This window comes from Microbacterium sp. CFBP9034 (assembly GCF_034045255.1).
GTDB lineage: Bacteria > Actinomycetota > Actinomycetes > Actinomycetales > Microbacteriaceae > Microbacterium.
The window spans coordinates 2,357,294-2,414,964 of record NZ_JAXCWC010000001.1 but is presented as its reverse complement, the minus strand read 5'-3'; the positions used below and the strand labels follow the sequence as shown (position 1 = coordinate 2,414,964).

At 69.3% G+C, this 57,671-nt stretch carries 51 protein-coding genes (2 of these 51 running past the window's edge); 36 read left to right on the top strand and 15 right to left on the bottom strand.

The window, feature by feature from the left end:
* The 7 genes in view from SOM19_RS11175 to SOM19_RS11145 are tightly spaced (at most 12 nt apart) and all read left to right on the top strand, a layout consistent with a single transcriptional unit that may run on beyond the window.
* Positions 1–1,482: the 3' portion of a bactofilin family protein gene (locus SOM19_RS11175; protein WP_320486590.1), read on the top strand. 78 nt of this gene lie to the left of the window's left edge; 1,482 of the gene's 1,560 nt are visible here — the last part of the coding sequence; its start codon lies beyond the left edge, outside the window; it ends in the stop codon at positions 1,480–1,482.
* 12 nt (positions 1,483–1,494) lie between these two features.
* A complete protein-coding gene (locus SOM19_RS11170; protein ID WP_320486589.1) occupies positions 1,495–2,370 on the top strand; it encodes a prepilin peptidase in 876 nt (291 codons plus the stop codon).
* Positions 2,360–3,400, top strand: coding sequence for a pilus assembly protein PilM (gene pilM / locus SOM19_RS11165; protein WP_320486588.1), 1,041 nt, complete (start codon positions 2,360–2,362; stop codon positions 3,398–3,400). The genes SOM19_RS11170 and pilM overlap by 11 nt, the downstream gene beginning before the upstream one ends.
* Positions 3,397–4,059, top strand: coding sequence for a PilN domain-containing protein (locus SOM19_RS11160; protein ID WP_320486587.1), 663 nt, complete (start codon positions 3,397–3,399; stop codon positions 4,057–4,059). Before pilM ends, SOM19_RS11160 begins: the two co-directional genes overlap by 4 nt.
* Positions 4,059–4,739, top strand: a complete 681-nt coding sequence (locus tag SOM19_RS11155) for a hypothetical protein (protein WP_320486586.1) — start codon at positions 4,059–4,061, stop codon at positions 4,737–4,739. Before SOM19_RS11160 ends, SOM19_RS11155 begins: the two co-directional genes overlap by 1 nt.
* Complete coding sequence (locus SOM19_RS11150; RefSeq protein WP_320486585.1) at positions 4,736–6,013, top strand: type IV pilus twitching motility protein PilT; 1,278 nt, start codon at positions 4,736–4,738, stop codon at positions 6,011–6,013. The genes SOM19_RS11155 and SOM19_RS11150 overlap by 4 nt, the downstream gene beginning before the upstream one ends.
* A 1-nt stretch (position 6,014) precedes the next feature.
* Entirely contained in the window at positions 6,015–7,250 is a 1,236-nt protein-coding gene (locus tag SOM19_RS11145; protein ID WP_320486584.1) for a type II secretion system F family protein, read from the top strand.
* 286 nt (positions 7,251–7,536) lie between these two features.
* Here the strand turns inward: SOM19_RS11145 and SOM19_RS11140 are convergent, their stop codons facing one another.
* Entirely contained in the window at positions 7,537–9,204 is a 1,668-nt protein-coding gene (locus SOM19_RS11140; RefSeq protein WP_320486583.1) for a GspE/PulE family protein, read from the bottom strand.
* Between the two features lie 84 nt (positions 9,205–9,288).
* On the opposite strand from SOM19_RS11140, the gene SOM19_RS11135 reads away from it, so the two are divergent.
* The gene (locus SOM19_RS11135) at positions 9,289–10,284 is read left to right on the top strand and encodes a YihY/virulence factor BrkB family protein (protein ID WP_320486582.1); all 996 of its coding nucleotides are present in this window, start codon (positions 9,289–9,291) and stop codon (positions 10,282–10,284) included.
* Positions 10,281–11,075 carry an NAD(P)H-hydrate epimerase gene (locus tag SOM19_RS11130; protein WP_320486581.1) on the top strand — a complete coding sequence of 265 codons (795 nt, stop codon included), beginning with the start codon at positions 10,281–10,283 and terminating at the stop codon, positions 11,073–11,075. Before SOM19_RS11135 ends, SOM19_RS11130 begins: the two co-directional genes overlap by 4 nt.
* Before the next feature lie 8 nt (positions 11,076–11,083).
* Here the strand turns inward: SOM19_RS11130 and SOM19_RS11125 are convergent, their stop codons facing one another.
* From SOM19_RS11125 to glgP, 4 genes are all read right to left on the bottom strand, one after another.
* Positions 11,084–11,455 (bottom strand): hypothetical protein, encoded by a 372-nt coding sequence (locus tag SOM19_RS11125; protein ID WP_320486580.1) that lies wholly within the window; start codon positions 11,453–11,455, stop codon positions 11,084–11,086.
* 95 nt (positions 11,456–11,550) lie between these two features.
* Complete coding sequence (locus SOM19_RS11120; protein ID WP_320486579.1) at positions 11,551–12,282, bottom strand: glutamine amidotransferase; 732 nt, start codon at positions 12,280–12,282, stop codon at positions 11,551–11,553.
* Between the two features lie 71 nt (positions 12,283–12,353).
* A complete protein-coding gene (locus SOM19_RS11115; RefSeq protein ID WP_320486578.1) occupies positions 12,354–14,870 on the bottom strand; it encodes a rhamnogalacturonan lyase in 2,517 nt (838 codons plus the stop codon).
* Between the two features lie 244 nt (positions 14,871–15,114).
* The gene (gene glgP, locus SOM19_RS11110; RefSeq protein ID WP_320486577.1) at positions 15,115–17,676 is read right to left on the bottom strand and encodes an alpha-glucan family phosphorylase; all 2,562 of its coding nucleotides are present in this window, start codon (positions 17,674–17,676) and stop codon (positions 15,115–15,117) included.
* 122 nt (positions 17,677–17,798) lie between these two features.
* On the opposite strand from glgP, the gene SOM19_RS11105 reads away from it, so the two are divergent.
* From SOM19_RS11105 to SOM19_RS11095, 3 genes are read left to right on the top strand one after another with little or no spacing between them, the layout of a single operon-like run.
* A complete protein-coding gene (locus SOM19_RS11105) occupies positions 17,799–18,032 on the top strand; it encodes a response regulator (protein ID WP_320486576.1) in 234 nt (77 codons plus the stop codon).
* Positions 18,019–18,711 (top strand): CYTH domain-containing protein, encoded by a 693-nt coding sequence (locus SOM19_RS11100; RefSeq protein ID WP_320486575.1) that lies wholly within the window; start codon positions 18,019–18,021, stop codon positions 18,709–18,711. Before SOM19_RS11105 ends, SOM19_RS11100 begins: the two co-directional genes overlap by 14 nt.
* Positions 18,712–18,746: 35 nt before the next feature.
* A complete protein-coding gene (locus SOM19_RS11095; RefSeq protein WP_320486574.1) occupies positions 18,747–19,244 on the top strand; it encodes a PaaI family thioesterase in 498 nt (165 codons plus the stop codon).
* A gap of 54 nt (positions 19,245–19,298) precedes the next feature.
* Here SOM19_RS11095 and lpdA read toward each other — a convergent pair whose 3' ends face one another.
* The gene (gene lpdA / locus SOM19_RS11090) at positions 19,299–20,696 is read right to left on the bottom strand and encodes a dihydrolipoyl dehydrogenase (RefSeq protein WP_320486573.1); all 1,398 of its coding nucleotides are present in this window, start codon (positions 20,694–20,696) and stop codon (positions 19,299–19,301) included.
* Positions 20,697–20,705: 9 nt separating this feature from the next.
* Entirely contained in the window at positions 20,706–21,392 is a 687-nt protein-coding gene (locus SOM19_RS11085; RefSeq protein ID WP_320486572.1) for a copper resistance CopC family protein, read from the bottom strand.
* A gap of 166 nt (positions 21,393–21,558) precedes the next feature.
* Between SOM19_RS11085 and SOM19_RS11080 the strand changes: the two genes are divergently transcribed.
* Positions 21,559–24,222 carry a M14 family zinc carboxypeptidase gene (locus SOM19_RS11080; RefSeq protein ID WP_320486571.1) on the top strand — a complete coding sequence of 888 codons (2,664 nt, stop codon included), beginning with the start codon at positions 21,559–21,561 and terminating at the stop codon, positions 24,220–24,222.
* 196 nt (positions 24,223–24,418) lie between these two features.
* Positions 24,419–24,820 (top strand): four-helix bundle copper-binding protein, encoded by a 402-nt coding sequence (locus SOM19_RS11075; RefSeq protein ID WP_320486570.1) that lies wholly within the window; start codon positions 24,419–24,421, stop codon positions 24,818–24,820.
* 26 nt (positions 24,821–24,846) lie between these two features.
* On the opposite strand, the gene SOM19_RS11070 is transcribed toward SOM19_RS11075, so the two are convergent.
* Positions 24,847–25,197 carry a hypothetical protein gene (locus tag SOM19_RS11070; protein ID WP_320486569.1) on the bottom strand — a complete coding sequence of 117 codons (351 nt, stop codon included), beginning with the start codon at positions 25,195–25,197 and terminating at the stop codon, positions 24,847–24,849.
* Positions 25,198–25,368: 171 nt separating this feature from the next.
* Here SOM19_RS11070 and SOM19_RS11065 point away from each other — a divergent pair, with 171 nt between their 5' ends.
* From SOM19_RS11065 to SOM19_RS11055, 3 genes are all read left to right on the top strand, one after another.
* Positions 25,369–25,878, top strand: a complete 510-nt coding sequence (locus SOM19_RS11065) for an FHA domain-containing protein (RefSeq protein ID WP_320486568.1) — start codon at positions 25,369–25,371, stop codon at positions 25,876–25,878.
* Positions 25,878–26,570 carry a transcriptional regulator FtsR gene (gene ftsR / locus SOM19_RS11060; protein WP_320486567.1) on the top strand — a complete coding sequence of 231 codons (693 nt, stop codon included), beginning with the start codon at positions 25,878–25,880 and terminating at the stop codon, positions 26,568–26,570. Before SOM19_RS11065 ends, ftsR begins: the two co-directional genes overlap by 1 nt.
* A 111-nt stretch (positions 26,571–26,681) precedes the next feature.
* A complete protein-coding gene (locus SOM19_RS11055) occupies positions 26,682–27,227 on the top strand; it encodes a MerR family transcriptional regulator (protein ID WP_320486566.1) in 546 nt (181 codons plus the stop codon).
* Position 27,228: 1 nt separating this feature from the next.
* Here the strand turns inward: SOM19_RS11055 and SOM19_RS11050 are convergent, their stop codons facing one another.
* Complete coding sequence (locus SOM19_RS11050) at positions 27,229–28,443, bottom strand: trans-sulfuration enzyme family protein (RefSeq protein WP_320486565.1); 1,215 nt, start codon at positions 28,441–28,443, stop codon at positions 27,229–27,231.
* A 102-nt stretch (positions 28,444–28,545) separates the two neighbouring features.
* Here SOM19_RS11050 and SOM19_RS11045 point away from each other — a divergent pair, with 102 nt between their 5' ends.
* Positions 28,546–29,037: an Lrp/AsnC family transcriptional regulator gene (locus tag SOM19_RS11045; RefSeq protein ID WP_320486564.1), complete on the top strand. Its 492-nt coding sequence runs from the start codon at positions 28,546–28,548 to the stop codon at positions 29,035–29,037.
* On the opposite strand, the gene SOM19_RS11040 is transcribed toward SOM19_RS11045, so the two are convergent.
* Positions 29,034–29,843: a ParA family protein gene (locus SOM19_RS11040; protein ID WP_214466769.1), complete on the bottom strand. Its 810-nt coding sequence runs from the start codon at positions 29,841–29,843 to the stop codon at positions 29,034–29,036. The genes SOM19_RS11045 and SOM19_RS11040 overlap by 4 nt on opposite strands.
* 73 nt (positions 29,844–29,916) lie before the next feature.
* Here SOM19_RS11040 and SOM19_RS11035 point away from each other — a divergent pair, with 73 nt between their 5' ends.
* Genes SOM19_RS11035 through SOM19_RS11025 form a run of 3 tightly spaced genes read left to right on the top strand, consistent with a single transcriptional unit; the run spans position 29,917 to position 35,440 of the window.
* Positions 29,917–33,324, top strand: a complete 3,408-nt coding sequence (locus tag SOM19_RS11035; RefSeq protein ID WP_320486563.1) for a pyruvate carboxylase — start codon at positions 29,917–29,919, stop codon at positions 33,322–33,324.
* Between the two features lie 54 nt (positions 33,325–33,378).
* On the top strand, positions 33,379–34,941 hold the full coding sequence (locus SOM19_RS11030; protein WP_320486562.1) for a MinD/ParA family ATP-binding protein: 1,563 nt from the start codon (positions 33,379–33,381) through the stop codon (positions 34,939–34,941).
* Positions 34,942–34,948: 7 nt separating this feature from the next.
* Positions 34,949–35,440: a peptide deformylase gene (locus SOM19_RS11025; protein ID WP_320486561.1), complete on the top strand. Its 492-nt coding sequence runs from the start codon at positions 34,949–34,951 to the stop codon at positions 35,438–35,440.
* Positions 35,441–35,941: 501 nt separating this feature from the next.
* Here the strand turns inward: SOM19_RS11025 and SOM19_RS11020 are convergent.
* Positions 35,942–37,765: an AMP-dependent synthetase/ligase gene (locus SOM19_RS11020; RefSeq protein ID WP_320486560.1), complete on the bottom strand. Its 1,824-nt coding sequence runs from the start codon at positions 37,763–37,765 to the stop codon at positions 35,942–35,944.
* A gap of 149 nt (positions 37,766–37,914) precedes the next feature.
* Here SOM19_RS11020 and SOM19_RS11015 point away from each other — a divergent pair, with 149 nt between their 5' ends.
* The 3 genes from SOM19_RS11015 to SOM19_RS11005 are packed head-to-tail and all read left to right on the top strand — an operon-like array spanning position 37,915 to position 40,930.
* Positions 37,915–38,850 carry an ROK family glucokinase gene (locus SOM19_RS11015; protein ID WP_320486559.1) on the top strand — a complete coding sequence of 312 codons (936 nt, stop codon included), beginning with the start codon at positions 37,915–37,917 and terminating at the stop codon, positions 38,848–38,850.
* A 4-nt stretch (positions 38,851–38,854) separates the two neighbouring features.
* Positions 38,855–39,541 (top strand): lysophospholipid acyltransferase family protein, encoded by a 687-nt coding sequence (locus SOM19_RS11010; protein ID WP_320486558.1) that lies wholly within the window; start codon positions 38,855–38,857, stop codon positions 39,539–39,541.
* Between the two features lie 51 nt (positions 39,542–39,592).
* Complete coding sequence (locus SOM19_RS11005; protein ID WP_320486557.1) at positions 39,593–40,930, top strand: class II 3-deoxy-7-phosphoheptulonate synthase; 1,338 nt, start codon at positions 39,593–39,595, stop codon at positions 40,928–40,930.
* 58 nt (positions 40,931–40,988) lie between these two features.
* Here the strand turns inward: SOM19_RS11005 and pknB are convergent, their stop codons facing one another.
* Positions 40,989–42,929 carry a Stk1 family PASTA domain-containing Ser/Thr kinase gene (gene pknB, locus SOM19_RS11000; RefSeq protein ID WP_320486556.1) on the bottom strand — a complete coding sequence of 647 codons (1,941 nt, stop codon included), beginning with the start codon at positions 42,927–42,929 and terminating at the stop codon, positions 40,989–40,991.
* A gap of 69 nt (positions 42,930–42,998) precedes the next feature.
* A complete protein-coding gene (locus SOM19_RS10995) occupies positions 42,999–44,144 on the bottom strand; it encodes a LysM peptidoglycan-binding domain-containing protein (protein WP_414683651.1) in 1,146 nt (381 codons plus the stop codon).
* A 214-nt stretch (positions 44,145–44,358) separates the two neighbouring features.
* On the opposite strand from SOM19_RS10995, the gene SOM19_RS10990 reads away from it, so the two are divergent.
* Positions 44,359–44,709: an Rv2175c family DNA-binding protein gene (locus tag SOM19_RS10990; protein ID WP_320486554.1), complete on the top strand. Its 351-nt coding sequence runs from the start codon at positions 44,359–44,361 to the stop codon at positions 44,707–44,709.
* Positions 44,710–44,739: 30 nt separating this feature from the next.
* Here SOM19_RS10990 and SOM19_RS10985 read toward each other — a convergent pair whose 3' ends face one another.
* The gene (locus SOM19_RS10985) at positions 44,740–45,834 is read right to left on the bottom strand and encodes a polyprenyl synthetase family protein (protein ID WP_320486553.1); all 1,095 of its coding nucleotides are present in this window, start codon (positions 45,832–45,834) and stop codon (positions 44,740–44,742) included.
* 64 nt (positions 45,835–45,898) lie between these two features.
* On the opposite strand from SOM19_RS10985, the gene SOM19_RS10980 reads away from it, so the two are divergent.
* The 11 genes from SOM19_RS10980 (at position 45,899) to SOM19_RS10930 (ending at position 57,390) form a co-directional block, all read left to right on the top strand.
* Positions 45,899–46,261, top strand: coding sequence for an SCO2097 family morphological protein (locus SOM19_RS10980; protein ID WP_320486552.1), 363 nt, complete (start codon positions 45,899–45,901; stop codon positions 46,259–46,261).
* 198 nt (positions 46,262–46,459) lie between these two features.
* On the top strand, positions 46,460–46,891 hold the full coding sequence (mraZ, locus tag SOM19_RS10975; RefSeq protein WP_320486551.1) for a division/cell wall cluster transcriptional repressor MraZ: 432 nt from the start codon (positions 46,460–46,462) through the stop codon (positions 46,889–46,891).
* 106 nt (positions 46,892–46,997) lie between these two features.
* A complete protein-coding gene (gene rsmH, locus SOM19_RS10970; RefSeq protein WP_320486550.1) occupies positions 46,998–47,951 on the top strand; it encodes a 16S rRNA (cytosine(1402)-N(4))-methyltransferase RsmH in 954 nt (317 codons plus the stop codon).
* Positions 47,948–48,547, top strand: a complete 600-nt coding sequence (ftsL, locus tag SOM19_RS10965; RefSeq protein WP_320486549.1) for a cell division protein FtsL — start codon at positions 47,948–47,950, stop codon at positions 48,545–48,547. Before rsmH ends, ftsL begins: the two co-directional genes overlap by 4 nt.
* A 4-nt stretch (positions 48,548–48,551) precedes the next feature.
* Positions 48,552–50,336, top strand: a complete 1,785-nt coding sequence (locus SOM19_RS10960; RefSeq protein ID WP_320486548.1) for a peptidoglycan D,D-transpeptidase FtsI family protein — start codon at positions 48,552–48,554, stop codon at positions 50,334–50,336.
* A 24-nt stretch (positions 50,337–50,360) separates the two neighbouring features.
* Complete coding sequence (locus tag SOM19_RS10955) at positions 50,361–51,779, top strand: UDP-N-acetylmuramoyl-tripeptide--D-alanyl-D-alanine ligase (protein WP_320486547.1); 1,419 nt, start codon at positions 50,361–50,363, stop codon at positions 51,777–51,779.
* Complete coding sequence (gene mraY / locus SOM19_RS10950; protein ID WP_320486546.1) at positions 51,776–52,888, top strand: phospho-N-acetylmuramoyl-pentapeptide-transferase; 1,113 nt, start codon at positions 51,776–51,778, stop codon at positions 52,886–52,888. Before SOM19_RS10955 ends, mraY begins: the two co-directional genes overlap by 4 nt.
* Positions 52,885–54,435 (top strand): UDP-N-acetylmuramoyl-L-alanine--D-glutamate ligase, encoded by a 1,551-nt coding sequence (gene murD / locus SOM19_RS10945; RefSeq protein WP_320486545.1) that lies wholly within the window; start codon positions 52,885–52,887, stop codon positions 54,433–54,435. Before mraY ends, murD begins: the two co-directional genes overlap by 4 nt.
* The gene (gene ftsW, locus SOM19_RS10940; RefSeq protein ID WP_320486544.1) at positions 54,389–55,669 is read left to right on the top strand and encodes a putative lipid II flippase FtsW; all 1,281 of its coding nucleotides are present in this window, start codon (positions 54,389–54,391) and stop codon (positions 55,667–55,669) included. Before murD ends, ftsW begins: the two co-directional genes overlap by 47 nt.
* Before the next feature lie 67 nt (positions 55,670–55,736).
* Positions 55,737–56,840: a UDP-N-acetylglucosamine--N-acetylmuramyl-(pentapeptide) pyrophosphoryl-undecaprenol N-acetylglucosamine transferase gene (locus SOM19_RS10935; protein ID WP_320486543.1), complete on the top strand. Its 1,104-nt coding sequence runs from the start codon at positions 55,737–55,739 to the stop codon at positions 56,838–56,840.
* Between the two features lie 67 nt (positions 56,841–56,907).
* Positions 56,908–57,390 carry a hypothetical protein gene (locus SOM19_RS10930; RefSeq protein ID WP_320486542.1) on the top strand — a complete coding sequence of 161 codons (483 nt, stop codon included), beginning with the start codon at positions 56,908–56,910 and terminating at the stop codon, positions 57,388–57,390.
* Positions 57,391–57,405: 15 nt separating this feature from the next.
* On the opposite strand, the gene SOM19_RS10925 is transcribed toward SOM19_RS10930, so the two are convergent.
* Positions 57,406–57,671, bottom strand: the 3' portion of a protein-coding gene (locus SOM19_RS10925; RefSeq protein ID WP_320486541.1) for a GntR family transcriptional regulator. 106 nt of this gene lie beyond the right edge of the window; the window shows 266 of its 372 coding nt (coding positions 107–372); its start codon lies off the right edge, out of view; its stop codon occupies positions 57,406–57,408.

The following is a 57,671-nucleotide window of genomic DNA, read 5'->3' as shown; positions in this document are numbered from 1 at the left end:
GCCATCGTGATGATAGTCATCGTCATGTTCGTCGGCATGATCGCGTCCATCGTCATCGCCGGGTCCGTGTTGTTCGCCATTCAGGCGAACGCCGGAAACAAGAGCACAACGCAGGCCTTCGTGTCGGCCGAGTCTGGGCGCGACGCCATGCTGGCCGCGGTGATGGCGAACCCGTGCGCCAAGTCGATCCCCGCGTCGACGACAGCGCCGCTGTACTTGAATGTCAAGGCCGAGTTCGGTGCTGACCCTTCTAACCTCACGGATGCCTGCCTGAGCAACAGCGCGGCCGCTGTAATCCGTATCACCGCGACGGGCCAGGACGTGGATGGGGCAAACACGACGGTGGTCTCGGACTACCAGCGCGGCGTGCGCTATGACAAGCAGCCGGGTGGCACTCTGGCGTACTTCGCCGGCCAGTTCAAGCTGACCCAGTCGACATATCTAGGCGACCTCGTGATCCGGACGGGCCACTACGAGTGCAACTCTACGACAGCGATCGACGGTGACCTCTGGGCGCCGAAGGGATCGATCGAGCTCAGCGCAAACTGCCACGTGACCGGCAACGTATACGCGCAGGGGGCCATCGCAACCAAGGGCTCCGGAGTCGTCGTCGGCAAGAACATCGTCTCCGAAGGCGACATCACGCTCGAGTCCAACGGCGGCTCGGTGGGCGGCAACGTCATGGCGGCAGGTGACGTGACCGTGAAGAACATGACTGTTGCCGGCAATGTCACGGCTGGTGGCTCGACGGCCGACGTGACGGCGAGCCTGGTCACCGGGACGGTCTCGCCGGCGACTCCACTTCCCGCGGACGCCTTCGTTCCGTCGCTCCAGAACGTCTATGACATGACGACCTGGGTCGACTTCCCATCGACGCTTGGCGCCTGGGGCGGGGACGTCGATTGGCGTTCGACCTCGTGCAGCGGTGACGTCACCGCCTTGATCACGGCGCCCCTTGCGGCAGGAAAGACGCGGGTGGGAGTGGACTACACGGCCTGCAGCACCGCGGTGACGATCAAAGTCGGTGGGAGCCACGTCATCCGGAACGACGTGCTGTTCTTGGTGCCCCCAGGGGCGACGATGAATGTCCAGCTCGGTGCGATGAGCGTCGGATCGCCGACACCGCAACTGTTCTTCATCCACGCCGACAACACCCCCGATCGAGCGGTGACGTGCCCGGCTTCCGTCGGCTCGGGTGGCGACAGCCTCACTCAAACGGTGAGTGGCACAGCCAAGGTGCTGATCTACACGCCCTGTGGCATCAAGACCGCGCCGAAGATGGTCGGCTTCGCCGGTCAGTACTACTCGGGGGACAGCGGCAGTACGAAGCTCGAGCAGCCCGACTTCGTGTGCGAGCCCATGGCGTGGGAGCCCCGCATCGACCTCGGGTGCAAGCTGTCCGAAGCGCCCGACGGGTCGGGGGACATCGTGACGACTCTCCTGTCGCCATCGCTCCTCACTCAGACGGAGTTGGAGCAGTAGGCATTGTCGCCCGTGACACTCATTTTCACCGTCGTGGCCGGCGTCCTGGGGCTCCTCATCGGGTCGTTCCTGAATGTCGTCGCGTATCGCATCCCCGCGCACATCTCGTTGATGCGTGCCAGCCGGTGCCCGCACTGCGACGCGGCGATCAAGCCATGGCACAACGTGCCCGTCCTCGGGTGGGTCGTTCTCGGCGGTAAGTGCGCGAGCTGCAAGGCACCTATCTCGGCGCGGTATCCCGTCGTCGAGGCGACCACTGGTGTCGCATTCGCGCTCGTCGTCTGGTGGGCAATCGCGGTCTACGAAGGCGTTCTCGGCACGACCTTGCCGGTGTATCTCGCCTCGCCGGCATGGGATGGGGTGGTCCTCGCATCTGATCTATGGGCACTCGCGCTGGTGATTGTTGCGCTGCTGTACTTCGCAGCGATAAGCATCGTGCTCACGCTCATCGATCTCGACACGCACCGACTGCCGAACAGCATCGTGCTGCCGAGCTACGTCGTGGCCGGCGCACTGTTCACGGCCGCCGCCTGGCTGAGCGGGGATTGGGCAGCATTGCTGACCGCGGCCGTCGGGATGGCCGCGATGTACGCGCTCTACTTCCTCCTGAGGCTCGCGCGACCGGGAGGCATGGGCGGGGGCGACGTCAAACTCGCTGGCGTCATCGGCATCTACCTGGGCTGGATGGGGTGGGGTGCACTCGCCGTCGGCGCTTTCGCTGCCTTCCTGCTCGGCGGAGTGTTCGGCATCGCGCTGATGCTTGCGCGGCGCGCGGGGCGCAAGACCGCCATTCCGTTCGGTCCATGGATGATCCTCGGCGCCTGGGTGGGAATCTTCGGCGGCCAGGCCATCGGCCGCTGGTACACGAACTTGTTCATTGGGGCATGAGGGAAGGACAAGACGCATGGCCAAAACGATCGTCGCTCTAGAGGTGACTGAAGAGAGCGTTCGCGCCGTCGAGCTCTCACGCGGCCGTAAACCGCACTTGATCGCATACGGCGAGGTGCCGCTGCCTCTGGGAGCAGCGCGCGACTCTGAGGTGCTCGACTCCGGTGCGGTCGCCGTAGCACTCCGCCAGCTGTGGACCGGAGCCCGGTTCAAGAGCAAGAGTGTCGTGCTCGGTGTGGCGAGCCGACGCATTCTCGTGCGGGAGTATACCACCCAGGCGATGCGTCCTGACCTGCTGCGCGAAGCGCTGCCATTCCAGGTGCAGGACCTGCTGCCCGTACCCGCGAGCCAAGCCGTCCTCGACTTCTTCCCCCTCTCGCAGAACGGTGATCAGGTCTCCGGGCTGCTCGTCGCGGCGGTGGCCGACAACATAGAGCAGATCATCGGCACCCTTGGCAAGGTGAAGCTCCGTGCTCAGGGCGTGGACCTCGCGGCCTTCGGCCTCGCCCGGGTGACTGCCCCGCTCGCGGCCCCCGATGAGACGGTTGCCACCATCAGCATCGGCGACCACACCACACAGGTCGTGGTCTCGCGCGGCGGTATCCCGCAGTTCGTCCGAATCCTGCCGATTGATGTGGCTACTTCCGCATCCCGGCGGCACGCCATCGAAGCGAACGCCGACGCGCTCGAGTACGCCGCGGCCGGCAACGGTGCAGGCCTCACCCGTACACGCGGGTCAGTCCGCACGGCGGTCTCGCCCGGAGTGTCCGACCTTGCCGCACGCCTCCGCAGCACACTGTCGTTCTTCGCCACCCGGCCGGGCGCCATCGCCCCTTCACAGGCGTTCGTCACGGGTGCGGGCGCCGCGGTTGAGGGCGTGATGCCAGCGCTCAACGCCGCAATAGACACGTCCGTCAGCATGGTCACCGTGGGAGATGTCATCGGCATGACGGGGCAGCCTCCCGCTCTGGAGACGGCACTCAACCTCGTCGGCACCGTGGGCATCGCACTCGGGGAGGCGCGCCGATGACCGCGATCGCACCCCCTCTGGCAGGGCTGGCACGCGTCAACCTCATGCCGCGATCCGAGATCGTCCGGCGCGAGCGCGACGAATTGGTGCGGCGCTGGATCTGGATCGTGTTCGGCGCCATCATCGTCGCCATCCTCATCATCGGAGGCGCATTCTGGTTCAAACTGATGGCCGAACAGCGGCTTGCCGCCGAACAAGCCCACACCAATGCGCTGATCACGGAGATCGCCTCGCTTTCCGAGGTCAGTCAGGCGCTCGCGACGCAGTCCGAGTTGACGGACTACCGAACCGAGGCGATGGCGCACGATCTGGAGTGGGCTCCTGTGATCGCAAAGGTGTCTGGGGCGCTGCCTGCGGATGCCGCGCTGACCGGCTTCGACTTCACCGTCGGCGGGGCTCCGCAGACAGACGACCCATCGCTAGAGCAAGGGGTTGTCGGCACGTTTGCAGTAGATAGCCCGACGCCGCTCGACATCGTCCCGATCATCCGCGCTCTGCGCGGTATTGACGGCGTCCTCTACGCCGATGGTCAGTCGATCACCACGAGCCAGGCCTCAGAGGGCCGGTTCGCGTATCAACTGAACGTCGAGTTCGACCAGACCGTGTACTCGGGCGCATACGCCTCCGAAGACGCGGCAGCCGAAGAAGGTGACAACTGATGCCCAAGCAATTCGTCACGGCGATCGGACTGGTGCTCGCACTGGGGGTGGTCGCGCTCGGGGTGTTCCTCGTCGCGCTCCCTCTGTACTTCGCAGCTGTTGGGGTGGACACGCAGACGGCCACCGTCGCCAACTCCAACGCCATCTATCAGACACAGGTGGACAACCTTCGAGAGCAGGAGGAGAACCTGGACACGATCAATGCGGACGTCGACGAACTGCGCTCACAGATCCCCGCGACGGGCCAGCTCGACGACGTGTTCGAGGTGGTCGCCCAAGCGTCCGCGACCGCGGGAGTATCACTCACTTCCGTCACAGCCGGCGAGCAGGTCGTTTTCACCGTCCGCACAGCCCCAACCGACGGCGACGTCGTGACTCCCGTTCCCGTGCCCGAACCCGCGCCGACCGAAGGGGCTGATGGGTCGGATGCCGCCACAGACACCGCAACGACGACCGATGCGGCGGGGGCAGCCCCTGAAACGGCCACCACAGGCCGACAGCAGGTCGATTTCGTCATCAATGCCACTGCTGCGGACATGGCCCAGGCCACGGCCTTCCTGGATGAGCTTCGTCGCGGACCGCGCTTGCTCAACAGCGTCAGCGCGATCGCCAATCAGTCAGGTGAAGGCACCATCGACCTGCAGATCTCGGCGATGACGTACCTGGACTCGGAAGGGTGACGCTCGTGGAGAACGTGGACTTCGAAACGATCCTTGCGCGCGGTGCGGAGCATCGGGCATCAGACGTGCACATCACCGCCGGTGCGCCGCCGCTTCTGCGTGTCGACGGCGATCTCGTTCCCGTCCCCGGGTACCCCGCGGCTCTCTCCCACGAGTGGGTCGAGAAGACGGCCTTCGACCTCATGACCGAGGGGCAGCGTCAGGAGTTCATGGACAACGGCGAGGTCGACCTCGCTCATGCCACTGCCGGGATCGGTAGGTTCCGCACGAATGTGTTTCGCCAGTTGGGGTCGATCGCGATCGCGCTTAGATACATTCCCGACCGCGTCTACACACTGGAAGAGCTGGGGGCCCCAGCCATCGCGCAGGACCTGGCTCTCCGTCCTCGTGGGCTCGTGCTGCTGACGGGACCGACGGGATCCGGCAAGTCCACGACGCTCACCGCGATGGTCGACATCGTGAACCAGCTCCTCGCCGCGCATATCATCACGATCGAGGATCCGATCGAGTTCCATCACGAGAGCAAGCGGTCGCTCGTCCATCAGCGTGAGGTCGGGCGCGACACGGCCTCGTTCGCCGAGGCGCTGCGCCGGGTTCTCCGACAAGACCCGGACGTGATTCTCATCGGCGAGCTCCGCGACCCGGAGTCGATCAGCACCGCTCTCTCCGCGGCGGAGACGGGGCACCTCGTCCTCTCCACGCTGCACACCCAGGGTGCCGCGAAGAGCATCAACCGCATCATCGACGTGTTCCCGGCGGATCAGCAGCATCAGATCCGAACGCAGCTCGGTGACACTCTCCAGGGCATCATCAGTCAGACGCTGCTCCCACTGTCCCAAACGAACGGTCGGACGATCGCGACGGAGGTGCTCATCAATACACCGGCGGTCGCGAACATGATCCGTGAGGGCCAGGTCGCGCAACTCTATTCAGCCATGCAGGCAGGCTCCGAGCTCGGCATGCACACGCTCGATCAGGATCTGCGCCGTCTCGTCAGCGAGGGGACGATCGCGATGAACGTCGCGAAGGACTTCGCCAGCGATCCGAAGAGTCTCGACGGCGTGTACGTTCGTCCGCGCGATCTGGACGCCGAAGAGTGGGCTCACCACGCCGGGGAGTGGCGGCAAGCCGAACTCGACACGTCGGTTTCCGCCAACGCGGCGGCCGGCACCGGCGTCGGGATGGGATCGCGGTTCGGCACGCCGACCGCGGGCGGGCGAGTAGACCCCACGGAACGAGAGATCAGCTGGGCCGGCTCGGACGGGGAAGGCTGACATGGCTGTCGTGCAAGAGTTCGTCTACCGCGCGGTGGACTCTCGCGGTGGATCCATCGTCAAAGGCACCGTCGAGGCCGCGAGCGAATCGGCCGTCGCAGGAAAGCTCAAGGCTCAGGGTCTCACGCCGCTCGAGGTGACGCTCAAGTCGAAGACCGGTCTCAACCGGGACATCAAACTGCCAGGGGCGACCAAGTCGGTTCCGGCCAAGCAGCTCGCGGTCTTCTCGCGCCAGATGGCCGGCCTCATGAACGCCGGTCTTCCGCTCATGCGAACGCTGTCCATTCTCATCGAGCAGACCACAGACAAGCGGCTGCAGCCGGCGCTCGTTCAGGTCCAAGGCGACGTGGAGTCGGGCTCGTCCTTCTCTGCGGCTTTGGCGCGGCACCCTCAGACCTTCCCCCCGCTGATGCTGAGCATCGTCAAGGTGGGCGAATCCGGAGGCTTTCTCGGAGCCGCGCTCACGTCCATCGCCGACAACTATGCGCGTGAGGCCGAACTGCAGAACAAAGTCCGTGCCGCAGTGACCTACCCGGCGATCGTGCTCGTGATCGCGATCATCGGGGTTCTGATGATGGTCACATTCGTCGTGCCGGTCTTCGAGGGGATGTTCGCGGGAATCGGCAGTGCGCTGCCGCTGCCGACCCAGATCCTGGTTTCGATCTCGAACAACATGTGGTGGGTCATCCCGGCGATCGTGGTCGTTGTCATCGTGGCCGTGATCTGGTGGCGGGCGAACCATCACACGGATCAGTACCGCCGGGTCGTCGACCCGATCAAGCTGAAGATGCCGGTCTTCGGCAAGCTCTCGACGAAGATCGCTGTTGCGCGCTTCGCGCGTAACCTGTCGATGATGCTCGAGGCCGGTGTGCCGATCATCCAAGCGTTGTCCATCGTCGGTCAGGCGTCGAACAACTGGAAGATCGAGCAGGCCGTCCGGGACGTGCAGGAGTCGATTCGCCAAGGGCGCTCGTTCGCGTCACCGCTCGCGAAAGCCGCCGTCTTCCCGGCGATGGTCTCTCAGATGGTGTCCGTCGGCGAAGAGTCCGGCACGCTCGTCGAGATGCTCTCGAGCATCGCGGACTTCTACGAGGATGAAGTGGAGACCGCCACTGCGCAGCTGTCGGCGACCATTGAGCCCGTGCTGATCGTAGGGCTCGGAATCGTGATCGGCGGCATGGTGATCTCGCTCTACCTCCCGATCTTCACGCTGTACGGTGAGATCGCAAACGCGTAGCCCAGACTCGGCGCCCCATCCCCTCCCATTCGGGCCGGGACGTCCGATATCCGTCCCCGGGTGAGGCATTCATGCCGCCGGGGACGGTGCTATGTGCGGGAAGGGTCGAGGCATTTCGTCTCGCTGCGCTCGCTCAATGACCGGAGGGGGCGGTGGGCATTTCGTCTTGCTGCGCTCGCTCAATGACCGGAGGCTGCGCTCGCTCAATGACCGGGGAGACGCGCGGTCGAACGCGCCGTAGGCGTGAGAGTGTGCGCACCGAAGGCGCGCGCCACTCACCCCACCGCTACACCGTGACGCGGAGCACTTCCTCGATCGTTGTCAGCCCCTGAGCCACCTTCGACCAGCCGTCCTGACGGAGCGGGATCATGCCCTGCGCGATCGCGACGTTGCGGATCTCCGAACCCGTGGCACGCGTGACGACGAGCGTCTCGATCTCGTCGCTCAGCACCATGACCTCGTGGAGGGCGACGCGACCCCGGTATCCGGTGTTGCTGCAGGCGGGGCATCCGGTCGCCTTGTACAGGACCGGCACATCTTCGGGGTCGTGCGGGAACCCGAGAGCCGTCAGCACCTCCGTGGACTCGACCAGCGCCTCGCGGCACTTCATGCACAGCCGGCGTGAGAGGCGCTGAGCGATCACGCACGAGAGCGCGGTCGCCACCAGGAAGGGCTCGCAGCCGATCTCCGTCAGACGGGTGAGCGCCGACGGGGCGTCGTTTGTGTGCAGGGTCGAGAGCACCAGGTGGCCCGTGAGCGCGGCCTCGATCGAGATGTTCGCGGTCTCGAAGTCGCGGATCTCACCGACGAGCACCACGTCAGGGTCGCTGCGAAGGATCGAGCGCAGCGCCGACGAGAAGGTCAGCCCGGCGCGGTTGTTCACCTGCACCTGGTTGATGCCCGCGATGCGGTACTCCACCGGGTCTTCGACCGTGATGACGTTGATCTTGGGGTTCGCGATCGCCCGGAGCGCCGTATAGAGGCTCGTGGACTTGCCCGAGCCGGTCGGCCCAGTGGCGAGGATCATCCCGTGCGGCTTCATGATCGACTCGCGGAAGCGCTTGTCGTTCGTAGTCGAGAACAGCAGATCGCGCATGGTCATCGTCTGACCGGTGTTGTCGAGGATTCGCATGACGATCTTCTCGCCCCACACCGTCGGCAGCGTCGCGACGCGGAGGTCGACCGAGCGGCCCTCGTGCGTGACCGACAGGCGGCCGTCCTGCGGCTTGCGCTTCTCGGCGATGTCGATCGACGACATGATCTTCAGGCGCGAGATGATGCCGTCCTGGATCGCGCGGTCGGCCTTCTGCATCTCGTGCAGCACGCCGTCGATGCGGAACCGCACGGTGAGCTGCTTCTCGCCGGGCTCGACGTGGATGTCGCTCGCACGGTCGTTGATCGCCTGGGCGATCAGCAGGTTCACGAACCGCACGATGGGTGCGTCGTTGTCCTGCTCCTCGAGCGATTCGTTGAACGCCGCCTGGCTGGTCTCGCTCGACTCCTCGATGGTCATCGAGAGCTCGCTGAGCTCTTCGTCGGATCGCAGGAACCGCTCGAACATCTGCGTCAGGGCGTCGGCCGCGACCACGACGGGCTCGACGAACAGGTCGGTGATGCTCGCGACGTCGTCGAGCGCGACGATGTCGGTGGGATCGAGGATGCCGACCGTCAGTCGGTCCTTCGTGCGATCCACCGGGATCAGGTCGTACTTGCGGCACAGGGTGCCGGGCACCAGTGCGACCACGCTCGGATCGAGCGGCATGTTCGACAGATCGACGTAGCGATGGCCGGTGTGCAGTGCGATCGCCTCGGCGACCTGCGCCTCGGTGACCAGCTTCGACTCGACCAGCAGCTGCTGAAGCTCCGGACCCTCGCCCACCTCCGCCATGGCCGCCGACATGTCGGCAGCTCGGACGGCCCCAGTGAGTACGAGCGTCTGCGCAAGTCCCCTCATGATTTCCCCTATCCCCACCTGTCATACTACGGCGCGGATGTCGAGCCCGGCTTCCCAGTGTGGATCGCTCGATAGGGTGGCGCAATGGCCGACCTGATCGCGAAAGTCACCGCCTGGGCCCTCTCGCTGAAGCCGGTGCGCGTCTGGTTCCACTACCTCGAGCGTCGCGGCCTCATGCTGGCCGACAGCGTCACGTACCGCACCCTGTTCTCGGCCTTCGCCGCGGTCCTGCTCGGGTTCTCGTTCGCCGCTCTCTGGCTCGGCGACAACCCCGCGGCGTGGCAGGCGCTGGTGAGCACCGTCGAAGCGGCCGTCCCCGGGCTCATCGGCGAAGACGGCGTCATCAAGGTCGAGTCGATCCAGGCGCCCGTCGGGCTGACGGTCGCCGGCATCCTGGCACTCGTCGGTCTTGTCGGCGCCTCCATCGGCGCGATCGGCTCGCTGCGTGCGGGGCTCCGCACCCTCGCGGACGAGATCCATGACGACGCGTTCTGGGTCTGGGTGATCCTGCGCAACCTGCTGCTGGCGATCGCGATCGGCGGGGGGTTCGTGCTCTCGGCCGCCGTGACGTTCTACGGCGCGACGTTCATCGAGACGACCGCGAACTGGTTCGGTGCCCAGGAGTTCGTCGCCGACATCGCCACTCAGGCGCTCGCCATCCTCGCCGTGTTCATCCTCGACGCCGCCGTCATCGCGCTGGCCTTCGTCGTGCTGAGTGGCGTCAAGGCGCGACCGCGCCGCCTCATCGTCGGCTCGCTCATCGGCGCGGTCGGCCTCACCGTGCTGCAGCAGCTCTCGGGCCTCTTCGTGCGCGGTGCCGGGGCCAACCCGCTCTTCGCGACGTTCGCCGCCCTGATCGCCCTGCTGCTGTGGTTCAACCTGTCGGCTCAGGTCATCCTGCTCGCTTCGACCTGGATCATCGTCGGCATCGCCGAAGACCACGACCGTGTGCGCGAGCGCTACGGCGCAACCACCTTCGAACTCCGCCGGGTGCGTCGCGCCGAGAACGCCGTGCGCGTCGCGACGACGGAGCTCAATCTTGCGCGGACGGTCGAAGAGAAGACGCGCCAGAAGTCATGAGCGAATGGGTGCCGACGTTCACGGCCGCTCAGGTGCGCGCCGCCGAGCAGCCGGTGCTCGCCCGCGGGGTTCCCCTCATGCTCTACGCCGCCCGCTCGCTCGCCGAGGTCGTCGTCGATGAGCTGCTCGAACCCGGAGTCACCGCGCGGGCCGTGCGCGGCCAGCCGCTCGACGTCGCACCAGGCCCGCTCGTCGGACGCATCCTCGTGCTCGCGGGCGGCGGCGACAACGGCGGCGATGCCCTCTACGCGGCGGCCGCCCTGCTGCAGTGGATCCCGCAGCGGAAGGTCGAGGGCGACGCCCTCGAGATCGACGTCTTCCGCACGTCCGACCGCGTCCACGAGCAGGCCTTCGCCACCGCCCTCGCGGGAGGGGCACGGGAGGTCGCGCTCGACGGTCTCGGCGACTACGACCTCGTGCTCGACGGCATCCTGGGCATCGGAACGTCCGGCGCTCCCGTCCTCCGCGGCGCCGCACGTCTCGTGGTGTCTGCGCTGCTGCCGGCGGTGCGCAGCGGCAAGCCGAGGGTCATCGCCGTCGATCTGCCCAGCGGACTGCATCCCGACGACGGCACAACGGTCGACGACCTGGTGCTGCCGGCATCCGTCACCGTCACCTTCGGGGGAGTGAAGACCGGACTCGCGACCGGACGCGGGCGAAAACTGAGCGGTGCGGTCGTGTTCGTCGACTTCGACCTGCCCTATCCGCACATCCCCGCCGGCGCCGCCCCCGTGGCGTACGCGATCGCCGGCCTTCCCGAAGCACAGGGGGAGCAGCCGGCGACGGAGTGAACCGAGGGCTATTCGTCGTCGGAGTCGTCGTTGTGCGGGTTGCCCTTGCCCTGGCCGTTCTTGCCGGGGAAGTCGTCGGAGTCCTTGTGCTGACCCCACGCGTGACCGCGGCCGTCCTCGCCCTCGCCGTCGGCCTTCGCGTCCTTGTCCCTTTTGTCCTTGCCCTGGCCGTTGTTGCCGGGGAAGTCCTCGGAGTCCTTGTGGTGACCCCACGCGTTGCCCTGACCGTTGTTGCCGGGGCCGTCGTCGGTATCGGTGACGGCGGTGGGCGAGAAGGTCGGGACCAGCGTCACCCCGGACGCGATCGCCGGAACCAGCAGAGCGGATGCCGTCACCACGACGATCGCCGCACCGAGAAGCAGTGGTTTCTTCGAGCCCATGATGCACCTCGGTTCGGGCGGCAGAGGTCAGCCGGTGGACGGAGCGTACCACCGGACAATCGGCCGGAACAGAGCCGCGCCCCCGGGGCCGGCGCCTACCGCCCGTACAGCTCGACGAACCGGCGCAGCATGATGCTCGGGTGCGACACCGCCGCGCGGCGCACGGCCGCCAGCGTCAGGTCGAGTTCATCGGACTCGAAGTAGCCGTAGCCGGCGTACGCGTGGATGCGCGTGGTGATGCCGTCGACGTCGAGTTCGGGATGGAACTGCGTCGCGTACACGTTCTCGCGCACCTTGAACATCTGCACCGGGCACGACGGCGACGACGCCAGCAGCGTGGCTGAGGCCGGCAGCGTCGAGATGGCCTCCTTGTGCCCGACGAACGCCCCGAACTCGCGCGGCAGCCCGTCGAGGAGGGGATCGGATGCCCCGGCCTCGGTCAGCGTGACCGGCACCACGCTGATCGGCTCGGGGTAGGTGCGGTCGATCACGGCGCCCTGGTGCACGCCGAGGGTGCCGATGCCGTAGCAGGCGCCGAGGAAGGGGAAGTCGCGGTCGACGACCCGGTCGAGGAGGGTCTGGAACTCCGCCTCGACGCGGTGCTGCACGTCCGACTTCTTGTCGTCGGGGTCGGAGGCGTTGAACGGCCCGCCCCCGACGAAGATGCCCGACAGCCCGTCGAGATCGAAGTCGGGCATGGGCCCGGCCTCGAGACGAACGCGCACGAGGTGGCGCTCATCGAGCCCGGTGTAGCGGAGGAAGAGGGCGTACTCCTCGTCGGCGGGCACGTCCTCCGCCCGGGTGGCGAGGAGGACGAACGGCTTCACCCCCCAAGCCTACGGCGAGCGGATGCCGCGACCTCGCGCCACGGCATCCGCCCGCCCTGCCTTGCCTGGGCTCAGCCTCGGTAGTCCTTCGACCAGGTGCTCGTCGCACCCAGCTCGATCGCCACGTACGGCCTCGGCACGGCGGTGACCGTGACCTCGGCGCCGCGCGCGACACGGTGCGGGCCTGCCTTCACCTTCTCGCCGTCGAGGTAGTACTCGAACGAGCGGTCGTGGGGCACGATCACGATGTCGAGCTTCGCACCCGGCAGGTCGACGAACTTCGGCGACTTGGGGGTCGCCGCGGTCGTCTGCAGCGGGACCTGGCCGAAGTCCATGTCGCTGCCGAGGTAATAGCTCGTGTACGACGGCTGGTTGTAGGTCGTGTTCTGGCGGGCAGCCTCGGCCCGGTACTGCACGTCGTGCATGAGGGTCGTCAGCTTGTGGTTCGTCACCTCGGTGCTCGTGTAGATGCGCAGCGCCGACGAGTCGGCGGTGCGCACGAGCAGCTCCTCGCGCCAGTCGCCGAGCACGTCGGCCACGAGCGACGGGTTGCCCTTGGTGCCGTTGTTCGTGCGCGTGCCGTCGGCGGTGAGCACGACTCCGCGGGTCCAGTCGCGGATCGTCGGCGTCACCTCGAGGGCGCCGTCGACGATCTGCGTCGTCAGGTCGGCGGCCCAGCGGATGGACTGGTTCGTGCCCGGCGTGGTCGGGCTGAGCGGCGCGCCGGTCGCGCTGAGCAGACCGGAGCCCTCGGTGCCGTTGGGCATGCTCGCCCACACCTCGGCGCCGGGGGAGTCGGTGCGCACATCGCCGATCATGCTGCGACCGGTGTCACGACCGGAGTAGGAGCCGAACAGCACCTCGCCGGTCGCGGCATCCCGCATCGCCGAACCGTAGGGGGCGAATGTCGCACCCTCGTGGGCGGTCCAGATCTCGAGCCCCGGGCGGTTCGGGTCGATGTCGGTCACGTGCATCGCATCGCCGTGGCCGAGGCGAACCGTCTCGCCCGGTGCGGCGCTGCCCTCGGGGAGCTCGTCGAACGAGCTGTAGAGCAGCCCGCCGTCGTCATCGAGCGTCGCGGCGCCGTAGACGATCTCGTGCTTGCCGTCGCCGTCGACGTCGGCCGCGCTGAGCGAGTGGAAGCCCTGCGTCGTGAGCCGGCCGTACTCGGGGTCGGTGCCGTCGCGGCCGTGCGGGCCGTCGTTGAACGGGTTCGTCATCGGCACGTGGCCGCTGTCGACGAACCAGCGCTGCGACAGGTGCTCGCCGTCCCAGTCGTACGCCGCGACCGTCGAGCGGGTGTAGTACCCGCGGGCGAAGATCGCCGAGGGGTGCGTGCCGTCGAGGTACGCCACACCCGCGAGGAAGCGATCCACGCGGTTGCCGGGCTCGATGCGCGACATCGCGTAGTCGCCCCACAGCAGGCCGTCGTCGCCGCGACCGGGCTCGTAGGCGACGGTCTCGAGCTCTTCGCCGGTGGCCGAGTCGAACACCGACAGGTACTCGGGTCCGTCGACGATGAAGCCCTCGAAGGTCGTCAGGTCGTTGCGCGCGCTGCGCGCCGGGGCGTAGACGCCGATGAAGTAATCGGTGAGCTCGGCGGCGTGCGCCTCGGACAGCGGGTACTCGTGCGCCACGGGGATGCCCCACGCCTGCTCGAGCGTCGCGGGCCAGTGGCCGGCCACGACCTCGGGATGCTCCGACCACCCCTGGAACACCTCGATGAGATGCGACCGGTAGTCGGCGGCGCTCATGCGGTAGTCGTCGGTGGCCCGATACCCGGCTTCGAGGTCGGCGGGCAGCATCGTGATGGGCTGCTCGCTCACCACGGTGCCGTCGGCCGCGTACCGGATGGAGGTCGTGCCGGGTGCGGTCTTGAGCATGGTCTCTGCCCGGCCGTCGCCGTCGAAGTCGGAGACCATGAACTGCGTGTAGTGGGCGCCGGCGCGGATGTTCAGCCCCAGGTCGAGACGGTTCAGCAGCGTGCCGTCGAACTCGTAGGTATCGATGAAGACCGGGCCGGTGTAGCCCTTCTGCGACACGTCCTTGGAGTTGGACGGATCCCACTTGACGACGAACTCGTACGCGCCGTCGCCATCGACATCCGCGACGGCGGCGTCGTTCGCCGCGTAGGTGTAGGCCTCGCCGGCCGGGGTGACCCCGTCGGCGGGCTTGCGCAGCGGCAGGTCGTAGTACCCGGCCTCCCACGCCGAGACGCCCTCGGCCTGCGTGCCGACGACGTCGTGCCACGCCGGGGCGACGGTGTATACCGAGTCGGCGGTGCCCGCGGCGTCGGCGTAGTTCGTGCTGTCGTCGACGGTGGCGATGCGCTCGCCGTCCCGGAAGACCGCGAACGACGGCCCGCTGAGGCCGGTGTCGGTGGCCGGACCCGCCTCGGGGGCCAGCAGGCGCCAGCTGAGGAACACGCCGTCGGACGTCGAGACCGCCACGAGGCCGCGGTCGAGGGCCTCGAGCTGAGGTCGCTCCGTGCCGCCGGTGGCCGACGCGGGCTGGACGAGCCCGAGGATCAGGGCACCGGCGATGCCGCCGGCCGCCAGTGTTCGTGCAGAAGTGCTTCGAAGATTCATCGTCGAATCGTGCTCCCGGTTTCGGCCCTGATGGGCGCTGTTCGGACGGCGCGGAATACGCTTTCCGTCAGCGACGCTAGTTCGCGATCCGGGCGGGGTCAACGGGGAAGGGCTCTGAGGGCCGGTTCATTGGAACGTTTTAATGTTCAGGCCCGGAAGCTACCCCGGATCGAGCCCCGGGCGTTTCGTCTCGCTTCGCTCGCCCAACGACCGGGCGGGCGTTCGGCTCGCAAACCGGAGCGGGTCAGGAGGCGTACGTCACAAGACCGAGCTCGACGGGGGAGACGAGCTGCGGATGCGTCGGCACGAGGCGCACGTTGTATCCGAACGTTCCCGTCACGGTCAGCGGCAGCGTGCCCGTGAACGTCGTCACGCCGTCGACCGCAGGACCCGCGGGGGAGAGGCGGTGCACCGAGTGGTCGCGCGCGAGCGCGTCGTCCTCGTTGGTGCGCCCGTAAGCCAGCTCGACCGCGACGTCGTCGGGCGAGAGCCCGTCGAGCCGCACGGCGGCGCTCACCTCGAGCGCATCGCCCGCCTTCGCCTGCTGCGGGATGCCGGAACTGTCGACGCCGGCGACCGAGACGCGGGGCCAGGCATCCTTCACCCGCGACACGAAGGCCGCGAGAGCCTTCGCCTCGGCGAAGCCGTCGGCCCGTAGCGCGTGCTCGTGCGCGGCGGCAGGCACGTACAGGCGCCGGACGTAGTCCTGCACCATCCGGTCGCTCGTGGCCTTCTTGCCGAGCTCGGTCATCGTGTGCCGGACCATGCCGAGCCACGCGAGCGGAATGCCGCCCTGGCGCTCGTAGAACCGGGGCACGAGCTGGTGCTCGATGAGGTCGTAGAGCGCCGTCGCCTCGGCGTCGTCGCGCTCCTCGTCGTTCGCGGCGGTGTCGGCGGTCGGGATCGCCCAGCCGTTCTGGCCGTCGTACCACTCGTCCCACCACCCGTCGAGGATCGAGAGGTTGAGCACGCCGTTGAGTGCGGCCTTCATGCCGCTGGTGCCGCACGCCTCGAGCGGACGCAGCGGGTTGTTCAGCCACACGTCGCACCCGGGGTAGAGGTCCTTGGCGAGCGTGATGTCGTAGTCCGGCAGGAAAACGATGCGTCCGCGCACCTTGGGGTCGCGGCTGAACTTCACGAGCTGCTGGATGAGGATCTTGCCCGAGTCGTCGGCCGGGTGCGACTTGCCGCCGATCACGATCTGCACCGGGCGCTCGGGGTCGGTGAGCAGCCGCGTCAGCCGCTCGGGGTCGCGCAGCATCAGCGTCAGGCGCTTGTACGTCGGCACTCGACGCGCGAACCCGATCGTGAGCACCTCGGGGTCGAGCATGTCGTCGATCCACGACGGCACGACATTCGAGCCGTTGGCCTGCAGGGATGCCGCGACCCGCCGCCGCGCCTCGGCCACGAGCTCGCCCTTCATCTGCTGGCGGACGCCCCAGAGCTCGGCATCCGAGACGGCATCGCGGTCGGTCCAGTCGTGCGTGTCGGTGTGCGCGTCGCCGAACACCCGCTCGCTGACGGCCTTGAGCGCGGGATGCACCCACGTCGGCGCGTGCACGCCGTTCGTGATCGAGGTGATGGGAACCTCGTCGGCGTCGATGCCCGGCCACAGCTGGCCGAACATGCCGCGGCTGACCTCGCCGTGCAGCACCGAGACGCCGTTGGCGTGCTGGCCGAGGCGGAGGCCGAGCACTGCCATGTTGAAGACGCCCTGGTCGCCGCCGCTCCAGGTCTCGAGCCCCAGGGCGATGGCGCGACCGGCGTCGAGGTTGCGGAAGAGCCCGTGCGAGAGGAAGTCGGCGATGAGCTCGCGCGGGAACCGGTCGATGCCGGCGGGCACCGGCGTGTGGGTCGTGAACACGGTCGAGGCGCGCACCTGGGCGAGGGCCTCGTCGAACCCGAGGCCGTCGTCGGTGATGAGCTCCGACATCCGCTCGAGGCCCTGGAACCCGGCGTGGCCCTCGTTCGTGTGGTAGACGTCGGGGGCGGGCCGCCCGGCGATCGAGCTCCACGCGCGCACCGCCCGCACGCCGCCGACGCCGAGCAGCAGCTCCTGCAGCAGGCGGTGCTCCCCGCCGCCGCCGTAGAGGCGATCGGTGACCTTGCGCATGTCGTCGGAGTTCGACGGCGTCTCGGAGTCGAGGAGCAGCAGCGGGATGCGGCCGATGTCGGCGACCCAGATGCGGGCGAACAGCGTGCGGTCGCCGGGGAGCTGCAGCGAGATCTCGACGGGCGCGCCCTCGAGGTCGCGCAGCAGCGTCAGGCCGAGGCCGTACGGGTCGAGCAGCGGGTAGCTCTCGCGCTGCCAGCCGTCGTCGCCGATCGACTGGCGGAAGTACCCGGCGCGATAGAAGAGGCCGACGCCGGTCAGCGGAACGCCCAGGTCGGACGCGCTCTTGAGGTGATCGCCGGCCAGGATGCCGAGACCGCCCGAGTACTGCGGCAGCGAACCGTCGACGCCGAACTCGGGGGAGAAGTAGGCGATGTGCGCCGGCTTGTCGCCCTCGAGGCCCTGGAACCAGCGGTCTCCCTCGAGATAGGCGGTCAGGCGCTCGTCCTCCTCGCGCACGCGCTGCACGAAGGTGTCATCCTGCGCGAGCTGGTCGAGGCGCTGCTGGCCGAGAGCACCGAGCATGCGCGCCGGGTTCGCGCCGATCTCGTCCCACAGTGCGGGGTCCATCGAGGCGAACAGCGCGTGCGTCGCCCGGCTCCACGACCAGCGCCAGTTCGAGGCGAGGCGGTCGAGGGGTGCGAGGGATTCCGCGAGGACGGGGCGGACGGTGAACGTTCGGATGGCCTTCACGCGAGTGATTCTAGGGGCACCGGATGAAGACGCTTGCACTCGAGCGGATGCCGCGGCTCACAGCATCCGGAGCGCTTGTCAAGGTCGCGGCCGAGGTCGGGCCCCGGGTCTAGGCTCTGCTCATGGCTATCGCACGACTGCACGGAGGTCCGCTCGACGGACAGCTCCTTCCCCTGGATGACGCCGACCTCGACCGCATGATCGTCCCCTACAGCGAGACGCAGGTGGTCTACGAGCGCAAGGGCGCCCTCGAGCGCACGGGTGAGGACGACGGCCCCGCGGAGGCGGAGTTCTGGTTCGTCGAGTCGGAGGGTGAGATCGACCCGTACAGCGATCAGGCCCGTGAGCGGCGCTGACCCGACCCTGCCGTCCGAGCCGTCGCGCTCGGTGGAGGTCGAGCTGAAGTTCGACGTCGACGACGACACCCCGGTGCCCGACTGGACCGGACTGCCCGGCGTCGCGTCGGTCGGCGACCCCGAGCTGCGCGAGCTCGACGCGCGCTACTTCGACTCCGACGACCTGGCACTCTCCCGCGCCGGGTACGCGCTGCGCCGTCGCACCGGCGGGCCGGACGAGGGCTGGCACATCAAGGGACCCCGCGTCGGCGACGGCCGCACCGAGCTGCATTGGCCGCTCGGGGCCGACGACGTCGTGCCCGATGTCGTGGCGCCGGGGGACGCGGCCTGGCCCGACGTCGTGGTGCCCGACGACGTGCGGTCGGCCGTGTCGGCTGTGGCGGATGCCGCGACCCTGAGTCCGCTCGCGCGGATCCGCAACACCCGCACCGCCTATGCGCTGCTGTCGCCCGACGGCGGAGTCGTCGCCGAGTTCGTCGACGACCGCGTCGCAGCGACCGATGCGCGCACCGGCATGGAGCGCGCGTGGCGCGAGTGGGAGTTCGAGCTCGGGCCCGCCGCACCCGCTTCGGGCGAGGCCCGCGTCGCGCTGCTCACCGCGGCCGAAGCCGCCGTGCACGCCGCCGGCGGGCGGGCCGCGGCATCCGATTCCAAACTCGGCCGGACGCTCGGGCACTGAACCCTCGCCGGCCGTGCCGGTTCTAGGGTGAGGGCATGACCACGGACACGCCGCGCACCCGATCCTTCGACTGGGCCGATCCCGGCCCGCCGCTGGCCGCCTCACGCGGGCTGGACGGACTCAGCTACCTCCGGGCGCTGCTGGCCGAGGAGATCCCGCCGCCTCCGGTGTCGCGGCTCATGAACTTCTGGATGGTCGCGGTCGAGCCCGGCGAGGTCGTGTTCGAGTGCGAGCCGGGGGAGTACCACTACAACCCGCTCGGCATGGTGCACGGCGGGCTTGCCTGCACGCTGCTCGACACGGTCGTCGGCTGCGCGGCGCACAGCACGCTTCCGGCCGGCGTCGGCTACACCTCGATCGACCTGAACGTCTCGTACCTGCGGCCGATCCTCGCAACGACGGGCCTGCTGCGTGCGCGGGGCCGGGTGGTGAAGGGCGGCTCGCGCGTGATCTTCGCGGAGGGAGTGCTGGAGGATGCCGCGGGCACCGCCCTCGCGACCGCGACGAGCTCGCTGCTCGTGCTGCGGCCCTGACGACAAGCACGAAGCCCCGGACCCGAGGGGTCCGGGGCTTCCCGCTCTGACGGGTCAGAGGTTGATCATGTGCCCGGCGAGACCGTGGAAGGCCTCCTGCACGGCCTCCGACAGCGTCGGGTGCGTGTGCACGTTGCGGGCCGCCTCGAGAGCGGTGAGGTCCCACTTCTGCGCGAGCGTGAGCTCGGGGAGGAGCTCGGAGACATCGGGGCCGATGAGGTGGCCGCCGAGCAGCTCGAGGTGCTCGCCGTCGGCGATGAGCTTGACGAAGCCGATGGGCTCGCCCAGGCCGTTCGCCTTGCCATTGGCCGAGAAGGGGAACTTCGCGACCTTGACGTCGTAGCCGGCGTCGCGCGCCTGCTGCTCGGTGAGGCCGAACGACGCCACCTGCGGCGAGCAGAACGTCGCCCGCGGCATCATGCGGTAGTCGCCCAGCGCCATCGTCTCGGCCTTGCCGATCGTCTCGGCGGCCACGACGCCCTGCGCCTCGGCCACGTGGGCGAGCTGCAGCTTGGCGGTCACGTCGCCGATCGCGTAGATGTGGGGCACCGACGTGTGCATGAAGTCGTCGATCTCGATCGCGCCGCGGTCGGTGAGCTTCACACCGGTGTTCTCGAGGCCGAAGCCCTCGACGTTGGCCGCGAAGCCGATCGACATCATGACCTTGTCGGCGTCGATCGAACCGGCGGTGCCGTCCTTGGCGGTGTAGGTGACGCTGACCTTGTCGCCGTGATCGGTGACGGTCTCGACCTTGGTGGAGGTGAGGATGTCGACGCCGTAGCCCTTGTACTGCTTGGCGATCTCCTTCGACACGTCCGCGTCCTCGTTGGGGAGCGCGCGGTCGAGGAACTCGATGATCGTGACCTTGACGCCGTAGTTCACCATGACGAAGGCGAACTCCATGCCGATGGCGCCGGCGCCGACGATGACGATGGACTGCGGGAGGTCGCGCGTGAGGATCTGCTCCTCGTACGTGACGATGTTGCCGCCGATCTCGACGCCCGGGAGAAGGCGCACCTTGGAGCCGGTCGAGATGATGGCGTTGTCGAAGGTCACGCGCTCGCTCGAGCCGTCGGCCTTCGCGACGTCGATGGTGTTGGCGTCGACGAACGAACCGCGGCCCTCGTACTCGGTGACCTTGGTCTTCTTCATCAGGTAGTGGATGCCCCTGACGTGGGTGTCGGCCACCTTGCGGCTGCGATCCCACGCGACTCCGAAGTCGAAGTGCACATCACCCGAGATGCCGAACAGATCGGCCTTGTGGTGGAACTGGTGCGCGAGGTCGGCGTTCTTCAGAAGAGCCTTGGAGGGGATGCAGCCGACGTTGAGGCAGACACCGCCCCAGTACTTCTCCTCGATGATCGCGACGGAGAGGCCGAGCTGTGCGCTGCGGACGGCAGCGACGTATCCGCCGGGGCCCGCGCCGAGAATGACGACATCGTAGTGAGGCATGCCTCAAGCCTAACGGTCGGCGGGAGGGGTCGAGTCGGGCCCGGGGGCTCCGCCCAGAGCCTTCTCGCGGTTCTCCGCCAGGGCCCGATCGCGCCTCTTGCGAGAGACGACGAGGTAGATGATCCCGCCCGCGAGAGCGAGCAGCGCGAGGATGCCGCCGATGAGCCACGGCCGCATGTCGGCGGCCTCCATGAGCGGGTCCTCGGGGAGCGGCTCCGCGGTCGGGGTGGGCTCGACGCTGGGCGTGGGCTCGGCCGTCTCGGTTGCGGTGGGCGCCGGGGTCGACGTCTCGGTGGGGGCAGGCGCCGGGGTCACGGTGAACGTGAACTGGCCCGAGATCGGGTGGCCGTCGCTCGAGACGACCTTCCACAGCACCGTGACGGCACCGGATGCCTCACCCGCGAGCGGCTGGGTGAGCACGTTGTCCTGCGCGACCGGCGCGCCGGCGACGAGCGAGGTGCCCGCGGCATCCGTCACCTGCACTTCGGACGCCCCCTCGTCGGCCGCGATCGCACCGCTGAAGGTGAGCGTCAGCGCGGCCGGCACGGCGTCGAGCTCTGCCCCGTTGGCCGGATCGCTGCCGAGCAGCTCATCGTGGGCGGACGCGGGCGACGCCGTCAGCAGGAGCGCGAGGGCGGCGAGCAGCAGCGCGGCGCAGAGCACGAAGGGGCGGAGGGAACGATGCAGGGCTACCACCCGATCGAGCCTAGCCGCTAGGTTTCGACCATCCGGGTGCTGTCTCAAGGCCGGAAACACGGCGTTCACGAACGGTTCCGCCGTGGAAACAGCGGCGTGCGACGCTGACGCCGAGCCCGCGGGCTCGCGCCCGCGGCAGCGGACGCCCGACCAGGAAAAGGAAGTCATGAGATTCTTGCGCTCCATCGCGGTTCTCGGCGGCGTCGCCGTGGCCGCAGCCTCGTTCACCAGCGGAGCGGCCTTCGCGGCGCCGCTTCCCGCGGCCGCGATCGCCGCCGCTGAGGACCCCCACGGCAGGGGACCCGACCGCGATCCCGACTCGACGACGTCGACGTCGTTCGCCGACCTCGTCAAGCTGGCGAAGGCCGGACAGGCGGCCAAGGCGACCGACGGCGCGATCGCGATGCCGACGTCGTATCCGTTCCAGCCGGCTCTCACCGTGTATCCCGCGGACAGCCCCGATGCGACGACTTTGAACGAGACGATCGCGTTCTCGGAGATCGCGCCACGGCTCAATGAGCTGATGGCCGAGAGCGACCGGGTGTCGACGCAGCTGGTCGGCCAGTCGACGAGCGGACGCGACCTGTATCTCGTGACCCTCACCGCTCCCGAGAGCCGGGGCGAGACCGCCCGGCAGTCCAAGTGGCGGGAAGAGATCCGCACCGCGCCCGCCAAGGCTGCGAGCGACCCTCAGCTCTCCGCCGGGTACAAGACGCCGATCTGGATCAGCTCGAACATCCACGGCAACGAGTGGGAGGGCACCGATGCGGCGATGCAGTTCATCGAAGACCTCGCGGTGTCGGACGACCCGGCGACGGTGTCGATGCTCGAGGAGCACCGGCTCTACTTCTCGCTGACGCTCAACCCCGACGGGCGCACGATCGCCACACGGGCGACCGCGCTGTCGCTCGATGCCAACCGCGACATGGTGACGCTCACCACGCCCGAGGCGCGATCGTTCGTCGCGACGGCACAGGCGCTGCAGCCGCTCTACGCGGCTGACTTCCACGGCTACACGAGCGTGCTCCAGGTGGAGCCCTGCGGTCCGCCGCACGGCGAGAACTACGAGTACGACCTCTTCATCCCGCACGCCTACGCGGCGGCGCTGCAGGTCGAGGCCGACGTCGTGGCCGCGGAGATCCCCGGCAACACCTACTACGACCGGGCGACCGGCGGAGTGACCTCCACCAACACCGGGAACATCAAGATCCCGTACCGCGACACCCCGTCGGGATGGGACGACTACCCGCCGATCTTCACTGCGCAGTACGCCGCCTTCCACGGCGCCGTGACCGCGACCGTCGAGCTGCCGCGCGGGCGGACCGGGTCGACCACGACGCCCGCCAATGCCGTCATCAACACGGCGGTCGCCAAGCAGACGATGGAGTCGATGGTGCAGTACGTCACCGAGAACTCCGATGTGATGCTCGCCGACCAGATCGAGAACTTCCGCCGCGGTCTCGAGGGCGCACCGAAGGACTCGCTCACCGCCGCGGAGGTGGCCTCCGTTCCCGGCCCCGACCAGTGGAAGGAGTACTGGGACGTCGCGGACGACCAGGATCCGGTCCAGCTGCCGCGGGCATATGTCATCCCGGTCGGCGACGAGCAGCGCTCGGCCTCCGACGCCGAAGCCCTGGTGGACGCTCTGCTCTTCCACGGCGTTCAGGTGAGCAAGCTCTCCCGTGCCACGGCCGTCGGCGGTGCGACGTATCCGGCAGGCTCGTTCGTCGTCGACATGCACCAGCCGCGACGCGGCCTGGCCAACGTCCTGCTCGATCTCGGCACCGACATCTCCGACAAGGTGCCGTCGATGTACGACATCTCGGCGTGGAGCCTCGCGTATCTCTGGGGGGCCACGGTCGACAAGGTCGGATCGACGACGGACGCCGCGATCGGCGGCGCCGTGGCGCTGCACCGTGTTCCTCAGAACGGCGTGCTGCCGAAGAAGGCCGCCTACGTGGCGTTCGACGTCGCGGGTGTCGAGGACTACCGGGCGCTGAACTCGCTGCTCGAGGCCGACGCATCGGTGTGGCTGCTCGACGACGGCCGCGCCGTCGTGGGCCAGGACGGCCTCGCCGCCGCGGCGAAGGCGGTCGTGACCTATGACATCGCCTTCGAGGCGGTCTCGGCCGCAGACGTCGCAGAGCTCGACGAGGCGACAGCGCTCGACGATCTCACGATCGCGGTGGCGGGGAACCAGGACGATGCGCTCGCGCTCGCCGAACTGGGATTCACCGACATCGTGCGAGTGACGGCAGCGGGCGTGCAGAGCGGAGCCGCGACCGGAACGACCGGACTCGAAGACGCCGACCTGCTCTGGGTCGGCACGTCGTTCTCGCTCGCGGCCGGCTCGGCAGGTCGCACCTACGTGCAGCAGTGGGTCGACGCCGGAGGGTCGATCGTCGGACGCACCAATCAGGCGTTCGCCGTCGCGTCGACGTACGGGCTGGTCTCGGGCACGGTCGTGGCCGGCAACGGCTCCGGCAACGGCATCGTCGATGTCGACACCGCTGAGGGTTCGATCTTCTCCGCGTACCCGCAGGACACGTCGTTCATCTACCCCGCCTACTGGTTCACCAACCTCGGCGCGGGGACGAGCGCGGAGCTGACCTACGCCGACGACGTGCTCCTCGCAGGTCACTGGCGTGCGAGCGGCGCCGGTACCAACGGGCCTGCGGCAGCAGCCGGTCAGGCGGCGGTCATCTCGGGCGAGTCCGCCTCCGGCGCCCGCGCCGTGGTGTTCGGCACGACGCCGTTCTTCCGCACGCACCCGAAGGGGGCCATGAGCCAAGCGGCACAGGCCATCTTCTGGGCGGCATCAGGCGACTGAGTCCGGCGTGCGACCCCCGTCCCGTCCTTCGCAGGCGGGACGGGGGTCGCTCCGTCCGAGGTGGTTTGTGAATTCCTTGTGACATCCGCCGATCGTCGTCGGTGGAGCCTTCTCAGCGCTCTGCCCCGCGTCTACCATGGGCCGCAGGCGGGCGAACCTGCTCGCGGACGACGACGTACGGAAGCGAGGTGGGCAGATGGATTCCATGATGATGGACGCCATGTCCAAGGACATGATGGCGATGCCCGGGATGGGCAACATGGACATGTCGGTGCTGCAGGCGTGTATGGATGCCTGCTCGGCCTGCGAGCAGGCATGCACGGTGTGCTCCACCCAGATGATGTCGTGCGCACCGGCGTGCATGAACTGCGCGGACATGTGCAACACGATGATGCGCAGCATGATGCGCATGCAGGGCATGAACCCGGCATCGATGATGGCCATGCTCGACGCCTGCATCGCCATGTGCCAGCTCTGCATGGACGAGTGCATGGAGCACGCCGACCACAGCGAGGTCTGCAAGATGTGCGCTCAGTCCTGCAAGGCCTGCATGGAGGCGTGCATGGCCGTCAAGGACATGATGATGGCGACGGCCTGAGCCGCCGTCACCCCTGACTGAGCGGCTCAGCCGCGCAGGATGTTGAACCGCTCGCGTCCGACCGCGAGCACGTGGTAGCGCCCGTGCAGGGCGACCGGGGTGCCGGGAGTCAGCACGAGCGCGGCGCCGGCGCCGTTCCAGAGATCGATCGGCGCCCCGTCGGCGAGGCCGCGTACGACGATGGTGCCGGCATCCGGGTCGACGGAATCGACGATCGCGTCCGCCCAGTCGGACGGCGTCGCGGATGCGAGCCGGGACTGGATGAGATGCAGCGCGTGCCCGGGGGCGAACGAGGAGCAGGCATCGCCGTGGTCGCACATGCACGTCACACTCTCGCGCACCTCGAGGGGCGGGAAGTGGCGGTGCTGGCTCGACACGGTGGGACTCCTTCTCGTAGTTTCGATCTCCGAACACGTTAGGACGGACGATGCCGGAGGGCATCCGAGTCGACACGTGACGAAACAATGTGCCAGCTCGCGTCGCGGCCCAATCCGACCCTTTCGTCGGGCGGGTGATCGGATAGGCTGGCAAGTCAGAGGAGGAACACCGTGGAGGAACACCGCCGACCCGAACAGGGCGACATCCGCCGGGCTTCCGGTGGAGATGCCTACTCGGGCGACTCCGACCGCGGAACCGACACGACGCAGACGTTCGGGCATGACTCCGACCTGTCGTTCGTGCCCTTCGGGAGCGAACTCGCCGAGGCAGAGCTCGAGGCGATCGACGCGCTCCCCGCGGGAGCCGCGCTCCTTCTGGTCCGCTCGGGCCCGACGGCGGGCGCCCGCTATCTGCTCGACACCGACGTGACGACGGTGGGGCGGCATCCCGAAGCCGACATCTTCTTCGACGACGTCACGGTGTCGCGTCGTCACGCCGAGATCACCCGCACCGGCTCGTCGTTCGAGCTCGTCGACCAGCGCTCGCTCAACGGCACCTACGTCAACGGCGAACGCGTCGACCGCGCCACACTGCGCAACGGCTCCGAGGTGCGCGTCGGCAAGTTCCGGCTGAACTTCTTCGTCTCTCCCGCCGACCTGGCCCAGGCCGCGGACGGGTGATGCCCGCCGCATCCGCCCGCGAACGATCATCGTGCGCGGGTCTTCTGAGCATCGGGCAGGTCCTTGCCCGGCTCTCACCCGAGTTCCCTTCGCTGACGTCGAGCAAGCTCCGCTTCCTCGAGGTCCAGGGCATCGTCACGCCGCTGCGCACCGAGTCGGGCTACCGCAAGTTCTCCCCCACCGACCTCGAGCGACTGCGGCTGGCGCTCACCCTGCAGCGCGATCACTACCTTCCGCTCGTGGTCATCCGGGAGTACCTCGCCGACGTCGACGCGGGGCGTGAGCCCGCGACGCCGACCGCGGTGCCGCCGCCGTCGATCGTGCCGGCTCCGCGCCGCTACCGCCGCGACGAGCTGCTCGCCGCCTCGGGCGCCGCGCCGCAGCTGCTCAACGACGCGATCAGCACCGGCGTGCTGACGGGCTCCGACGCCTACACCGACAGCTCCGTCGCCCTGCTGCGCGCCCTGGTCGCGCTCGACCGGCACGGCATCGAGCCGCGTCACGTGCGCGCGCTGCGCCAGAACGCGGAGCGCGATGTGGCGCTGGTGGAACAGGCTCTCGCGCCGCTGCTGCGGCGGACGGATGCCTCGTCCCGCGGCCGGGCGGGCGAGCTCGCGCCCGAGCTCGCCAAGCGGCTCGACGACGTGCGGGCGATCTTCGTCCGGTCGGCGCTGGACCGACTGCTGTCCTGACGACCTGCCGCGGCCCGATCGTGCGACACGCCGGGCCCCAACACCCGATGTCGTTGCCGGACCGGGGTGGCTCATCTAGCGTGGAACTATCCGATCCGTAGGGGGGCGAGCATGACTGCTCGAGATGCGGCCGACAACGAGCCGTTCGTCGCCGAACTCCTCTTCACCGACGGACTTCCGGCCATGGACGACGAGGTCGGCTATCGCGGCGCCGTCGCCGCCCGCGCGGCCGGGATCACCTACCGCCAGCTCGACTACTGGGCCCGCACCGAGCTCGTCGAGCCGACCGTGCGCGGCGCCAGCGGCTCCGGCTCGCAGCGCCTGTACGGCTTCCGCGACATCCTCGTGCTGAAGCTGGTCAAGCGACTCCTCGACACCGGGATCTCACTGCAGCAGATCCGCACCGCCGTCGATCAGCTCCGGGCCTCCGGCATCCGCGACCTCGCCGGCACCACGCTCATGAGCGACGGCGCATCGGTCTATCTCTGCACCTCGAACGACGAGGTCATCGACCTCGTCAGCCGCGGCCAGGGCGTCTTCGGCATCGCGGTCGGCAAGGTGCTGCGCGAGGTCGAATCCGAGCTGGTCTCGTTCGACGCGCAGGCGCTCGAGGCGGTGGACGAACTGTCCGCCCGCCGCGCCGCACGCACCGCCTGACTCAGCTCGTCGAAGCCGCCATCGGCTGACGCGCGGGCGTCGTCGTCGCGAACGCGCGCTCGAGGTCCGCGATCAGATCGGCTGGATCCTCCAGCCCGATCGACAGTCGAACGAGCGCGTCCGACGGCTTGGCCTCGGACTGCACCGGACGGTGCGTGAGCGCGGCCGGGTGCTGGATGAGCGAGTCCACGCTGCCGAGCGACACCGCGTGGGTGAAGAGCTCCACTGCTGCGGTCAACTCGCTCGCCGCCTGGAACCCGCCGGCGAGCTCGATCGCGATCATGGCCCCCGGGCCGGACTGCTGGGTGCCGATCAGTCCGCGGGGGTCGCACTCGGGGAACTCGGGGAAGTGCACGCGGGCGACCTCCGGGCGGGTCGTGAGCCAGCGGGCGACGGTGCGCGCACCGTCCTGCTGAGCCCGCACGCGGATCGGCAGAGTCGGCAGCCCTCGGTGCAGCAGGTACGCCGCCAGCGGGTGCATGATCGCTCCGGTGATGGCTCGCGTGCGGCGCAGCGCGGCGGCCGTCTGCGCGTCGCACGCCACGACGCCACCGACGACATCGCCGTGCCCGCCGAGGTACTTCGTCGCACTGTGCAGCGAGAGCGCGGCGCCGAGGTCGAGCGGATGCTGCAGCACCGGCGTCGCGAAGGTGTTGTCGACGAGCACCGGCACGTCGCCGGCGGCCGCGATGACCGCGCGGATGTCGACGAGTTCGAGCGTGGGGTTGGCGGGGGACTCGAGGATGACCAGCGCGGTGTCGGGCCGCAGCGCGGCGGCCACGGCATCCGGAGTGCAGTACGTGGCCTCGACGCCCAGCAGGCCCGACGCGAGCAGGTGGTCGGTGCCGCCGTACAGCGGACGTACCGCGACGATGTGCCGCTTGCCCTGCTCGTGGGAGAGCGCCAGGAGCACGGCGGTCACGGCGGCCATGCCCGACGAGAAGGCGACGGACTCCTCGGCGTGCTCGAGCCGGGCGAGCGCCTCTTCGAACCGCGCGACAGTGGGGTTCCACAGCCGCGCGTAGACGTGCGAGCCGCCCTCGAACGGGTGGCCACCGGTGGCGAGGACCTCGTAGGACAGGCCCCCGACGTCGATGCCGGGGAGCGGGTTGGTCGACGAGAGGTCGAGGGGGAGAGCGTGCACTCCGAGCTCCGCGAGATCGTCGCGGCCGGCGTGCACGGCAAGGCTGTCGGGGTGCAGCGTCTTCGGTGCCATGGACAGATGTTCGGTGATATCGCAGACATTGGCAAGCTGAATGGAGCGCTGTGATCAAATCGCGTCGTATGATGCGTGGAATCCGCAAGAAGGGACCGCGCCATGACGATCGCGTCGAAGAATCCGCAACAGGCGTCGTTGGACGACGTGGACCGGGCGATCCTGGCCGCGCTCCTCGAGGACGGCCGCATGACCAACGCCGCCCTCGCGGCGCGCGTCGGCGTGGCGGAATCGACGTGCGCCTATCGCGTGCGGGCGCTCCGCGCCGCGGGAGTGATCGAGACCATCACGGCCCGACTCGACCTTGCCGCCATCGGCCGCCCGATCCAGGCCGTCGTCAAGGTGCACCTCTCCAGTCACAGTCGCGTGCACATCGACGAGCTGTTCGATCGGCTCGTCGAGATCCCCGGCGCGCTGTCGGTCGTGCACGTCGCGGGCGACAACGACTTCCACCTCCACGTGGCGGTGGCGAGCCCGGAGCGGCTGCGCGACCTCATCCTCGAGCACATCACGAGTCACCCGGCCGTGACGAAGACCGAGACGCAGCTGGTGTTCGAGGTGCGCGAGGGAGCGGGAGTGCTCGGACCGCTCTAGGCGCGGGCCTCGCCCGGCACCGGGATGCGGCCGGTGCGCATGACGCGGTCGAGCAGCGAGTCGAAGTCGGCCGCGAGCTCCTGTGCGGAGTCGCCGGGCCAGATGTGCAGCGGCTTCGCGGCGCCCTGCGCCTGCTGCAGCGAGGTGCGCTCGGGGAGCTGCGGCGCGAGCACGAGCGGGCCGAACATGTCGCGCAGCTCCTTGATGCGGAACTGGTGCTCGATGGACTGCGGGCGCACGCGGTTCACCACGATGCCGAGGGGCTGCAGGCGGGGAGAGAGGCCCCGGCGGATCTCCTCGATCGCGCGGAGCGCTCGGTCAGCCGCCGCGACCGAGAAAAGCCCGGGCTCGGTGATGACGATCACCCGGTCGCTCGCGGCCCACGCGGTGCGTGTGAGCGCGTTGAGCGACGGAGCGCAGTCGATGAGCACGAGGTCGTAGTCGGCCTCGATCGTCGCCAGCGCCTCCTCGAGCTTCCAGACGTCGCGCACGCTCGGGTGCGGACCGTCGAAGTTGATGGCGGACGGGCTGCCGATCATGACGTCGATCGTGCCGGGATGAACCTTCGCCCAGCCGCTGGAGGTGATGGCCTGACGGACCGTCTTCTCTTTCGGGTTGGCGAGGACATCGGCGACATTCAGGCGACCTGCGACCTGGATGTCCATGCCTGTCGACACGTCGGACTGCGGGTCTAGGTCGACGACGAGCGTGCGGACACCACGGGCGAAAGCCGCCGATGCGAGTCCGAGAGTCACGGTCGTCTTGCCGACACCACCCTTGAGCGAGCTGACGGATAGGACGTGCACAAGGCACCACGTTACCGTCCCCTAGGCTGAGAGCACACTCAGGCCCGCCCGCACCGCCGCCTTCGGAGGTCGAATGTTCCGCAAGATTCTCGTCGCGAACCGTGGTGAAATCGCCATCCGAGCGTTTCGCGCCGCCTACGAACTGGGCGCCCGAACGGTCGCGGTCTACCCGTACGAAGACCGCAACTCGCTCCACCGGCTGAAGGCCGACGAGGCGTATCTGATCGGGGAGCGCGGGCATCCGGTGCGGGCCTACCTCGATGTCGACGAGATCATCCGCGTGGCCCAGGAGGCCGGTGCCGACGCGATCTACCCCGGCTACGGCTTCCTCTCGGAGAACCCCGAGCTGGCCGAGAAGGCGGCCGCCCACGGCATCGCGTTCATCGGCCCGCCCGCACGCGTGCTCGAGATGGCGGGCAACAAGGTCACCGCGAAGCACCACGCGATCGACGCCGGCGTGCCCGTGCTGGCGTCGACCGAGGCATCCGACGACGTGGACGTTCTCGTGCCGCAGGCCGAGGGCATCGGGTTCCCGATCTTCGTCAAGGCCGTCGCCGGTGGCGGCGGCCGTGGCATGCGGCGTGTCGAGACGCCGGCCGAGCTCGCCCCGGCCCTCGCCGAGGCGATGCGCGAGGCCGGCAGTGCGTTCGGCGACGCCCGGGTGTTCCTCGAGCAGGCCGTGCAGCGACCCCGCCACGTCGAGGTGCAGATCCTGGCCGACTCGGCGGGGGAGACGGTGCATCTCTTCGAGCGCGACTGCTCGGTGCAGCGGCGTCACCAGAAGGTCATCGAGATCGCGCCCGCACCGAACCTCGATCCCGACGTCCGCGACGCGCTCCACGCCTACGCGGTCGCCTTCGCCCGCTCGATCGACTATGAGAACGCCGGCACGGTCGAATTCCTCCTCGAGACGGCGGGGCCCCGCACCGGCGAGGTGGTGTTCATCGAGATGAACCCGCGCATCCAGGTGGAGCACACCGTGACCGAGGAGGTCACCGACGTCGACCTCGTGCAGTCGCAGATGCGGATCGCCGCCGGGCAGACGCTCGACGACCTCGGCCTCACCCAGGACCGGATCCACCTCCGCGGCGCCGCGCTCCAGTGCCGCATCACCACCGAGGATCCGACCCAGGGGTTCCGCCCCGACACCGGGAAGATCACGACGTACCGCTCGCCCGGCGGCGCCGGCATCCGCCTCGACGGCGGCACGACCGCTGCCGGGTCGCAGGTCAGCCCGCACTTCGACTCGATGCTCGCCAAGCTCACCTGCCGCGGCCGCGACTTCGGTGCGGCCGTCGTGCGCGCCCGCCGCGCCCTCGCCGAGTTCCGCATCCGCGGCGTGTCGACGAACATCCCGTTCCTGCAGGCCGTGCTCGACGACCCGGACTTCGTCGCCGGCAACGTCAGCACCTCGTTCATCGACGAGCGCCCGGGGCTGCTCAAGGGCCGCGAGTCCAAGGACCGCGGTACCAAGATGCTCGCCTGGCTCACCGACACGACGGTCAACAAGCCGAACGGCGAGAACCCGCTCACCATCGACCCGCGCCTCAAGCTGCCCAAGGCCGACCTCCTGGCCGAGCCGGCCGCGGGCTCCCGTCAGCGGCTGCTCGAGCTCGGTCCCGCCGGGTTCGCCAAGGCCCTGCGCGAGCAGACCGCCCTCGCGGTGACCGAGACGACGTTCCGCGACGCCCATCAGTCGCTCCTCGCGACCCGCGTGCGCACCCGCGACCTCGTGACCGTCGCGCCGTACGTGGCGCGCCTGACGCCGCAGCTGCTCTCGGTCGAGGCCTGGGGCGGGGCGACGTACGACGTCGCGCTGCGCTTCCTCGGCGAGGACCCGTGGGAGCGCCTGGACCGCCTGCGCACCGCTCTGCCCAACGTCGCGATCCAGATGCTGCTGCGCGGCCGCAACACCGTCGGCTACACCCCGTATCCGACCCAGGTCACCGACGCCTTCGTGCGCGAGGCGGCGGTGAGCGGCATCGACATCTTCCGCATCTTCGACGCGCTCAACGACGTGTCGCAGATGCGTCCGGCCATCGACTCCGTGCTGAGCACCGGCACCGCGGTCGCCGAGGTCGCGGTCTGCTACACCGGCGATCTGCTGAACCCGGCCGAGGAGCTCTACACGCTCGACTACTACCTGCGGCTCGCCGAGCAGATCGTCGACGCGGGCGCCCACGTGCTGGCGATCAAGGACATGGCGGGACTCCTGCGGCCGGCCGCGGCATCCCGTCTCGTCTCCGCCCTGCGCGACCGCTTCGACCTGCCGGTCCACGTGCACACGCACGACACCGCCGGCGGTCAGCTCGCGACCCTGCTCGCCGCGAGCGAGGCCGGGGCGGATGCCGTCGACGCGGCCGCCGCGCCGATGTCGGGCACGACCAGCCAGCCGTCGCTGTCGGCCCTCGTGGCGGCGCTGTCGCACACCGAGCGCGACACCGGCATCGACCTGGGCGCCGTGAGCGACCTCGAGCCGTACTGGGAGGCCGTGCGCCACCTGTACGCGCCGTTCGAGTCGGGCCTCCCGGGCCCCACCGGCCGGGTGTACCACCACGAGATCCCGGGCGGACAGCTCTCGAACCTGCGCCAGCAGGCGATCGCCCTCGGGCTCTCCGAGGACTTCGAGCTGATCGAGGACATGTACGCCGCCGCCGACCGGATCCTCGGCCGCGTGCCGAAGGTCACGCCGTCGTCCAAGGTGGTGGGCGACCTCGCCCTGCATCTCGCCGCCGTCAAGGCCGACCCCGCCGACTTCGCGGAGAACCCGCAGAACTACGACATCCCCGACTCGGTCGTGGGCTTCATGGCGGGCGAGCTCGGCGACCTGCCCGGTGGCTGGCCCGAGCCCTTCCGCACCAAGGTGCTGCAGGGTCGTCAGATCAACATCGAGGTCACGCCGCTCACCGAGGCGGAGTCCGCCGCGCTGGAGGGGGATGCCGCATCCCGCCGCGAGATGCTGAACAAGCTCCTCTTCCCCGGCCCGACGCGGACGTTCCAGGAGGTCCGCGAAGCCTTCGGCGACCTGAGCGTGCTCAACACCGCCGACTACCTGTACGGCCTTGCGCCCGGCACCGAGCACGTCGTCGAGATCGAGCGCGGGGTGCAGCTCTTCGTCGGGCTCGAGGCCATCGGCGCCGCGGACGACAAGGGCATCCGCACCGTGATGACCACCCTCAACGGCCAGCTGCGGCCGGTGTTCGTGCGCGACCGCAGCATCGAGGTGGAGTCGCGTCAGGCCGAGAAGGCCGACACGACGAAGTCCGGGCAGGTGGCCGCGCCGTTCTCCGGCGTCGTGACGCTCAAGACAGCGGTCGGCGACACCGTGGCGGCCGGCGAGCCGGTCGCCTCCATCGAGGCGATGAAGATGGAAGCGGCCATCACCGCACCCGTCGACGGGGTCATCGAGCGCCTCGCGATCGGGGAGACGCAGCAGGTGGATGCCGGCGATCTTTTGGTCGTCATCCGCCCCTCGCAGTAGCCTGGAAGGTGGCACCCGCCCGAAATCCCTCTCTCTGTGTTGGAGAACGCCGCAGTGACGCCTGATCGCCCCGACCACACGCCCGAAGAATCCGAGAACGGCGTGCTGTCCGAGACCGGCAGCCTCGACACCTCGGGACTCGGCATCCTCGGCGGCTCGACCGCCCAGGTGAGCGTGGAGCTGCCGTCCGAGCCCGAGGACGATCTCGGCGACGACGACGTCATCGGCGACGAGATGCCGTTCATCGTGGAGATCCCCGCCGAGACCGCCGAAGCCGAGATCGTCGAGAGCGCGGCCGGGCACGAGGACTGGACCTTCGAGGAAGGCGTGGAGACGACCGCCTTCGTCGAAGACATCGCCGACGCCGAACTGGTGGCCGAGACCGACGAGTTCGCTGCGGCCACGTTCGACGCGCTCGGCTCCGCGACCGTGGAGGCCGACGACGTGGCCTTCTTCGATGAACCGGATGCCGCGGCATCCGTCACCACTCCCTCTGCGTTCGACAACCTGATGTCGGGCAACGTCGCCTCGGCGCCGGCCGCGGCGGCCACCGTCGCCGCACAGCCCGGCCCGCCACCGGCGGCCGAGCGGCCTCAGGCCGTCGAGCGCTCGTTTCCACGGACGGATGTGACCATGACCTCCAAGAGACTGGGCGAGTTCGAAGCCGACCGCGAGACCGCGGACCTTCTCACCGCCGACCGGCTGCTCGACCCCCACCAGGTCGTGCGCTCCGAGCCCGAGGGCGTGTGGCAGCACCTCGTGTACTCGATCTCGGGCCGCCGCATCAACCTCGGCGACGGCAAGCGCGCCCGAGCCCGCAAGGACCTCGACCGCCGCATCTCGGCGCCGCTCAACGGCGGTGCGCGGTTCGTCCCTGTGCTCTCGCGCAAGGGCGGCGTCGGTAAGACGACCGTGACGACGCTGCTCGGCATGGCGCTCGCAGACGCGCGCGACGACCGCGTGATCGCCGTCGACGCGAACCCGGATCGCGGCACTCTCGCGGAGCGGATCGCCCGCACGAGCGGCAAGACCGTGCGCGATCTCGTGCGGATCCGCCGCGACGTGGTCGGGTTCAACGACCTGTCGAGCATCGTCGCCCGCGACGAGACGCGCCTCGACGTCGTCGCGTCCGACACCGATCCGCGCGTGTCCGAGGCCTTCAGCGATGTCGACTACCGCGACGTCGCCACCCTCGCCGCGCACTACTACTCGATCGTGCTCACCGACACGGGCACCGGCATCGTGCACTCCGTCATGGGAGCCACGCTCGAACTCGCCGACCAGATCGTCATCGTGGCCGGGCTCAGCGTGGACGAGGCGCGGCTGGCGTCCGAGACGCTCACGTGGCTCGAGACGAACGGGTACTCCGACAAGGTGCGCGGTGCCGTCGTGGTGCTGAACAACGCCCGGCCCGGCAACCCGCTGGTGCAGCTCGACGAGCTCGAGGCGCACTTCCGCACGCGCGTGCGCGCCGTCGTGCGGATGCCGTACGACCCGCACATCGCGGCCGGCAGTGCGATCGTGTTCCGCGACCTGCATCCCGCCACACGCCTCGCGGCGCGCGACCTGGCGGCCACGGTCGTCGAAGGCCTGCGCTCCCTCGCCACCGCGGCCTAGGCATCCGGTGGCAGTCCGTCCCATCCGGGTCTTCGGCGACCCGGTTCTGAAGTCCGTCAGTGCGCCCGTCGAGACGATCGACGAGGGCACGCGAGCGCTCGTCCGGGACCTCCTCGACACTGTCGAGCTGCCCGGGCGCGCCGGGGTCGCCGCACCGCAGATCGGCGTCGGGCTGCGCGCGTTCAGCTACAACATCGACGGCGACATCGGGTATGTGCTCAATCCGGTGCTCGTGGAGGTGTCGGGCGAGCCCGAGGCGATCGGCGAGGGATGCCTCTCCGTGCCCGGCCTCTGGCACGACACGGTGCGGCACCCGCACGCCAAGGTCGTCGGCATCGACCTCGACGGCAACGAGGTCGTGCTCGAGGGGGACGGGCTGCTCGCGCAGGCGCTGCAGCACGAGACCGACCACCTCGACGGCACGCTGTACCTCGACCGGCTGACGCCGGAGGAGCGCCGGATCGCGATGCGCGAGATCCGCGAGTCCGACTGGTTCTGAGCAGCGGCGAAGGCTCGTCGCCCGCTGAGGTGCGATGGGGTCGGGGTCGTGCCCGGGCGATGCGGCGCGGTGGCGCGAAGCAGTACGGTGCGGGATTCCCATCGCCGAACTCTTGCGAGTCGCCAAGACACGCCGTGCGGCGGCGCCATGTGTCGGCGTGTCATGGCGAGTAGCCGCTCGGCGGGTGCTGCGCCCGGTTGGGCCGGCCACGAGAGACTCCCAGTCGCCAAGACACGCCGTACGGCGGCGCCATGTGTCGGCGTGTCATGGCGACTCACCTGTCGGCAAGTAGCTGCGCCCGGCTGGGCTGGCGTCGAGAGACTCCCAGTCGCCAAGACACGCCGTACGGCGGTGGCATGTGTCGGCGTGTTTTGGCGACTCGCGTCGGACGGGACGGGGCGGGACGGCACGGGACGGGACGGGACGGGACGGCACGGGACGGGACGGGGGAGCGAAGAAGCCCCGGACCCTCGCGGGTCCGGGGCTTCTTGCTGCACTCGGCTAGATCGAGACGTTCGTCGTGTTCACCGGGTCGCTGTAGAGCTCCTCGATGTCGCTGGCGAAGTCATCCATGATGACGTTGCGCTTGATGCTCATCTTCGGCGTGAGGTGTCCGCTCGCCTCGGTCCACTCGGTCGGGAGGAGCGTGAACTTGCGGATGGACTCGGCGCGCGAGACGGTCTTGTTCGCGTGGTCGATCGCCTTCTGCACTTCGGCGCGAACGGCGGGGTTCTTCGCCGCGTCGACCAGCGACATGTCACCCGGGAGGTCGTTGTTCGCGAGCCACGTCGGGAGCATCTCGGGGTCGAGCGTGATCAGCGCCGAGATGAAAGGCTTCTGGTCGCCCACGACGACGACCTGGCCGACGATCGGGTTGGCGCGGATCGGGTCTTCGAGCACAGCAGGAGCGACGTTCTTGCCGGCGGCCGTGACGATGATCTCCTTCTTGCGGCCCGTGATGCTGAGGAAGCCCTCGGAGTCGAACGACCCGAGGTCGCCGGTGCGGAACCAGTCGCCGTCGAACGAGGCCGCAGTCGCCTCGGGGTTGCGCCAGTACTCCTTGAACACATTGATGCCGCGCACCTGGATCTCGCCGTCGTCGGCGAGACGGACGCCCACGCCGGGGAGCACCGGTCCGACGCTGCCGATCTTCGACTTGGTCGCGAGGTTCACCGTGGCCGGCGCGGTGGTCTCGGTGAGGCCGTAGCCCTCGAGGATCACAACGCCGAGGCTGTGGAAGAAGTGGCCGAGGCGCGGGCCGAGGGGCGCCGATCCCGACACGGCGTAGACGACATTGCCGCCCATGGCTGTGCGCAGCTTGCTGTACACCAGGCGGTCGAAGAGCTTGAACTTGATCTTCGTGAGCAGCGGCACCTTCTTGCCGTTCTGCAGCAGGGTCGAGTGCTCGACGGCGGTGTGCGCGGCGGCGCGGAAGATCTTGCCCTTGCCGCCGGCCTCGGCCTTCTGCTCCGCCGAGTTGTAGACCTTCTCGAACACGCGCGGCACGGCCAGCAGGTACGTCGGCTTGAACGAGCCGAGGGCCGGGAGCAGGTGCTTCGTGTCGGGCTGGTGCCCCGTCTTCACGCCGGCGTGGATGTTCAGCACCGAGATGAAGCGGGCGAAGATGTGCGCGGTGGTGATGAAGAGCAGCGTCGAGGCGCCGGCCTTCGCCACGACCTCGGCGAGCGCCTTGGCCGAGTTGCGGGTCAGCTCGACGAAGTTGCTGTGCGTGAGCACGCAGCCCTTCGGGCGGCCGGTCGACCCCGACGTGTAGATGAGGGTCGCGATGTCGGCGCCGTTGGCGATATTGCGCCGGCGCTCGATCTCGGCGTCGGTCACGTCGGCGCCGCCGGCGACCAGCTTGTCGAGGTCGCCGCGCTGCATCTCCCACGACGAGCGGATGAGCGGCAGGTCGGCACGCACCTCGTCGAGGCGCGCGGAGTGGTCGGCCGACTCGGTGATGCAGGCGATCGCGCCGGAGTCGGAGAGGATCCAGCCGACCTGCGACGGCGAGCTGGTCTCGTACACGGGGACCATGACGGCGCCCGCGAAGAACAGGGCGAAGTCGACCAGCGTCCAGTCGTACGTGGTGCGCGCGATGAAGGCCACCTTGTCGCCGGGCTCGATACCGGCGGCGACGAATCCCTTGGCGAGGGCGATCACCTGCTTGTGGAAGTCGGCTGCGGTGATGTCGCGCCAGCCGTCGCCGTCGGGGACCGCGAAGAGGGCCAGTTGGGGGGTCGCCTTCACACGATCGACCAGCAGGTCGGTGATGTTCGCCTGCGGGTCGGCGGGGACGATTGCGGGGACTTCGAATTGGACCACGGCAGCTCCTTCGGTACCGGACGTGAATCTCGGGTGGATCTCATCCGAGTCTAATCCGCCGAGGGGGACCTGCCATCAGGGGTGTGGATGCCGCCGCGCCGATAGACTTCAGGCGCCGTCGCGCGCGCGCCGGCCGGAGAGGGAGTGCGGTGCTCAAGGTCGGGATCGACATCGGTGGGACCAAGATCGCGGGAGGTGTCGTCGACCAGGACGGTCGCATCGTCGAGAAGCTTCGCGTGGACACACCGGTCGACACCCGCGAGCTGTCGGATGCCGTCATCGACATGGCACGGCACTTCCGCGCCGGACATGAGATCGCCGCTGTCGGCGTGGCCGCCGCCGGGTTCATCGACCGCGATCGGGCGACCGTCATCCACGCCCCGAACATCGCGTGGCGCAACGAACCGCTGAAGGCGATCCTGGAGGACGGCATCGACGTGCCGGTCACCATCGACAACGACGCGAACGCCGCCGGATGGGCGGAGTTCCGCTTCGGCGCCGGGCGCGACGTCGACAACATGGTCATGCTCACGATGGGCACCGGCGTCGGCGGCGCGATCGTCCTCGACGGTGAGCTGTTCCGCGGCGGCCACGGCATCGCGGCGGAGCTCGGGCACATGCGCTTCACCCGCGACGGCCTGCCGTGCGGCTGCGGCCAGAACGGATGCCTCGAGCAGTATGCGTCGGGACGCGCTCTGCAGCGCGAGGCCAACACCATCGCCGATGGCGGCGGGATCGGCTCCGCCCTCGCCGCGCTCCGCGAGGAGAAGGGCAGCATCAGCGGCCCCGCGGTCTCGCGGCTGGTCCTGGCCGGCGACCCGGGCGCGACCGAGGCGCTGCGCCGCGTCGCGACCGCGCTCGGCGAGGCATGCGGCGGCTTCCAGGCCGTGCTCGACCCCGAGCTGTTCGTCATCGGCGGGGGAGTCGCGCAGCTCGGTGAAGACCTGCTCGGCCCCGTCCGCCTTGCGTACGAGACCTCGCTGCCCGGCTACGGCGACCGGCCTATCGCCGAGTTCGCGATCGCCCAGCTCGTCAACGACGCGGGGCTGATCGGCGCGGCCGATCTCGCGGTGGGAGGCGAGTAGCCCGATGTTCTACTGGCTGATGAAGTACGTGGTGATCGGACCGATCGTCAAGGCGATCTTCCGCCCGTGGATCGTCGGCCGCCGCAACATCCCCACCGAGGGGGGCGCCATCCTGGCGAGCAACCATCTCTCGTTCGTCGACTCCGTGATCCTGCCGCTGATGATCGACCGGCCCGTCGCGTTCCTCGCCAAGAGCGACTACTTCACCGGCAAGGGACTCAAGGGCTGGTCCACACGGGTGTTCCTCAAGGGCACCGGGCAGCTGCCGATCGATCGCACCGGGGGCAAGGCGTCCGAGGCCTCCCTCAACACCGGACTCCAGGTGCTTGGCGGCGGCGAGCTCCTCGGCATCTACCCCGAGGGCACGCGCAGCCCCGACGGCAAGCTGTATCGCGGCCGCACCGGGATCGCACGCATGGCGCTCGAGGCGCACGTCCCCGTCGTGCCGGTGGTCATGGTCGACACCGACACGATGATGCCGATCGGGCGGCGCGTGCCGAACGTCGTGCGGGTGGGCGTCGTGATCGGCGAGCCGCTCGACTTCTCACGGTTCGCGGGCATGGAGGGCGACCGCTACATCCTGCGCTCGATCACCGACGAGATCATGGTCGCGCTGCAGCGACTGGGGGAGCAGGAGTACGACGACGTCTACGCATCGACGGTGAAGGACCGACTCAAGACCACCCGCTGAACGGTCGTCATGCGCGCCTGGGGCTCCTCCGCCCACGGCTAGACTCGAAGGATGCTTCAGCAGCTCGACAGCCTCGACCACTGGCGGACCCTGCCCATCAAGCAGCAGCCCGCGTGGCCCGATGCGGATGCGGTCGCTGCGGTATCCGACGAGATCGCCACTCTTCCGCCGCTCGTCTTCGCGGGCGAGGTCGACAACCTCCGCGAGAAGCTGGCGCGCGCGGCATCCGGACGCGCATTCCTCCTGCAGGGCGGCGACTGCGCCGAGACCTTCGCGGGTGCGACTGCCGAGCAGATCCGCAACCGCATCAAGACCGTGCTGCAGATGGCGGTCGTCCTGACGTACGGCGCATCGATGCCGATCGTGAAGATGGGGCGGATGGCGGGCCAGTTCGCCAAGCCGCGCTCCAGCGACGACGAGACCCGCGGCGACGTGACGCTTCCGGCGTACCGCGGCGACATCGTCAACGGCTACGACTTCACCGAGGGCTCACGCCGGGCCGACCCGCAGCGACTGCTGAAGGGGTACCACACGGCGGCGTCGACGATCAATCTGATCCGCGCCTTCACCCAGGGCGGCTTCGCCGACCTCCGCGAGGTGCACTCGTGGAACAAGGGCTTCGCCGAGAACCCCGCCAACCAGCAGTACGAGCGTCTCGCCACCGAGATCGACCGCGCCATCAAGTTCATGGAGGCGGCCGGCGCCGACTTCGACGAGCTGAAGCGGGTGGAGTTCTACACCGGCCACGAGGGCCTGCTCATGGACTACGAGCGGCCCATGACCCGCATCGACTCGCGCACGAGCCTGCCGTACAACACCTCGGCGCACTTCCTGTGGATCGGGGAGCGCACGCGCGACCTCGACGGCGCCCACGTCGACTACTTCTCGAAGATCCGCAACCCCATCGGGGTCAAGCTCGGACCCTCGACCTCGCCCGAGACGGCCCTCGCGCTCATCGACAAGCTCGACCCGAACCGCGAGCCCGGACGCCTCACCTTCATCACGCGGATGGGCGCCGGCAAGATCCGCGACGCGCTGCCGCCCCTGCTCGAGGCCGTGAAGGACTCGGGCGCCACGCCGCTGTGGGTCACCGACCCGATGCACGGCAACGGCATCACGACGCCGACGGGCTACAAGACGCGCCGCTTCGACGACGTCGTGGACGAAGTGCGCGGATTCTTCGAGGCGCACCGCGCCGTCGGAACCTTCCCCGGCGGCATCCACGTCGAGCTGACGGGCGACGACGTCACCGAGTGCCTCGGCGGCTCCGAGCACATCGACGAGGCCACGCTCGCGACCCGGTACGAGTCGCTGTGCGACCCGCGCCTGAACCACATGCAGAGCTTGGAGCTCGCGTTCCTGGTCGCCGAGGAGCTGGAGAAGCTGTAACCGGATGCCTCGGCCGGGGCATCCGCTCTCTTCGCGGGTGTGACCGCGGGGAGCGAGGTCAGCCGCTGACGGTGATCTCGATGTAGACGCGGGTGTTCTTGAGGAGCATCGAGCCCGCAGCCGGATCCGAGCCGCTCACCTCGGTGATCTCGTCGGGGAACGGCGCCCACAGGGCGGAGTAGTCGACCTGGAATCCGGCGCCTTCGAGAGCCGCGATCGCCTCGTCACGGGTCATGCCGGCCACGTCCGGCACTTCGAACAGCGGGGGCCCGGTCGAGACGATCAGCGACACCGCGTCTCCTGCCCGCCACCAGCCGCCGCCTTCGCGCTCGGTCGTGCCGATGACCAGGCCGGTATCGACTTCCTCGCTCGACTGCTCGATGACCCCCTCGGCGACGGTGAGGCCGGCGTCGGTCAGGGTGCTGCGGGCGTCATCGACCGAGAGTCCGCGCACGCTCGGCAGCGCGCCGAGCGAGACCCACAGGGTCGCCGTGTCGCCCTGGTGCGCGAGGCACCCCTCGCCGCACTCGAGGTCTTCGCTGCCGTCGCGCGGATGCACCAGCACCCCGACGATCGTGTCGGCGGCCGACTCGGTGTAGAACGGGGTCTCGCCGTCGACGGCGATCCGGTGCGAGTCGAGGATCGCGGTCGCGTCCGTCTTGCTCTTGCCCAGCATGGACTCGATCTGCGCCTCAGCCGGACCGCGGGAGATCAGCACCGTGACCTCGGAGTCCTGCTCGACGCGCGCGCCGCTCTGGGGATCGGTGCCGATCACGCGCCCGACCTCGACCTCGAGGCTGTTCTCCCCCTTCTCCACTGCGACGAGCGAATCCTCGTCGAGCCGAGCGGATGCCTCTTCGAAGGTCATTCCCGACACCTCGGCCACGGCGACCATCGACCCGGGCCCGGAGCCGAACCACCAGCCGAGCCCGGCGGCGAGGGCCGCGAGCAGGAGGACGAGCGCGACCAGCCAGCCGCCCTTCACCTGGCGTCGTTTGGTGGCGCGGCGCAGGCGCGTGGCGTTGTCGACCTCCTCGACCGGCATGGCCGCGATCGCCCCGGTCGTGGGGAGGACGGCGGTGAGATCGCCGGATGCCGAGCCCTCATCGTGCAGCCTGCCGATCGGCATCGTGCGGGTGACCGTGGGCGTGATGGCGAGGTCGCGCTCGATCTCGCGCAGGCGGTCGAGCATCTCGCGGGCGTCGGAGGGGCGGTCGTCGGGGTTCTTCTCGGTGGCCCACAGGACGAGTTCGTCCAGCGGCTCGGGAACGCCCGGATTCTTCACGCTGGGCCGGGGGACGGAGTCGGTCGCATGCTGGAAGGCGATCTGCATCGGCTGCTCGCCCTTGTAGGGCTGCTCGCCGGTGAGCATCTCGTAGAGCATGATGCCGAGGGCGTAGATGTCGCTGCGAGCGTCAGCGGTGCCCCGGGTGACGAGCTCGGGCGCGAGGTAGGCGATCGTGCCGAGCAGCTGGGCGCCCGTCGCGGTGTTCGCCGTGGTCGCCCGTGCGAGACCGAAGTCGCCGATCTTGATGCGTCCGTCCTCGGCCAGCAGCACGTTCTCGGGTTTGACGTCTCGGTGCACGATGCCGGCGTGATGCGCGGCGGCGAGGCCCGACAGGATCGCGTCGAGGATCGACACGGCCTGGGGGACCGTCAGCCTGCGCTGCTCTCGGACCAGTTCGCGCAGGGTGATTCCCGGCAGGTACTCCATGACGAGGTAGGCCATGTCGCCGTCCTGGCCCTGGTCGAAGACGTTCACCACGTGTGGGTCGGCCAGCCGGGCGGCGGCGCGAGCCTCCTGGATGAAGCGGCTCTGGAAGACGGTGTCGTCGCTGAGGTGACCGTGCATGACCTTCAGGGCGACACGACGCTCGAGACGAAGATCGGTCGCGACGTAGACCGTCGCCATCCCGCCCCGGGCGATGCGAGCACGCACCCGGTACCGGCCGTCGACGAGACGGCCGATCAGCGGGTCCGTCTGCTGACTCGTGCTCACGCTGAGAGTCTACGGACGCGTACCTGCGAGCCCGCGGAGCGGCTCACCCCCGGACGCCAGACGTTCAGCTCAACCCAGGGCGGCGAGCCAGGCGAATGCGGGCTTCTCCCACTGCGCATAACGATCGGGATACGCCGAGATCTGTACCGCCTGGGCGGCATCTGTGTACGACATCTTCTGCCAGCCCGGGATGTCGAGCAGGCCGCGGGTGTTCGCGCCGTTGGGATCGGACGATCCGCCGTAGAACGCCTTGATCGAGCGCACCTTGTCGCGCACCTGAGCCGCGGTGCCCCAGCCGGTGCTCGGTCGCTGCTGGAACAGCCCGAGCGAGTCGCGGTCTCCCCAGTCGAGATTTCGGAGCCAGGACTCCTGCATCGAGGTCCCGAGAGCGATCGCAATTCCCCGGTCGGGCACCCCGAGCTCGCGTCCGATCTGGATGATGAGCGTGGCGTTGCCCACCTGCTCGCTGTCGAGACCGGCGGCCGATCCCGACCCCTTCGCCGGGATCGTGAGCTTCTGCCCGGGGTAGATGATCGAGGACCAGCCCAGGCCGTTGGCGCCGAGCACGGCCTGGATCGATACGCCGTGCCGCGAGGCGATGGTGCTGATCGTGTCGCCGGCCTTCACCTCATACGCGCCAGCGGGAGCTGGTGCAGGAGCAGGTGCAGCGGGCGCCGGAGCGGGTGCGGGCGACGACGCCGGAACCGACGCGAGGACCTTGCCCGGGATCGCGAGCTTCTGCCCGGGGTAGATGATCGACGACCAGCCCAGCTGATTCGCGGCGAGGACGGCCTGGATCGATACGCCATGGCGGGAGGCGATGGCGCTGATCGTGTCGCCGGCAGTGACGACGTACGACGCGGATGCCGGAGCCGCTGCTTTCGCCGGCGTCGAGGGAGCCGCCGCGGCCGAGCCGCCGACGAGCGTGATCACCTGCCCGGGGTAGATGGTGGACCTCCACGTGAGGCCGTTGAGCGCGAGGACGTCGACCGTGCGCAGTCCGAACTTCGAGGCGATCGCGCTGATCGTGTCGCCGCGCTGGACGGTGTACGCCGCGGGTGCCTTCGTCGCGGGAATCTTGCTCGTCACGCCGACCGCGCCGAGGACTTTCGGCGGCACGACCCGCAGGAGGCGTTCGTCGACCGGACGGGTCTCGGCGTGCGCGGGCGACGCGGTGAGAGCGAGCGCGATGGAGCCGATGACCGCTGCGGGCAGCCCGGCGGTGATCAGGCGCGATGATGATCGCGCGTTCTGGTTGTCGATGACGGGTCGCAAGAGATTTCCCCCCTCTTTGGACTTCGAGAACCGTGTCACGGATGTGAACTCCTGTCAACGGGTGCTATAGGTGGGGCTGGTGTGACAGGAGTGGCTTGGGTGCTTGCGCCGCCGACGCGTGCGCGTGGCGTCGGGAGAGTGGGATAGTTGATCGGTGACCGCTGACGACTCTTCCCGCATCGAGACCGAATGGCTCACCCTGCCCGACCTCGTGGAGGTTCTGGGCGAGCCGCTGGGCCGCGTGCGCCGCTTCCTCGACGAGTCCTATCTGCTGGGCTCGCGTCGCAACGGTGCGATCAAGGTTCCGTCGCTCTTCATCCTCGACGGGCACCCCATCCCCTCGCTCCGGGGCACGATCATCGTGCTGCAGGACGCCGGATTCACCGACGACGAGGCCATCGACTGGCTGCTCGCGCCCGACGACACGATCGGCATGCCCCCGATCGAGGCGCTTCGCGCCGGTCGCAAGGCCGAGGTCCGACGCGTCGCGCAGACACTCGCCTGACCCGAACCGCCGCCGTCCGAACGGAGGGCGTCAGGTGACGCGAACGGTCGCCGCGCGCGCCAGGTCGCGCAGTTCGCCGACCGCCGCGTTCCCGAGGCGGGCGCCCGACAGCGACCGCTCCGCCTCGCGCGCGTAGGTCGAGATCAGCGTCTCGACGCGCTCGAGCGCGCCGGTCTCGACGATCGTCCGCTGCAGCGAGGCGATCTGATCCGCCTTGAGCGTCGGGTCTCCGACGAGCTCGTCGACGATCCGACGGGCCGGAGGTGCGAGCGCCTCGCGCGCATACGCGATGAGCACGGTGCGCTTGCCCTCGCGGAGGTCGTCGCCCGACGGCTTGCCGGTCTCGCGCTCGTCCCCGAACACCCCCAGCACGTCGTCGCGGAGCTGGAATGCCATGCCCACCGGGTGGCCGAACGCAGCGAGGGCAGCGGCCTGTGCGGCATCCGCTCCCGCCAGGGCCGCTCCGATCGCGAGCGGCTGCTGGATGCTGTACCGGGCCGACTTGAGCGACGCGACGCGGAGTGCCCGCTCGGCGTGACGCTCGTCGGGCTCGGTGAGGAAGGCCGACTCTTCGGCGATATCGAGGAACTGGCCGATCGTCACCTCGCGCCGCATCGTCGCGTACTCGGCACGGGCGGCAGCGGCATCCGTCGGACCGACCCCGGTCAGGCCCTCTTCGAAGAGGTCGTCGCTCCAGGCCACCAGAAGGTCGCCCAGCAGGATGGCACCCGAACGGCCGAAGGACGCGGCATCCCCCGCCCAGTGAGCGTCGCGATGAGCGGCCTCGAGGGCCCGGTGCGCCGCGGGGCGACCGCGGCGGGTGTCGGAGTTGTCGATGACGTCGTCGTGCACGAGCGCGGCGGCGTGGAAGACCTCGAGCGAGGTCGCTGCGGTGACCACGGCGTCGGGGAGCGAACCGGACGGACGGGATGCCTCCTCCACTGCCCTCCACCCGGCGACGCAGAAGCGACCGCGGAGCCGCTTTCCGCCCGTCGCAGCAGCCGCTGCCGCCTCGACGAACAGCACCGCCTCGGAGCCGAGGTCGCCCGCGTGAGCCCGCTGAGCCGTGACGAAAGTGTCCAGACGCTGGGAAATGGCTTGGACAGGGTCTGGAGAGGCTGACACGGGCCTAGCCTAGTGATCTACGGCACGCGTAGAATCAACGCAGTAGAGCCACAGAGGGGGATGCATGCCACTCTCCGAACAGGAGCAGCGTCTGCTCGACGAGATGGAACGCCATCTCATGCGCAACGACGCGGACGTCGTCAGCGCGCCGCGAGACGGTCGCAGCCTGAGCTACCGGAACATCGTGTACGGCACGATCCTGGTGCTCCTGGGGCTCGGCGGCCTCATCGTCGGAGTGTCCCTCCCGCTCATCGTCGTGGGAGTGATCGGATTCGTCGTCATGCTCGGGGGAGTCATCCTCGCCGTCACGCCGACCCGCACCCCGGGGCACGTCCGTGTCCAGCCCGACAAGCCGGCCCCGGCGCGCCAGAGCTCATTCATGGATCGCATGAACGACCGCTGGGACAAGCGGCAGGGAGAGCGCTGATCCGCGCCATCCGCTGACGCAGCGAGACAAGCACCGACCTTCGGGTCGGTGCTTTTTTCTTTGCCTGCCGGCCCTCTTCTCGCGGCGAATTGGAGTGCGGAGGGATCGCCGTGCCACAAATAGATGGCGAAGTGGAGGGAAGTGGAGTAAAGTGGTGTGCAATCCCGGGGGGCCGGACAAAGGGGGTGTGGTGTACCGATGCTGTTGGGCACGCATACTCCGAGGCTCGACGACAAGGGTCGCGTCATCCTCCCGGCCAAGTTCCGCGACGATCTCGGCGGAGGCGTCGTCGTGACGCGCGGACAGGACCGCTGCCTCTACGTGTTCAGCACCGAGGAATTCGAGCGGGTGCACGAGCGCATCCGTGAGGCGCCGCTCGCGAACAAGCAGGCACGCGACTTCCTGCGCATGTTCCTCTCCGGCGCCAGCGCCGAGAAGCCCGACAGCCAGAACCGCATCACCATCCCGCCGCCGCTTCGGGCCTACGCCGGCCTCGACCGCGAACTCGTCGTCACCGGCGTGGGCGCCCACGCCGAGATCTGGAACGCCGAGGCCTGGAACACCTACGCCGAAGCCAACGAAGAGAACTACGCCGAACTGGAGCAGGAGGTGATTCCGGGCCTCTTCTGAGCCCCTCGGTCCCGACTCCCAGCCGCTCCCGCCCTGACACACTTCCCCGGTGCCAGGTCAGAGCGGATGGGGATCAGGGCCGAGGAACCCAGGGCCCCGCACGATCATGAACCTCCGCGACATCCACACCCCCGTGCTCCTCGACCGCTGCGCCGAGCTGCTCGCCCCCGCACTCCAGCGCGAAGGCGCCGTGTTCGTCGACGCCACCCTGGGCATGGGCGGCCACTCCGAGGCGTTCCTCGAGCGGTTCCCCGGCTCCCGGCTGGTCGGCCTCGATCGCGACACCGACGCGCTGCGGATCGCGGGGGAGCGGCTCGCCCGCTTCGGCGACCGCGTCACCCTCGTGCACACGGTGTACGACGGCATCGTCGAGGCCGTCGCCTCTGCGGGTTACCGAGCGGCCGACGCTATCCTCTTCGACCTGGGTGTCTCGTCACTGCAGCTCGACGTCGCCGACCGCGGCTTCGCCTACTCGAAGGACGCGCCGCTCGACATGCGCATGGACCAGTCGGCCGGCACGACGGCAGCCGACATCCTCGCGACATACGGCGAGGGCGACCTGCGACGCATCTTCGAGCGCTACGGCGAGGAGAAGCTGTCAGGGCGCTACGCACGCGCCATCATCGCGGCACGCGCCGAGGCGCCCATCGAACGCTCCGGGCGGCTCGTCGAGATCCTCGTCGCGGCCACTCCCTACGCCGCGCAGCGCACCGGGCACCCGGCGAAGCGGGTGTTCCAGGCGCTGCGCATCGAGGTCAACCGCGAGCTGTCCGTGCTCGAGCGGGCGATCCCGGCCGCGCTGAGCGTGCTGCCCGTCGGCGGCCGCATGGTGGTGCTGGCGTACCAGTCACTCGAGGACCGCATCGTCAAGCGGGCGCTGGCGGATGCCTCGGCCTCGACCGCGCCGGCGGGGCTGCCCGTCGAGCTGCCCGAGCACGCCCCGAAGTTCAAGCTGCTGGTCAAGGGGGCAGAGCTGGCGTCCGACGAGGAGCGCGCGGTCAACCCGCGCGCCACGCCGGTGCGCCTGCGTGCCGCCGAGCGGCTGAGGGAGGACTCATGAGCATTCTCACGAGCAACCTCGCCACCGCGCCCTCCGTCTCGCCGGAACGGCGTCCGGAACCGGCACGACGCCTGCGCGCCGTCGAGGCGCCCGCCCGCCGTCGCCGGCCGAAGCTGCTGTACGGCATCCTCGCCGTGCTCGGGGCGTTCCTCATCGGCGCCGCCCAGATGTCGCTGTCGATCATGACGACCCAGGGGTCGTACGAGCTTTCCGCACTCGCCAAGGAGCAGCGCGACCTGACCTACCAGAAGCAGATGCTGTACGACGACGTCGCCGGGCTCAGCTCGCCGCAGTACCTCGCGGCCAACGCCGCGGCCCTCGGGATGGTCATCGACGAGTCGCCCAGCTACCTGCGACTCAGCGACGGCGCCCTCCTCGGGGCGGGCGAGGTCTCGCTCGGATCGTCGTCGATCGACGCCATCGGGCGGGGCACCGTTCCCAACGCGCTCATCGCCGGCACGCCGCTGGTGACCGCGCCGGATGCGACGATCGAGGGCAAGCCGGTCGTCGCCCCGGACGCGCTCACCGAGGATGGCGGAGTCGCCAACACTCCGCCGCCGATCACCGACGGACTGCCCACCCCGAGCACACACTGAAGCCATGACGACACGCAGCACAAGAAGTCCTCGTCGCCGTACCGTCGTCGCATTGGCCGTCGTGCTGGCCGTGCTCGCGGGGTTCATCGTGCGTCTGATCGACATCCAGGTGGTCAATGCGGACGAGCACGTCGCCGACTCCCTCGACATCGCGTTCCGTGGCTCGCAGGTGCTGTACGGAACACGCGGTCAGATCGTCGACGAGACCGGACAGGTGCTCGCGGGCAGCGTGCTGCAGTACGACTGCCAGCTGGACCCGCTGCTCGTCACCCAGATCGACGACGAGATCGAGGCGGGGAAGTCCCAGGCCACGCCGTGGTCGGAGGTGTCCGAGGACGCCGCCGAGATCACCGGCCAGACGCCGGACGAGGTGCGTGCGATCGTGACCGACGCACTGGCGGACGACCCGGCCAGTCGTTTCGCCTACCTGAAGAAGCGCGTCGACACCGAGGACTACCGTGCGCTCGCCGACCTCGGCGTGCCCTACATCGTGTGCCGGCAGCATCCCGCCCGCTCCTACCCCGACGGCGCCGTCGCCGGAAACCTCGTCGGCTTCGTCGGCACGGACGGACAGCCCCAGGAAGGTCTCGAGAAGTCCTACGACGACTGCCTCGCGGCGACGAACGGGGCACTGGCGTACGAGCGGGGGAAGGACGGGGTCGTGATCCCCGGCACGGAGCGGGAGCAGCCGGCCGAGGACGGCGGCACGCTCGCGCTCACCATCAACCGCGACCTGCAGTGGTACCTCCAGCAGCTGATCGGCGAGCAGGTGCAGGACATGGCCGCACAGCGCGGCGGCATCCTGGTGTACGAGGTGAAGACGGGCAAGGTGCGCGCGGCCGCGGAGTTCCCGACGGTGGACCCCAACAATGTCGACGCGTCCGCCGTGGGCGACCGCACGAGCGAGATCTTCCTCGGCACGTTCGAGCCCGGTTCGACGTTCAAGGGGCTGACCGCGGCGACGGTCATCGACGCCGGCGGACAGACGCCGGCATCGACCGTGACCGCATCGAGCCGCGAGGAGTTCCCGAACGGCGCACGTGTGCAGGACTCCTTCCAGCACCCCGCCAACCTCTACACGCTGACGGGGGTGCTCATCGACTCGTCGAACGCAGGCATCTCGAAGTTCAGCGAGACGGTGACCCCGCAGACCCGCTACGAGTACTTCAAGAAGTTCGGCATCGGCGAAGGGACGTCGTCGGGATATCCCGCCGAGCAGAACGGCCTCCTGTACCCGGCCGACCAGTGGGGCGCCCAGACCACCTACAACACCTCGTTTGGACAGGCGGTCACCACGACGATGCCCGAACTCGCCCGCGCCTACGGAGCGATCGCGAACGGCGGCGTGAAGATGCCGCTGTCGATCATCGAGTCCTGCACGGACGCGGACGGCACCGTGCACGAGCCCGAGCGCGCAGAGCCCGAGCGGGTCATCAAGGAGAGCACGTCGGCGCAGATGCGCGCGATGCTCGAGAACGTGTTCCTCCAGGCGCCCTACGCCAAGACCGTCGAGATTCCCGGCTACCGCATCGCGGGCAAGACCGGAACCGGTGAGAAGACCGACGGAAACGGCCGCTACAAGGCGGGCGTCTACTACACGACGATGGTGGGCTTCGCCCCCGCGGACGACCCCGAGTACGTCGTGGTCGTCACGCTCGACGAGCCCACGAAGGTAACATCGTCAGCGGCCAACGCGACCGCGTTCCAGAAGGCCATGACGCAGGTGCTCAAGACCTACCGCGTGATGCCCGCGACGACGGCGCCGGAGCTGCTGCCCAAATTCGGGTGACGCTTTCATCCGGCCGGAGAACACATGATCGCCCTCACCATCGCCCAGCTCGCCCGCGCCGTCGGGGGAGAGGCTGTGCTCGCGCCCGGTGACGCCCTCGACACCGTCGTGGCGGGCACCGTCGACACCGACTCGCGGCTGATCGGCGACGATGGCGTCTTCGTCGCCAAGCCGGGCGAGGAGACCGACGGGCATCTGTTCGTCGACGCCGCCGTGTCGCGCGGCGCGAAGGTCGCGATCGTCGAGCATGTCGTGCAGACCAAGGCGGCCGTGACCCAGATCGTGGTCCCGGACGCCGTCCAGGCTCTCGCGGACCTCGCGCGCGACGTCGTCGCGAGGGTGCGGGATGCCGGCGCCCTCCGCGTCGTCGGCATCACCGGGTCCAACGGCAAGACGACGACGAAGAACCTCCTCGCGCGCATCCTCGAAGGCGAGGGTGAGACGGTGTCGCCGAAAGCGTCGTTCAACAACGAGGTCGGCGCGCCGCTGACGATGCTGCGCGTCACCGCGGACACCAGGTTCCTGGTGAGCGAGTTCGGCGCGAGCGCCCCCGGAGAGATCGCCCGGCTCGCCGGGCTCGTCGACCCCGACATCGGCGTCGTGCTCATGGTGGGCCTGGCGCATGCCGGCGGGTTCGGCGGGATCGAGGCGACCTTCGAGGCCAAGTCCGAGCTCGTGCGGGCGCTCCGTCCCGGCGGCCTCGCGGTGCTCAACGCCGACGACGCCCGTGTCGCCGCGATGGCCCCGATCGCCGCCGAGCGCGGCGCCGCGGTCCGGTGGTTCGGCCGGGGGTCGGCGGCGGACGTGCATGCCGACGACGTCGTGGTGACGGCATCCGGAACCACCTGTGTCGTGACGGCGGACGGCGTCTCCCTCCCGCTGCGGCTGCGCGTGCTCGGCGAGCACCACGTGATGAACGCCCTGGCTGCGATCGCCGCCGCGACGGCGCTCGGCGTGTCGCTGGCGGACTGCATCGCGCGGCTCGAGACCGTCGAGATCGCGGAGCGCTGGCGCATGCAGCCGCTCGGGTCCGACCGGGTGCGCATCATCAACGACGCCTACAACGCCAGCCCCGACTCGATGGCCGCGGCGCTGCGCACGCTCGCGCAGATCACCGGCCCCGGCGAGCGCACGGTCGCGGTCCTGGGCGCGATGAGCGAACTCGGCGAGCATTCCGAGGAGGAGCACGACAGGGTCGGCCTGCTCGCCGTGCGGCTCGGCATCCAGCGGATCGTCGTCGTCGGCCCGGACGCGCGCCGCATGTACCTCGAAGCCGTGGCGCAGGGCTCCTGGGACGCCGAGGCGGTGTTCTTCGCCACCGCAGACGAGGCGTTCGAGTACCTTCAGGGTGAACTGCGCGACGGCGACCGCGTGCTCGTCAAGTCCTCGAACTCGGCCGGTCTCCGGTTCCTGGGCGATCGTCTGGGAGAATCGTTCTCGTGAGATCACTCCTGACGGCAGCCGCGATCTCGCTGGCATTCACGCTCTTCCTCACCCCCGTCTTCCTGCGGCTCTTCCGCAAGTGGGGCTGGGGGCAGGTCATCCGCACCCCGGAGAACATCCACAACCCGAGCCATCAGGCCAAGCGCGGCACCGCGACGATGGGCGGCACGATCTTCATCGTCGGCACTCTCGTCGGCTATCTCGTCGGCGCCTTCACGGGCAACAACCCGCCGACGATCTCGGGCTGGCTCGTGATCTGGATGATGGTCGGCTTCGGCGCAGTCGGCTTCGCCGACGACTACATCAAGGTGCGCAGCCAGCGCAGCCTCGGCCTCACCGGCTGGCGCAAGATCCTCGGTCAGGTGCTGGTCGTCGTGCCGTTCGCCATCGTCGCACTCAACTTCCCCAACGCGCGAGGGCAGACTCCCGCCTCGCCGTTCATCTCCATCTTCCGCGACGTCCCCGTGCTGTCCTTCATGGCGCTGGGACTGGTCGTCGGCTGGATCGTCTACCTCGCGTGGGTGACGTTCATCGGCGTGGCTTTCTCGAACGGCGTCAACCTCAGCGACGGTCTGGACGGCCTTGCCGCCGGCGCGGCGATCTTCGTCGTCGGCGCGTACAGCCTCATCGCGTTCTGGCAGTTCAACCAGTCGTGCTGGGGACTCGAGGGGCTGTCGCCGGGGCTTGCCGGCGGATGCTACCCGACGCCCAACCCGTTCGACCTGGCGATCGTCTCGGCGTCGTTCGTCGGCGCACTCGTCGGCTTCCTGTGGTGGAACGCGCCCAAGGCGAAGGTCTTCATGGGCGACGTCGGCTCGATGGCGATCGGCGGCGTGATCGCCGCCATGGCGATCCTGACCCGCACCGAGCTGCTCGCCGTGCTCGTCGCGGGCGTCTACGTCATCGCACCGGGCTCGGTCATCCTCCAGCGCCTGTACTTCAAGCTCACGCGCGGCAAGCGACTGTTCCTCATGAGCCCGCTGCACCATCACCTCGAGATGCGCGGCTGGTCGGAGATCACGATCGTCGTGCGCATGTGGATCATCGCCGGGCTCCTGGCTGTATCCGGCATCGGCTTCTTCTACGTGGAATGGCTCTCCCAGACATGAGCGACGATCGCCTGCACGCCCTGACGAGCTGGCACGCGGACTGGAAGGGCCTGCGCGTCGCGGTGCTCGGCCTGTCGGTCACCGGCTTCTCGGTTGCCGACACGCTCGCAGAGCTCGGCGCCGACGTCCTCGTCGTGACCGAGAAGGCCGACGAGGAGTACGCGCGCCTCCTGCCCGTGATCGGCGCCCGCCTGTGGACCGGCCCGCTCGACACCGTGCCGGACACGCTCTCCGAGTTCGCGCCCGAGGTCGTGGTGGCCTCGCCGGGCTTCGCGCCGGGGCATCCGCTCATCGCATGGGCGAGGGAATCGGATGCCGCGCTCTGGGGCGACGTCGAGCTCGCCTGGCGCGTGCGCGACAAGGTCGTGCGCGCCGACGGCTCGCCCGCCGACTGGATCCTGGTGACGGGCACGAACGGCAAGACCACGACCACACGGCTCACCGCCGCGATGCTCGTCGCCGGGGGAGTCCGGGCCGCTCCCGTGGGCAACATCGGCACGCCCGTGCTCGACGCCGTGCGGGATCCGTCCGGCTTCGACGCCCTCGTGGTCGAGCTCTCCAGCCATCAGCTCTGGTACCTGGGCCTGCAGTCCGGGCCGGAGCCGGTCTCGCCGCATGCCGCCGTGTGCCTGAACCTGGCCGACGACCACCTGGAGTGGCACGGCTCGTTCGAGGCCTATCGCGACGCCAAGGCCCACGTGTACGACAACACGCGCGTCGCCTGCGTCTACAACAAGGCGGATGCCGCGACCCGCGCCATGGTGGAGGATGCCGAAGTCGTCGAGGGCGCGCGCGCGATCGGCTTCGATCTCGGCGTGCCGGGTCCGAGCGACCTCGGAGTCGTGGACGGCATCCTGGTCGATCGGGCGTTCCTGGTCGATCGCCGCACCAGCGCTCTCGAGCTGACCACGGTCGCCGAGCTCGCGGGGCTCGGCCTGTCGGCGCCGCACATCGCCGCGAACATCCTCGCCGCGGCGGCGCTCGCGCGATCGCTGGACGTGTCGCCGGCCGACGTGCGCGACGCGCTGCGCGGGTTCCGGCTCGACCCCCATCGGATCGAAGTGGTCGCCCGGCATGAGGGCGTCACGTGGGTCGACGACTCGAAGGCGACGAATCCCCACGCCGCCGCGTCGTCGCTGACGGCGTACCCCGGAGCGGTGTGGGTCGTCGGCGGTCTGCTCAAGGGCGTCGACATCTCGGGCCTCGTCGCGGGACGGGGCGCTCAGGCCAAAGCGGCGATCGTCATCGGCGCCGATCGCGAAGCCGTCGTCACGGCGTTCTCGCGACACGCGCCGGGGGTGCCCGTGTTCGAGGTCGACGCCATCGAGACTGAAGAGGTCATGACGCGGGCCGTCGAGCTGGCGGCCGGGATCGCGCGTGACGGGGACGTGGTTCTTCTCGCTCCCGCCGCGGCATCCTTCGACCAGTTCGCCTCGTATGCGGACCGCGGCCGGAGATTCGCGGACGCGGTGAAGGAACGGATCGGAACGGGGGGCGAGGATGAGCACGACGCATCCGCCGACCCGGACGCCGCCCGCGACGCCTGAGCCGTCCGCCAAGCGCGGCCTCGCCGCGCGCGTCTCGCTCGGCCGCGTCTTCGCACCCGTGCCGAGCGAGTTCCTGCTGATCGCATCCACCGCGCTGCTCCTGACCCTCTTCGGGCTCGTGATGGTGCTGTCGGCGACATCGGCCACCGCCGCAGCACGCGGTGAGGCGCCGTGGGACGTCGTCGTCAAGCAGGGCGTGTTCGCGCTTCTCGGCATCCCGCTCATGTTCGTCGCCAGCCGGCTGCCCATCACGTTCTGGAAGAAGCTCGCCTGGCCGGCGCTGATCTTCGCGACCGCATTCCAGATGCTGGTGTTCACCCCGCTCGGCCACTCGAACGACGGCAACCGAAACTGGATCACGATCGCGGGTTTCCAGGCCCAGCCTTCGGAGTTCCTCAAGCTCGCCCTGGCGCTCTGGGTCGCGTACGTGCTGTTCCGCAAGCAGACGCTTCTCGGGCTGTGGCGTCACGTCTATATCCCGCTGGTGCCGGTGGCCGGGCTCGCGATCGCCACCGTCCTGGCGGGCAAGGACCTCGGCACCGCGATGATCCTGGTGCTCGTCGTGCTCGGAGCGCTGTTCTTCTCGGGCGTCAAGCTGCGCATCTTCATCCTCCCGGTGATCATCGCGGCCGGCAGCGTCGCCGTGCTCGCCGTCACCAGTCCCGACCGCATGCGGCGGTTCATGAGCTTCCTCAACCCCAACTGCCTCGACGACTACTTCAACGACTGCTACCAGCCCCTCCACGGCATCTGGGGGCTGGCGAGCGGCGGTGTCTTCGGGCTCGGTCTCGGCAACTCCCGTGAGAAGTACGACTGGCTTCCCGCCGCGGCGAACGACTACATCTTCGCGATCGTCGGCGAGGAGCTCGGGCTCATCGGGTGCGCGGTGGTGCTGGCCCTGTTCGCCCTCTTCGCGGTCGGGGCGTTCCACGTCATCCGCAAGACCGACGACCCGTTCGTTCGGATCGCCGCCGGCGCGATCACCGTGTGGATCGTCGGGCAGGCGCTCATCAACATCGGCGTCGTGCTCCGTGTGTTCCCCGTCATGGGCGTGCCGCTGCCCTTCATGTCGCAGGGCGGGACGTCGCTGCTCTCGGTGCTGCTGGCATCGGGCGTGCTGCTGGCCTTCGCGCGCACTCTTCCGGCCGCCGTCGCGAAGCGCGAGGCCGCGATCCAGCGTGCGCGGGCCACTCGAGCACGGCGTGCGGCGAGCGAGGCTCGGGCGACCCGCTGACCGCGGCCCGCTCCGTCGAGATGGCTGCACAGCGAGCGCTGCGCGGCCCGGCGGATAGGCTCGGTGGGTGACGACGTACCTCCTCGCCGGCGGCGGCACCGCCGGACACGTCAACCCGCTGCTGGCGGTTGCCGACGCGCTGCGTGAACGTGAACCGGATGCCGAGCTCCTGGTGCTCGGCACCCGCGAGGGGCTCGAGGCTCGCCTGGTGCCGGAGCGCGGCTACGCGCTGCTGTTCGTGGACAAGGTCCCGTTCCCCCGGCGTCCGAACCGCGCGGCCGCCGCGTTCCCGGTGCAGTTTCCGCGCGCCGTGGCGCAGGTGCGTGCCCACATCGCCGCCCGGGGCGTCGATGTCGTGATCGGCTTCGGCGGCTACGCGTCCGCCCCGGCATACGTCGCGGCACGGCGCGAACGTGTGCCGTTCGTCGTCCACGAGGCGAACGCCCGGCCGGGCATGGCCAATGTGCTCGGCGCCCGCACCGCCGCCCGGGTCGGCGTCGCCTTCGAGGGCACGCCGCTGAAGCGCTCCCGCGTCGTCGGGATGCCGCTGCGCCGCGAGATCGTCGACCTCGACCGTGCTGCCGTGCGCACCGAGGCGGCGGCCGCCTTCGGGCTCGACCCGGCTCGTCCGGTCCTGCTCGTGTTCGGCGGCTCGCTCGGCGCGCAGCGACTCAACCACGCGTTCGGCGAAGGCCACGACGGCGCATGGCGCGATGTGCTCGAGGCCGGCTGGCAGCTGCTGCACGTCACGGGTGAGAGATCCGACCTCGCCGATCCCGGGGCGCCCGGCTATGCGGTGCGGCGGTACGTCGACCGTATGGACCTCGCCTTCGCCCTCGCCGATCTGATCGTGTCCCGGGCCGGCGCGGCCACGGTGAGCGAGATCAGCGCGCTCGGCATCCCGGCCGTGTACGTCCCCTACGCGGTGGGCAACGGCGAACAGGCGCTCAACGCCTCGTCCGCGGTGCGCGCCGGAGCGGCGATCCTCATCGCGGACGGTGAGTTCACCGGCGAGCGTGTGCGGTCCGAGATCCGTCCACTCCTGGCCGACGAGACCCGCCGGACGGCGATGACGGATGCTGCGGCATCCGTCGGCACCCGCACCGGGACCGAGAACGTGGTCGCGATGATCGACGAGGCGCTCGGCCGCGCCGGCACGCCGCGGGCCTGAGACGATCGGCCGGCGGGCGACACTCCATCGGTGAGGCCCTCTGCCCGCTGACGTCCCGGGAGGCATCATGCCGACGCTGCTCCGCACCGCCTCGCTCGTGGCGGGCGGTCTGCCTCTCGCCGCGGTGCTCCTGTCGGGCTGCGCGACGGGCGGCGGCGCCCCGGGCGGTTACGGCCAGGCACCGGCTGCCGACGAGACGCCGGGAGCGCCCGGCCCCGGCGTCGGCCCGAACCCTCCTGAGGCCTTCACGACCCGCCCCGAGCTGCCGTCGTGCGGCCACATCGAGCTGAACCAGGGCGACGACCTGCCGCAGGAGGCGATCGACTGCCTGGCGGATGCCGGTGCCCCGGGGGCCGAGCTCGTCGTCACCGCGCCGACGGTCGAGGGCGACCCGGTCATCACCTACTACCGGGCACTCCCCGGCGGCGGGATCGAGGTCTTCACCGACATGACGCAGGACGCATACGGCGGCGGCTGGTGGCACTCGTCCTGCCCGGAGGCGACGGGCATCGACGACCTCGCGACGTGCACCGACATCCCCGTGGACTGAGGCGAGCGGCTCGGATCAGGCCGTGGGGGCCGGGTCGTTCCGCAGCGCCGCCGCGACCAGGGCCAGCGCCTCATCGGCGTCGAGACGCAGGGTGCGGATCTGCTCGGCGAACACCAGGGCGGCGCGCTGTGCCTGCTGCCGGGCGGCATCGCCGTGGGTCGAGACGAACGTGCCGTTGCGGCCGCGCGTCTCGATGATGCCGGATGCCTCGAGCTCGCGGTAGGCACGAGCGACCGTGCCCGGTGCCAGGCCGAGGTCCTCGGCCAGGCGTCGCACGGTGG

Bases quoted from the DNA above. Each gene is read 5' to 3' on its own strand.
- SOM19_RS11160 (WP_320486587.1), top strand. From the start codon at position 3,397: ATGACCGCGATCGCACCCCCTCTGGCAGGGCTGGCACGCGTCAACCTC.
- SOM19_RS11155 (WP_320486586.1), top strand. From the start codon at position 4,059: ATGCCCAAGCAATTCGTCACGGCGATCGGACTGGTGCTCGCACTGGGG.
- SOM19_RS11145 (WP_320486584.1), top strand. From the start codon at position 6,015: ATGGCTGTCGTGCAAGAGTTCGTCTACCGCGCGGTGGACTCTCGCGGT.
- SOM19_RS11140 (WP_320486583.1), bottom strand. From the start codon at position 9,204: ATGAGGGGACTTGCGCAGACGCTCGTACTCACTGGGGCCGTCCGAGCT.
- SOM19_RS11135 (WP_320486582.1), top strand. From the start codon at position 9,289: ATGGCCGACCTGATCGCGAAAGTCACCGCCTGGGCCCTCTCGCTGAAG.
- SOM19_RS11130 (WP_320486581.1), top strand. From the start codon at position 10,281: ATGAGCGAATGGGTGCCGACGTTCACGGCCGCTCAGGTGCGCGCCGCC.
- SOM19_RS11125 (WP_320486580.1), bottom strand. From the start codon at position 11,455: ATGGGCTCGAAGAAACCACTGCTTCTCGGTGCGGCGATCGTCGTGGTG.
- SOM19_RS11115 (WP_320486578.1), bottom strand. From the start codon at position 14,870: ATGAATCTTCGAAGCACTTCTGCACGAACACTGGCGGCCGGCGGCATC.
- SOM19_RS11105 (WP_320486576.1), top strand. From the start codon at position 17,799: ATGGCTATCGCACGACTGCACGGAGGTCCGCTCGACGGACAGCTCCTT.
- SOM19_RS11095 (WP_320486574.1), top strand. From the start codon at position 18,747: ATGACCACGGACACGCCGCGCACCCGATCCTTCGACTGGGCCGATCCC.
- lpdA (WP_320486573.1), bottom strand. From the start codon at position 20,696: ATGCCTCACTACGATGTCGTCATTCTCGGCGCGGGCCCCGGCGGATAC.
- SOM19_RS11080 (WP_320486571.1), top strand. From the start codon at position 21,559: ATGAGATTCTTGCGCTCCATCGCGGTTCTCGGCGGCGTCGCCGTGGCC.
- SOM19_RS11075 (WP_320486570.1), top strand. From the start codon at position 24,419: ATGGATTCCATGATGATGGACGCCATGTCCAAGGACATGATGGCGATG.
- ftsR (WP_320486567.1), top strand. From the start codon at position 25,878: ATGCCCGCCGCATCCGCCCGCGAACGATCATCGTGCGCGGGTCTTCTG.
- SOM19_RS11055 (WP_320486566.1), top strand. From the start codon at position 26,682: ATGACTGCTCGAGATGCGGCCGACAACGAGCCGTTCGTCGCCGAACTC.
- SOM19_RS11050 (WP_320486565.1), bottom strand. From the start codon at position 28,443: ATGGCACCGAAGACGCTGCACCCCGACAGCCTTGCCGTGCACGCCGGC.
- SOM19_RS11045 (WP_320486564.1), top strand. From the start codon at position 28,546: ATGACGATCGCGTCGAAGAATCCGCAACAGGCGTCGTTGGACGACGTG.
- SOM19_RS11035 (WP_320486563.1), top strand. From the start codon at position 29,917: ATGTTCCGCAAGATTCTCGTCGCGAACCGTGGTGAAATCGCCATCCGA.
- SOM19_RS11010 (WP_320486558.1), top strand. From the start codon at position 38,855: ATGTTCTACTGGCTGATGAAGTACGTGGTGATCGGACCGATCGTCAAG.
- SOM19_RS11005 (WP_320486557.1), top strand. From the start codon at position 39,593: ATGCTTCAGCAGCTCGACAGCCTCGACCACTGGCGGACCCTGCCCATC.
- SOM19_RS10980 (WP_320486552.1), top strand. From the start codon at position 45,899: ATGCCACTCTCCGAACAGGAGCAGCGTCTGCTCGACGAGATGGAACGC.
- mraZ (WP_320486551.1), top strand. From the start codon at position 46,460: ATGCTGTTGGGCACGCATACTCCGAGGCTCGACGACAAGGGTCGCGTC.
- rsmH (WP_320486550.1), top strand. From the start codon at position 46,998: ATGAACCTCCGCGACATCCACACCCCCGTGCTCCTCGACCGCTGCGCC.
- ftsL (WP_320486549.1), top strand. From the start codon at position 47,948: ATGAGCATTCTCACGAGCAACCTCGCCACCGCGCCCTCCGTCTCGCCG.
- SOM19_RS10960 (WP_320486548.1), top strand. From the start codon at position 48,552: ATGACGACACGCAGCACAAGAAGTCCTCGTCGCCGTACCGTCGTCGCA.
- SOM19_RS10955 (WP_320486547.1), top strand. From the start codon at position 50,361: ATGATCGCCCTCACCATCGCCCAGCTCGCCCGCGCCGTCGGGGGAGAG.
- murD (WP_320486545.1), top strand. From the start codon at position 52,885: ATGAGCGACGATCGCCTGCACGCCCTGACGAGCTGGCACGCGGACTGG.
- ftsW (WP_320486544.1), top strand. From the start codon at position 54,389: ATGAGCACGACGCATCCGCCGACCCGGACGCCGCCCGCGACGCCTGAG.
- SOM19_RS10930 (WP_320486542.1), top strand. From the start codon at position 56,908: ATGCCGACGCTGCTCCGCACCGCCTCGCTCGTGGCGGGCGGTCTGCCT.